The organism is Nakamurella sp. GG22, from assembly GCF_052976845.2.
On sequence record NZ_JBRIIO020000005.1, the window covers coordinates 213,910 to 268,134 of the forward strand.

A 54,225-nucleotide genomic window follows, 5' to 3' on the forward strand; every position below is an offset into this window, starting at 1 on the left:
CGCCGCCCGGAGGGTAGCGGCTGGGCGTTGAAAGACGTTGTGCTGGTGGTGATCCTGGGCGTGGTCTTCGGATTCCTGTACTGGGTGCTGGTGCAGGGATGGCTTGCGTTGTCCGTCGCGACGGGCCCGTTCGGCGACCTCACCCAGCATGTCCTGTTGGGCGGCTGGCTGCTGGTTGCGCCACTTGCGGTGGCGATCACCCGGCGGCCGTTCTCCGGGGTGCTGGCTGAAGTGCTGGCAAGCGTCATCGAGGTCGTCTTTCTCGGATCGGCGGTCGGCCCGCTGCTGATCGTCGCCGCCGCGCTGCAGGGGATCGGCAGCGAACTGCCGTTCGCGGTCGGTCGCTACCGCCGGTTCGGCTGGCTCCGGTTCGCGGTCTCCGGTGCGCTGGGCGCCGGTCTGGTCTTCGCCTTCTCCGCCTTCAGGTTCGGCTGGTTCGGTACCGACCTGCTGGCGATGAGGTTCGGCCTCCAGGTGCTGTCCGGTGTCCTGCTCGGCGGACTGATGGCGAAGGTCATCCTGCAGGCACTCGTCCGGACCGGTGTCGTCGACGGGTTCGCGATCGGTCGTGACCGGATCGGCGTTCGGTCGGTCGATGCCGGGGGAGCGGCTGGTGGGTGACACGCCGGTCGTCGAACTCCGGCATGTCACTGTCCGCTTCCCGGGTCGGAAGAGGCCGGCTCTGTCGGATGTCTCGCTCGTCGTGCGCCCGGGCGAGGAGCTGATCGTGTTCGGCGCATCGGGTTCGGGTAAGTCCACGCTGCTGCAGGTGATGAGCGGCGTCGTGCCGCTGTCCGAGCCCGCGGAACTGACCGGAGCCGTCCTCTTGAACGGCCACGACGCTCGGGGTGTCAGTGTGGTGGAGCGGTCGCGCGCACTTGGCGTGCTCCGGCAGGACCCGGCCTCCGGCGTCTGCCTCCCCGCCGTGGATCAGGAGATTGCGCTGGTCTGCGAGAACCATGCCGTTGCGCCATCACGGATCTCGACGCGTATCGACGACGTACTCGCGCTGGTCGGTGCCCGGGAGTTGCGGGATCGCTTCACCCACCAGCTTTCCGGCGGCGAACTGCAGCGGGTCGCGCTGGCAGCCGCCGTGGCGGTGCCCCCCGCGCTGCTGCTGCTGGACGAACCGACCTCCATGCTCGATCCGGCAGGGGTACGCGCCGTGCGGAATGCGGTCGGCGCCGTGCGGAGTTCGGTGAAGGCGGCTGTCGTGCTGGTCGAGCACCGGCTCGACGAGTACTCCGGCGGTCTGGGCCTCGAGTTCCTCCCCGGACGGTGCGTCATCCTGCACGAGGGCAGGGTGGTCGCCGACGGCGCAACGGCGGAGGTCCTGCCGGCTCACGCCCGGTTGCTGCACGAGCAGGGCTGTTGGTTGCCGCTGGAGGCGGAATTGACCGCAGTATCGGGTCGACCTCCTGGGTCGTCGGTCGCGGTCCTGGACACTCCGGTGGCAGCGCAGATCGACCGGTCCTTCGCGCCGTCGCCACCGGTGCTCACCGCGTCCGGCGTCGCGGCCGGACGCCATGGGAACGCTGTGGTGGCGGGTCTGGACCTCGAGCTGCGGAGCGGCGAGGTGGTCGCGGTGGCCGGCGCGAACGGTTCCGGCAAGTCGACCGTGCTGCTGACACTGGCCGGGTTGCTGCGGCCCGTGGCGGGAACCGTGAGGGGCGCACGCCCCGGCATGGTTTTCCAGAACCCCGAGCACGGGTTCGTCGGGCGAACGGTCATCGACGAGATCGGGGAGAACCTGCCGCGCGGTTCGCCGGCGATCGCCGAACAGCTGGACCGCCACGGGCTCGCGCAGTGCGCGGCGCAGAACCCATTTCGGCTCTCAGGCGGGGAGAAGCGCCGGCTGAGCATCGCGGCCATGCTCGCGCAACCGCGCGAGGTGCTGATCGCCGACGAGCCGACGTACGGCCTTGACCGGACCGGCAGCAATGCCGTGGCTGCCGCCGTCGCAAACGCCGCGAACGATGGTCGGGCGGTGCTGTTCTCCGCGCACGACCTGCGACTCGTCGGCACGCTGGCGGACAGGATGGTGGTGCTGGGGAGCGGCCGCGTGCTGGCCACCGGTCCATCCCTGGCACTGCTGCGCGATCGGGCACTGTGCGCCCGCGCCGGGCTGGCGCCGCCGGCCGTGCTGCGACGGTTGTTCTCCGAGACGCCGGACGATGCCCTCGTCCGAGCTACGCTGCGTGCGCTCGACCGGCGACGCGCACCGGCCGCCACCGCGTTGCGATGACACCGGGATTTCCCGGGCACCGGCAGATCGCCGATTCGCCGCTGGCACGGGCGAATCCGGTCGCGAAACTGCTTGTGCTGGGTGCCGTGTCGGTCACGAGCCTGTTCATTCTTGATCCCGTCACGCCGCTCCTGCTGTACGCCCTGGCTGTGCTGGGCGTGCGGGTCGGCGCACGGGTTCCGCTGCGAACGCTGGCCCGCGCGCAGTGGCCCTTCCTTCCCTTTGCCGCGGGTGTGCTGATGGTCAATGCGGTCAGCCGGCCCGGTCAGGTGGTGTGGCAGAGCGGTTTCATCCGGGTGAGCCAGGAAGGCCTCGCTGTCGGGGCGTCGCTGGCGGTGCGAGTTCTGCTGATCGGCGCGCTGTCGATCGGGTTTCTGTCGACCACCGATCCGGTGCGGTTGATGACGAGCCTCCGGATGCAGCTGCGGGTCAGTCCGCGCTTCGCCTATGCGCTGCTGGCGGGTCACCGGGTGCTCCTGCAGCTGCCGGGAGAGTGGGAGCAGTTGCGGTATGCCCATCAGGTCAGGTCGCCGTTGACGCGCACGGGACGACCGCGGCGACCGATCCGGTTTTGGGGGCGCTGCGCATTCGGACTGCTGGTCGTCACCATCAGGCGGGGTGACCGCCTCGCCCAGGCGCTGGAGTCCAGGGGACTCGGACTCACCCCGAGAACGTGCTGGCAGCCGGAGATCATTCGCCGGGCCGATATCGGGCTTGTCGCGGTGGTGATCGCCGGCTGTGCGGCTGCCGTCGCGGTGTCCGCAGCTGTGGGGACCTTGCAGGGGATCGGGGCGCTGTTCAGCTAAAGGGGTCAACGGCACCCGCGGGTTTGCCGCCGCACGCCGCCGGGCACTCTTGAACCGTCATCAGTGCAGGCATGCATTCATCGAAAGGCCATTTTCATGTTCAGACTGGCAGTAGGTTTCGTCATCGGTTATGTCGCGGGCTCGAAGGCGGGCCGCGAACGGTACGAGCAGATCGCGCGGTTGAGTTCGAAGGCTGTGGACCATCCGGCGGTGCAGGGCGCGGCGGGTGCCATCCAGGCCAAGGTTCTCGGCCTGCTGCCGCGCAACCGGAAGCAGCAGGACTCCGCGGTGCCGAACTACGTCGAGGACGAGGTGATCGTGGTCGCGACTCCGGCACCGTCGACGATCGCTCCCACCAACAACGCCGTCTAGGAACCACTCCGTCCAACAACCACCTTCCAGGGACCACGCCGCCCAGAATCTCGGCGGGCCGGGCGGCACACCGGCGACACGACTCTCGTCCCGGTGTGCCGCGCCGGCGGCCCGGTACCGTGGAAGGCGGGTTCAAGGTCGAGCCCTCCACGACGCCGTCACCCGCTGTGCACCTCTGGCGGAGCTGAACCGGTTTTCGTTCGTCTGGAGAGCGTGTCCGTGGACACCTTTGCGACCCGCCCGACCGCCCCTGACCTGACCGCACGATGGTCAGATCCGCCCACCGCTACGCCGGACCGCATCGACGTGGTGCGTGCGGTGGCGGGACTTCGGCACATCGATCCTTCCGCCGAGCCGGCCATGGTCTTCAGTCACCTCGCGGCGGTCTGCGTGCCCGCCGTGTGCGACGACATGGTCATCGACCTGGTGGAGAACGGCCAGGCCTACCGGATCCGCCGTCCGGCGGCGGACAGGCAGGACCGGAGCCGGCCGTCACCGCTGCTGGCGGACGGCTCGCTCGCTTCAGGCGGCACCATGCTCGGACCGGATTCGGTCACGCTGACGATCCCGCCGGCGCCCGACTCCGCCGGAGCACCCTTCCACGGCAGGGTGGACTGCCGGTGGCGGGACGGATACGTCCCCACGCAGTCCGATGCTGCGCTGATCGAGTTGATGGTCGATCACGCCGCGGCCCTGGTCGTGCGCGAACGGCTCGGCCTCGGGCATCAACCCGACGGCCGGGGCGAGACCCTGAACGGCAGCGTGCACCGGGACCACCGGATGGCGTCCGCTGTCGAGGTGGTGATGGCGCTGCATCACGTGGACCGGTCCCGCGCGATGAGCCTGCTCCTGCGGTTGAGCGACCGCACCTACCGCGACGTCCAGGAGATCGCCGAGACCGTGGTCACGACGGGCCGCATCCCCGACCTCGCCGACGACACTCCTGCGCAAACACCAACCGCCGGTGACGGGCTCAGGTCAGTGAACCCGCCGACCGGCGGCAGTGGACAGGCGGCTGCTCAGTAGGAGCGGCCCTTGGGCTGACGGATCTTGGAGAGCAGACCAGCGGCCTTGGCGCGATTGGCCGGGTCGGACGCCATCACCCGGGCCTTGTCGATGAGCTGGCGACCCTGCGGGCTGCGGGCGAAGGCAACGACGCCGCCCAGGGCGGACAGTCGGCGGAAAATGGACATTGGGACTCCTTGGTGTCTTCTTGCCGCAATACCGCGGCGATGTGCTTGTCCCATCACGGTTCCCGTTATGGGGCCCGGTCAACCGCTGATGCGCGGAGCGCGCCGGTGCGGCAGGTTGTCACCATGACGGACACCGGACCGGGAAGCACCGAGCGCCCGCACATCGCCGTGCGACTGGACCGAGCCGCCACCAGGCTCACCGGCGCCCTGTTCCGGCGGCGTGGCTGGCAGCCGCGGATCATTCCCTACACCGGGTACGGGAGCAGCGACTGGGTGCGCATCCTGGGCCGGGTGCTCCTGGCGCCGCCGGTTCCGGCTGACGGACCCCCGAGCGGTGGTACGACAGAGACATCGCCGGTCGACGATGAGATCGCGCCGGTCGCCGGTCAGAATTCGACGGACGCCGCGGCGACGTCGGTGCGGCAGGAATCACCGCGCGGATGGCGACGATTCCTGACCACGTCGATCGCCGGCCTCGAGGTGGAGGTGGAGCTCGCCGGTCGGACCCACCGCCTGCGGACCGACGAGGACGGCTATCTCAACGCGGTGCTCCAGGTGCAGCTCCCGCCCGGGTGGCACGACGTGCCGCTGCGCACCGCCAACGGCCGTCCGACGGTGACCCGGGTTTTCGTGGTGGCCGCCGAGACCCGCTGGGGAATGGTGAGCGACATCGACGACACCGTTCTGGTCACCCACCTGCCCCGTCCGTTGATCGCCGCGTGGAACACCTTCGTGCTGCGCGAGTCGGCCAGGGCTCCCGTTCCCGGGATGGCGGAGCTGTACCGCCGGCTGCTCACGGAACACCCGGACGCACTGGTCGTTTACCTGTCGACCGGTGCATGGAACGTCGCACCGACCTTGACCCGGTTCCTGTCCCGGCACGGCTACCCCGAGGGACCGTTGTTGCTGACCGACTGGGGTCCCACCAACACGGGCTGGTTCCGGTCCGGGCGCGAGCACAAGCGCTCGGCCCTCCGGCGATTGGCCCGGGATCTGCCGCAGGTCCGCTGGCTGCTAATCGGCGACGACGGCCAGCACGACCCGGAGATCTACGCCGAGTTCGCCCGCGAACACCCGGATCGGGTGGAGGCCATCGCGATCCGCACCCTCACGGCGGCGGAACATGTGCTGTCCGGTCACCCCGCCGGCGCCGACCGCCAGGTCTCGCCGGCCCGCACGATCAGTGCTCCCGACGGGCACCGGCTGGCCCGTGAACTGACCGGCGCTCCGTTCGTCCCGCCGCCTCCGACCGGCCGGCAGTGAAGATGATCATCGTTCGGCGGCGCGCCAACCGGCCCCCACTGCCTCGTCGACGGCGCAGAAATACCGCTCGCCCTTCGATGGGCTGATCACCGTCTCGTCATAGGAACTGTCGCCGGGGAGGTGGTAGATCCGCTCGCCGCGACGATTGATGTTGCCCTTGATCGCACAGCCATCCGGCGGGACAGAGTCGATGGGAGTCGTGACGGCCGGAGCGGTGCTCGCCGGCTGACCGGTGGCGGCGGCACCGCGCCCGTCACAGGTGGCGGGGGACCACAAGCCGACCTGAGCAGAGCTCGCCTCGGCCTCCTGCCGCCGGAACAGCGCCCGCCGTTCGTAGGGCGCGTCATAGGTGTATTCGAAGGCATATCCGTCACGGATCAGGCCGGCGTTCACGTCCGTCCCGTCCGCCAGTTCGACATACCGGAGCAGCCGGCCGTAACGATCGCGGTCGTCCTGGGTGGGGTCGGCGACCAACCGCACCGCCGCGCCGGCCAGCAGCTCGGTCGCGTGATCCGCGGCCTGCAGCCCGAAACACTCGACGGGGCGGTGCAACTCGGGGGAATCGATGCCGATCAATCGAACCCGTTCGTCGACGCCATCGACGGACACCGTGATGGTGTCGCCATCGGCGACCGAGACGACCGGGTACACGTCACCGGCAGGGAGCGACGTTGACGATGCCGGCGTTGACGATGCCGGCGCGGACGGTGCCGGCGCGGACGGCGCTTCGGCCCCGGTGCATCCCGCGGCCAGCAGCCCGACAACCCCGACCAGCAGGCACCGTGCGCGAGTACCCGCTGCATCCGTCCGAAGAAGACCCACGTCGACGCCCCCCCACGGTCGAGCCCACCGTACCGCCGCCGTACCGGGTCGCCGGGATTCGCACGGCGCGCTGGCTTGACCGCAGCCGCTTCGCCGCGCACGGTCAGCGCATGGGTCGGGCACGCAGGTCAACCTCGGAGAGCCGCAACAGGCTCTCCGAGCCGTTGCTCGCGACTCTCGACGCCTATCAGCGTTATCTCGACCTGGAACGCGGATTGTCCGCCGCGACCGTCACCGCCTATACCGCCGACGTCGCCTCGCTGCTGGAGCACCTTGGGCGGTTGGTCGGAGGCGAGTCGCCCGACGACATGGACAGTTTGACCCTGGCAGCGCTGCGCAGCTGGCTTGCCCGGCAACGGTCGACAGGTGCCGCACGGGCGTCGATGAGCAGGAGGGCGGCATCGGCGAAATCGTTCACCGCCTGGGCGCAGCGCACCGGACGGCTCTCATCCGACGTCGGTGCCCGGCTGGCATCGCCGCGGCCGGACAAGACGCTGCCGTCCGTACTCCGGGTGGACCAGGCGGCCGAACTGCTGCGCGTCCCGTCACCGGGGGCGGAGCTGGATGCCTCAGACCCGAATGCTGCTGACCCGAGTGCCTCAGACCCGGATGCTGCAGACCCGGATGCTGCGGACCCGGATGCTGCGGACCCGGTGGCGGCCGCTGTGTTGCTTCGTGACCAGGCGATCCTCGAAGTGCTGTATGCGTGCGGCATCAGGGTTGCCGAGCTCACCGGACTGGATGTGCCGGATCTGGACCAACGGCGCCGCGTGCTGCGTGTGCTGGGTAAGGGCAACAAGGAACGGGTGGTGCCGTTCGGGCTGCCCGCCGACCGGGCGCTGACCGGCTGGCTCGAGCACGGCCGGGAGCTCCTCGTGGCGAGCGGATCGGGTCGGGCCCTGTTCCTCGGTGTCCGAGGCGGGCGGATCGACCAGCGGGCGGTCAGGACACTGGTGCATCGGCGGACCGCCGCGGTGCCGGGCGCCCCGGAGCTCGCCCCACACGGCCTGCGACACACCGCCGCGACCCACCTGTTGGAAGGTGGTGCCGATCTCCGCACGGTCCAGGAATTGCTCGGCCACGCGAGCCTGGCGACCACCCAGCTGTACACGCACGTCACAGCGGAGCGGCTCAGCGCCGTGTACCGGCAGGCGCATCCGCGGGCCTGACGGACCCGCCTCGACCGGTTGTGCCCGAGAGAGCAAATCGCTCGTCGTCAGCTCGCGCTGCGAATTCTCCGCACATTGGTCTATGCGATCGCATGTAGACAAGGTTGTCGCAGCGACGCTTCACACCGATCTCACATCACGCGAAAGCTGTTGTATTAGAAGGACTGTCAGTGCGGCCGGATTGCACCGTCGAGCCTGCGTCGGTCGATCATCGCTCGTTCGGGCCTGCCAACGGTTCGATCTGTGCGTTGGCAACAACCAACGCGAATACCCCCTTTGTCGGGGGCGCACAGACGTTTCACAGACCGAACTGTAGGCACGCACATCTTTTCTGCGTGCATACCTTGTTCGAACCCGTGGGGGACTTCGTGGCGAAAGCCGTCGGTACCGATCTTCATCGCTCCAGCATCGCCCGCCGGATCTCGGTGCTGCTGTTGTCTCTGCTCGTCGCGATTCCGCTGGCCGTGGTGGGGGCCGCGCCGGTGGTGGCTGCTGAGCCGACCGCTGCGCTCACCGCGAAGATCAACTTCCAACCCAATGCATCGGCGACCCCTGCCGGGTACACCAAGGACATCGGCGCCGCCTACAACGAGACGGCCGGCTTCGGCTGGATCCGGGAGGACAGCCTCGCCGGAACCCATGTCGGCTACAGCGTCCCGATCAACGTCCGGGACCGCACTGCGTGCACGGCGCTGCCGGCACCGCAGCGCACGTTCATCCACATGCAGGCGCCTTCCAACTCCACGACCAACGATCCCACCAGAGTTGCCTGGGAGTACCGCCTCGCGAACGGCCGCTATCAGGTCACCGTCGGTGTCGGTGACCCCAACAATGGCGCCGACGCCGAAAAGCATGTGATCAACGTCGAGGGCGTCCGCGCCATCGACGAGTACCCGGCCCCGACCACCGCTAGCTGCGTCGCGACAACGACTTCGACGAACCGGCTCAAGACGAGCACGGTCTGGGCGACGGTGACCGACGGGAAGCTGACCGTCGACGCGCTCGGCGGGACCAACACCAAGCTCGCTTTCGTCACCATCGACTCGGCCTCGGTGGCCGACCTCATCGCAGTCCCTGGCACCAGTGCGATCGACCTGGACTGGTCCGACACCGCCGGCGCGACGGCCTACCGGGTGTGGCGTTCGACGAATCTCCCGGTCCCCACCACCGGCGCCCCGTTCGCCACCACCACCGATTCGGCGTTCAGCGACAGCTCCGCCGTCAAGGGCACCGTGTACTACTACGCGGTCGCCACCGGGACCGCTGCCGGCACCGAGGTGGTCGGCGCGATGATCGACGATGCCACCCCTGCGCTGCCGACGCTGCCCATCAAGGTCAACTTCTCCGATGCGGCCGGCGCAATCCCGGCGGGTTTCGTTCGGGACTACGGGCAGAACTACGCCAACGTGCGCGGCTTCGGATGGGTCGTTCCCGGAACGTCCACGCCGCTGAGCCTGGCCGGTAACGGCCGGACCAGAACCACGGCGCCCAACGCGGGCACCGCCCTGATGACGACGATCCACATGCAGGGCAACACCGTCGCCGGTTTCGCCAACATCGGCGATGCCGGCGCGTGGCAACTGGCCGTCCCCAACGGCAGCTACGACGTCGAGCTGGCGGTCGGCGACGCCACTCCTGGCTCTGACCCCACGATCCACCGGATCAACGTCGAGGGTGTCAACACAGTCAACAACTTCGCCATCACCGGAACCCCAACCGACACGGCCCGGTTCCGGGTCGCCACCAAGACCGTCACCGTCTCGGACGGCTTGCTGACCGTCGACGCCATCGGCGGGATCAACACCAAGATCGATTACATCACCGTCACGGCATCCAACCCGGACCAGCCGCCGGCCAAGCCGACCGGCCTGACCGCGACCGCCGGGGACGCCTCGGTTTCTCTCGACTGGGCCGACAACACCGACTCGGACCTCAAGGGCTACAACGTCTATCGCAGCACCGGTGCCACCGTTGTGATAACCGGCACGCCGCTGAACACCGCCCTCGTCGGCAAGGCTGACTCGACCTTCGTCGACACCACCGCCGCCAACAACACCACCTACCGCTATGCCGTGGTCGCGGTCGACGACGCCGACCAGAAGAGCCCGGCTTCGGACACTGTCACCGCGACGCCGGACAAGGCGTCGGCGACGCTGGCCGCGTTGCCTTTGAAGATCAACTTCATTGATGAGCCGAACGCCGTCGTTCCGCCGTTCACCAAGGACTACGGCCAGGCATGGACCAACACCGCCGGCCGCGGCTGGGTGGCGCAGGGAACCCACACTCCGCTGAACCTGGTCAGCAACGGCCGCCTCCGCGCCGTGCGGGCCGGCTTCGACGTCGACCTTCGCCAGCGCGGCCTCGTGCACATGCAGGCGGACGACATCACCGGCAGCTTCACCGGGATCAAGGCCTCCGGTTCGTACGAGGTGGCCGTACCGGACGGCACGTACAAGGTCACGGTCAGCTCTGGTGACCAGCCCGGTGCGACGTCCTACGACAGCGTGCACACCCTCGTCGTCGAGGGCGTCCCCGCCATCACTGCCTTCCAGGGCACCGCCGAGGCCGAATTCAAGACCGCCACCGTCACCGTCCCGGTGACCGACGGCAGGCTGACCGTCGACCCCAGTACCGGCACCAACACCAAGATCAACTTCCTGGACATCGACAGCGTCGACATCACCGCGCCTGCCGCCCCCACCGGAGTTGCGGCCCTCGGCGGGGACGGCAAGAACACCGTCACCTGGACCGCCGCCACCGACGAGGACGTCACCGGTTACAACGTCTACGGCGCTGCCGGCGACACCGTTGCGGTGAGCGCGGCGACGAAGTTGACCGCTACCCCCGTCACCGGGACTGACTACCAGCACACCGGTCTGGCCAACGGCGCAGAGGTGTCCTACGTCGTCACCGCGGTCGATGCGACCGGCAACGAGTCGCCCGCATCCGCGACGGTCGCGGCCACCCCGGCGGACTCGACCGCCCCCGCCGCCCCCGGCAGCCTGCTCGCCTTCCCCGGTGACGCCACGGTGTCGCTGCGCTGGACCGCGCCCGCCGACGACGACGTCGCCGAGTACCGGGTGTACCGCTCGACCTCGAGCCCGGTGGCGCTCACAGGGCCCATCGGCACTGCGGACGAGGGCCTTGAGTACACCGACTCGCCGGTGCTCAACGACACTGAGTATTTCTACGTCGTCACCGCGGTCGACGCCGACGGCAACGAGTCCGACGCGTCCGCCGAGAAGAGCGCCACGCCGACCATCGCTCCGGACGTCACCGATCCGGCAGCACCGGCCGGTCTGACCGCTACCGCGGGCGATTCGAAGGTCACCCTGAGCTGGACCGCCAACGCCGACGCCGACCTCGCCGGATATCAGGTCTACCGGTCGGCGACCGCCGGCGTGCAGGGCACGCTTCTGGCCACCACCGTCGGCGTCGACACCACCTTCGTCGACAGCACCGCCGTCAACGGCACCAAGTACTTCTATGTCATCACCGCGATGGACGGGTCCGACAACGAGTCGGAGATCTCCAACGAGGTCAGCGCCACCCCCGCCGACACCACGGCCCCGGCGGTACCGAGCGGCGTGACCGCGACCGCCGGCGTGCAGAGTGTGACGCTGCGCTGGAACGCCAACACCGAAGCCGACCTCCGCGGCTACCGGATTTACCGGTCGCTGTCCCCGACGGTCGACGTGACGAACGACAACAACCTGATCGCAGCCGTTCTCAAGACGGCGGGTCGGACTTTCATCGACAGTGACCGGGATGCCGGCACCACGTACTACTACGCGATGGTCAGCTACGACCAGCTGCTGAACAGCTCTGCGGCATCGGCGACAGTCAGCGCGACGCCCACCCCGACCCCAGACACCACCGCGCCTGCGGTCGTCACCGGAGTCGCCGCGACCGTGCAGAACGGCACCGTCGCGCTGGCCTGGACCGCCAGCAACGCAACCGATCTCGCCGGTTACACCGTCTACCGCTCGGCCACCGCGACAGGTACCAGAGTCAAGCTGACGAACACCCTGCTGACCGGCGTGACCTTCACCGATACCAGCGCCCCGGCCGGCGCCACCTCCTACTACGTGGTCACCGCCGTCGACACCGCCTCGAACGAGTCCGTTCCGTCGGCACAGGTCTCGGCGGTCCTCCCGGCTACGGGTCTGAGCGGGAAGTTCTCCTTCCAGCCCGACTCCGCTGCGGCCGTCGCCGGCTACACCAAGGAAACCGGCGCTGCTTACTCGACCACCCGCGGATACGGCTGGGTGCGTCAGGACTCGCTGGGCCAGAACCCGGCGACGCCGTTCGACCTGTCGCTCAACACCCGGCTGCGGGTCCGCGCCGGGGTCAGCGACCTCAACCTGCGGATGATCCACCTGCAGTACGGCGACATCGTTCCCGTGCCCAGCACCACCACCGGCACGCTCACTCCCGGAGCGTGGGAGTACGGCGTCCCCAACGGCCGGTACACCGTCACCGTTGCCGTTGGTGACCAGCCCGGAGCTGCCAAGACCGGTTGTGCAGCACCGTGTTACGACAGCCAGCACACTGTGCGGGTTGAGGGCGTCACCGCCATCGACCGGTTCCAGGCCACCGCGGCCACCGAGGACAAGACCGGCACGGTCACCGTCGACGTCATCGACGGCAAGCTGACCATCGACGCCGTCGGCGGCACCAACACCAAGCTGCACTACGCCGAGATCGCCAGCGCCGGACCCGTCACCCCCGACACCACGGCACCGGCCGCCCCCGCCGGGCTGTCCGGCACCGCCGGCAACAGCACAGTCACCCTGACCTGGAGCGCGCCCGCCGACACCGATGTCGCCGGCTACAACGTCTACCGGTCCACGACGCTGCCGGTGCCGACCACAGAAGCCGCTCGGCAGAACACCGGTCTGGTCGCCGTCACGAACTTCACCAACAACCAGCTGACCAACGGAACCGCGTACCACTACGCCGTCACCGCGGTCGACCAGTCCGGGAACGAGTCGGCGGCATCCTCCGCGGCCTCGCTGACCCCGACCGACGCCGCACCGGCGGCGATCAGCGCACGTGTCGATTTCCAGGACGCCACATCCACTCCGGCGGCCAACTACATCGCCGACTGGGGCCAGGCTTTCGGGCCGCGCACCGGCGCGAACCAGGGCACAGGCAACACCTACGGCTGGATGGGCCTGACCTCCAACAGCCCGCTGGACATGGTCGGCAACGGCCGCAACCGCAACGTGGTCGGTCCGGGCAACACGACGTCGGTCAACCAGCCCGATCTCCGGCTGGCCACCTTCATGCACATGCAGCTGGCAGCCTCGACCAACGGCGGCACCACCACTCCCGGCAAGTGGGAGATGGCCGTACCGAACGGTGCCTACACCGTCACAGTGGCCGTCGGTGACGCCGCAGCCGCGGTCGACAGCAGCAACTGGATCAACGTCGAGAACCAGAACTCCATCGCGTCCTTCGTCCCGACGAGCACCAACAAGTTCGCCACGGTGACCCGGTTCGTGGTCGTCAGTGACGGCCGGCTGACCGTCAGCCCGCTCAGCGGCACCAACACCAAGATCGCCTACGTCGACATCGACAGCCTCGATCTCGCGGGTCGGCCGTATACCTCGGTGGTCAACCCCGCGAACCTCGCCACCGCCGTCGTCACCAACGCATCGGTCACCGCGGACAACCAACTCAACGCCGAGACCGGCGCCGTCGACGAGGCCACCCTGGGCAGCGGCCACGTCAAGCTGACCAAGGTGCTGACCGGCCAGACCGTCGCCGGCACCGGCGCGACAAGCGGTGGCGGCGACACCGTCTCGTTCCAGGCCAGCGCACCGCTGGACCCGGAGACGCTGTACCGCTTCGAGATCACCGCCGACGTGAAGGACAAGAGCGGCCGCGCGTTCATGCCGTTCTCCTCGGTGTTCACCACCTCCGCCGGAACCGGTGGCGGAACCACCAACGTCGCGTTCGACCCGAGCGACAGCGGCGCCTCCAAGGGCAAGTCGTACACGTCCGTGGTCGTCGGACCAGACGGAAAGCTCTACGCGGGCAGCATTTACGGCCAGATCTACCGCTGGAACATCAACGCCGACGGAACGCTGTCCGGCGAACAGGTCATCACCACGGTCCGCACCCACGCGACCGCCAGGGGCTGGGAAGGCGCACCGAACCGGACCATCATCGGTCTGGCCTTCGACCGCGCGTCGACCGCCACCAACCCGATCCTGTGGATCACCGACAACTACGCCTACCTCGGGTCCGATGTGCCGGACGTGACCGGCGCCATCTCCAAGCTGACCGGTCCCAACCTGGAGAACTACCAGGAGGTCGTGGTCAACCTGCCGCGATCGCTCAAGGATCACGAGACCAACTCCATCGCGATCAAGGACGGAAAGCTCTACGTCACCCAGGGTTCGATGAACGCGATGGGCGCCCTCGACGGCACCTGGAAGCGCGCCGAGCACCTGCTGAGCGCCGCTGTCCTGGAACTCGACCCGGCCAAGCTGCCGTCGACCCTGCCGGTCGATGTCGCGACCCCGGATGTGAACGCCCCGGCCCGCAACGGGGTCCCGGCGCACACCGGTACCTACAATCCGTACGCGACGGACGCGCCGCTGACGCTCTACGCCACCGGTGTCCGTAATGCCTACGACCTGGTGTGGCACAGCAACGGGCGGCTCTACACCGGCACCAACGGTTCCGCCGCGGGCGGCGCCACCCCGGCCACCCCGGCCACCCTGCCGGCATCCTGCGCGAACCGGCCGGATGCACCGGCCACCACCCCGTCGGCCCCCGGCATCGCCAACAACCAGCAGGCCGAGACGGACTACGTGTTCCGGATCAGCAAGGGCAAGTACTACGGCCACCCGAACCCGACCCGTTGCGAGTACGTCCTCAACGCCGGTAACCCCAACGGCTACACCGGTAATCCGCTGTTCAAGGTCAACGCCTACCCGCTCGGCCAGCAGGCGGACCCGAACTACGACCTCGCCGGCGTCAACGACGCGGGGCTGCACGCCTCCGCCAACGGCACGATCGAATACCGCAACACCACCGCCTTCGGCGGCGCCCTGACCGGCAAGCTCATCGTCGTCCGGTACAGCGCCAACCAGGAGGTCGTCTCGTTCACGGTGAACGGCGACGGCAGCCTGTCGGCGGCCACGACCGGGATCACCGGGTTCACCGGCTTCAAGCAGCCGCTGGACATCGCCCAGGACATCGGCAACGGCAACCTGTACGTCACCGAACTGACCGACAACCCGGCCACCACCGGCATCAAACTGCTCAAGCCGCAGGGCGGCGGCGGGTCCGGCAAGGCGGAGCCGACCAGTCGGCTGGTCTTCACCGAGGTCAAGGGCGGCGCGGCCAGCGCAGCGCAGAACGTGGTCGTCAAGAACACGGGATCCGCTCCGTTGACGATCAGCGCCGCGACGCTGACCGGTGCCAACGCAGCGCTCTTCGCCCGCTCCGGTGGGCCCACGCTGCCGACCACGGTCGCTGCCGGCCAGTCGGTGTCGTTCCCGATCACCTTCAATCCGACGGTCGCCGGTCCGTTCGGCGCCGCACTGCAGCTGACCACCGACAGCCCGGTGACACCGACTGCTTCCACGACCCTGCGTGGCCTCGGTACCGACGGCCTCGGCGGCTCCAACGAGCCTTCCCTGCAGTGGATCCTGGACACCCTGCAGATCCCGGTCGACGTCGGCGACACCGACAAGACCAACAACGACCTGCCGGCCAGCAGCGCGCTGATCGGTGACGAGGTCAAGATCGAGTCCTTCACCAAGGCCGCCTTCGACCGCGTGGTCAGCGTCGAAGCACTGTCCCTGTTCGGGCCGGCCGGCCCGACGGCGAACCCGAACGTCGTCACCGTCGGCGTTCACTCTTCCGCCAACCCGGCAGACAAGACAGGTCTGTTCAGCGGTCCGAACTCGTCGAACCAGACCCTGCTGCCCGTCGTCACGCCGATCGGAACGGGCGACTACGACCTCGAGACGCCGTTCGGTTTCGACTTCACCTGGCACGGACTGTCCAACCGGGTCGCCAACAGCGAGAACTCGCTGAACACCTGGGATCCCACCAACCCGCACAAGGTCCGGGTCTACCCGCTGAAGAACGCCGACGGCAGCGTCGAGCCGAACGCCTACATCGTGGCGCCGGAAGACGTGCTGACCCCGGTCGACTTCCAGGATGCGGCGCTCATCGTCCGCAACGTCAAGCCGGCCGTCACCAGCGGCGCAGGCAAGATCACCGCCAGCCCGGCGGAGCTCGTCTTCAGCGCCGTCAAGGGCGTCACCACGGCGGCCAAGACCGTCACCCTGACCAACTCCGGAACCTCGCCACTGGTGATCTCCTCGATCACCGCGACCGGGACCAACGCCGCCTCGTTCACCGTTTCCGGTACCCCGCAGACGCTGGCGATCGGCGGCACCGCAACGGTGTCCGTGACGTTCAACCCCGCGGCGTCAAGTGCCACCGGTTACCAGGCCGCGGCGCTACGGGTCGTCTCCGACGATGCCGCGCGGGCCACGTTCGACATCGGACTGTTCGGTCTTGCCACCACCGGTGAGCAGGGGAACAGCGAGCCCCCGCTCAAGGCGGTCGTCGACACCCTCGGCCGGAACATCAACGTCGGCGGCACCGGGCTCATCCTCGGCACCAACCCGGCACCGATCGGCGACGAGGTGAGCGCCCCGCTGTTCGTCAAGTCCGGCACCGGCGCGGTCACGATCAAGCCGGTCGCCCGGTACTCACCGGACGAGCTGCTGCCGTTCGGCTGGTACACCAACCCCGCGGGCGAACCCATCCTCAACGAGGTGGCCAGCATCGCGCTCGACCAGGAGCAGACCCTGAACCCGGCAATCGTCGCCGGTGGCGGGAACAGCTTCGACCCGGGCAACCAGTCCTTCGGCGTCTACGTGAAGTCGATCTCGTTCGGCCGCAACACCTACACCCAGGACGGGCTGAACACGAACATCCCGAAGGGGGTTCGCACCTACCCGGCGAAGGACCGGTTGGGCGTCGTCATCCCGAACACCTACCTGGTCGCCTTCGAGGACGCCCAGAACGGTGACTACCAGGACTACGTGTTCGAGATCAGCAACGCCCGGCCCGCGGCCGGCGTGACGACCTCGCCGGTGGCCCGGATCGACTTCCAGCCGGCCACATCCACCGTCGCAGCCGGCTACACCGCCGACACCGGCGCGGCGTTCTCCGCCGCTACCGGATCCGGCTGGGTGATCCCGGGAACCGGCACACCGCTGGACATGACCGCACAGACCCGCGACCGCGCCGGCACCACCGACGTCAAGTTGCGGACGCTGATCCTGATGCAGCCCACCGCCGCCCAGTCGGCGACCGGACCGGGAGCATGGGAGTACGTGGTGCCCAACGGCACCTACGTGGTGACGGTCGGCGCCGGTGATCCCGGCTTCGTCGACTCCACCCACCGGGTGCAGGTCGAGGGCCAGAACGCGATCAACAACTTCGTGCCCACAACCGCCAACCCGTCGACCTCGGGCACCGCAACGGTGACCGTGTCCGACGGCCGGTTGACCATCGACGCCATCGGTGGCACCAACACCAAGCTGCAGTACGTGGACATCGACCGCCCCAGCGCGACCGGTGACACCACTCCGCCCACCGTGTCGGCATCGGTGACCGGCCTGCAGGCCGGCGCCAACGTCTTCAAGAACAAGGCGACCATCGCGGTCGTCGCCAGCGACGCCGGCAGCGGCGTGTCGGGCACCTCGTACAAGCTCGACGGCGGAGCCTTCACCCCGTTCACCGAGCCCGTCGAGGTGACCACCCTTGGTGCGCACACCATCCAGGTGCGGGCGCTGGACGTGGCCGGCAACATCGCAACCAGTGCGGTCAGCAACTTCTCGATCATCGCGGCCGGCACCAGCACCGCGGAGATCACCCTGGAGAACAACGACGGTGTGCCGTTCGCGGACCGCCTCGTGATGAACCGGATCCAGAGCCCGCAGACCGGTACCACCTGCCGCGACACCGCGGTCTGTGACCCGGTGACCGGGCCCTTCTTCCCGGCCAACATCGTTCACGACGTCTCCACGCTGCTCATCCGCAACACCGGGACCGAGCCGCTGAACGTCACCGGACTGGCCGTCACCGGACCGTTCGCGCTGGTCAACAACCAGACGTTGCCGGCGCTGATCGCCGTCAACGGTGTCCTTCAGGTGCCGGTGCGGTTCACCGCCACCAACAACGGCTCCGCGGCCGGACTCTGGTCCGGGACGCTGACCGTCAGCTCTGACGACGCCGACGAGCCGAGCCTGCCGGTTCAGCTCTCCGGCTTCTGGCAGAGCGTGTCCGAAGGTGGCCAGGAGCCCGACATGGCCGAGATTGCCAAGCTGTTCGGCTATGGCACGACCATCACCGCGAACGGCGTGCCGTTGAACGAGAACGGTCTCGTGCACGCCACCGGCGACGAGGTCCTGAGCCCGTACTGGCTGCGGGCCAACGCCGCCACCCCGGTGACGGTCCGCCAGTTGGCGGCCTTCCACACCCAGGGCAACACCGCGACGTTCAGGTGGCACGCGAAGACATCCACCGCGACGACGAACCTGATCACCCATCAGGGCGCAGAGGGCCAGTCGATCCTGCCGCACAAGAGCAACCCGACGACCGACGTCGCCGCCGGGACGTTCGGCCCCACCGCGGCCTTCGGCTTCAACATCGACGGCGAGTGGAGTGATCCGAGCCGGAACAACCAATCCGCGGATACCGCAAACGGTTGCGCGGGACCGTGCGGGCACCACGTCCGTGCCTGGGCTGCCCGGGACCGGACCGGCGCGATCATCCCGAACACCTACCTGATCGGGATGGATTACTCCGGCATCAACTACGACTACAACGACAACGTCTACCTGGTCAGCAACATCAAGCCGGAACTGGCCACCGACCCGGCGACCCCGGCCCTGCTGCCGGGCGCCGCTGCCCTCAAGCTCGATTTCGACACCACCTACGCCGGAACCCTGCTCGACAAGGACGACCAGACAACCGGTTTCCGCTCCACCCAGCCCAACAAGCTGGACCTCACGCCGGGCGTCAACTCCTACAACAAGGCGCTGCTCGACGTGACCACCGCTGCCCCTGGCACCCTCGCGGTGACCACCAGCGGCACGGCGACCAACGGAACCAACGGCGCCGCCGACAACACCCTGGTCAACGGGCTGCGACTGCCCTTCGACGCCTCCGGTGGCCAGTTCACGGTCAGCGGTCGGGTGCTCGGTTCGGTGGCCATGCTGGACGCCGGCAGCGAGCAGGAAGCCATCCAGTTCGGTCCGGATCAGGACAACTACGTGAAGGTCGCCGTCATCGACAAGAACGGCGTCCCGAGCATCGAGTTCTACGGCGAGCAGAACGGCACCGGAGTCACCGTCGGCTCGACAGTGACCGTCCCCGGCGCGGCAGCTGTCACCTCGCTCGACCTTGCGCTGATCGGCGATCCCTCCACCGGCACGATCACCGCCGCCTACCGGATCAACGACGGCGCCTGGACCGCACTGCCGACGGCGCTGACGCTGCCGGCCGCGGCGGTCGGGAAGTTCTTCGGCCAGCAGGCACAGGCCGGGATCCTGGTGTCGCACAAGGGCGGTACGCAGTTCGTCGCCACCTTCGACTCCTTCGCCATCAGCGCCGGCAACATCACCGCCGCCGCGCCGGCACTGGAGGCGCTGTACCGCCTCGACGTCGCAGGCACCGGTAACTACGTCGACGTCCTGGGCAACATCTGGACGCCGGACACCGGCCGGTACACACCGGCCACGGCGGTCAACGAAGGGGCGACCACCACCCCGCTGGAGATCGCCGGCACCGACGACGACGTCCTGTACCGCACCTACCGCGGCAACGTCGGCAACGTCACCCAGGACCAGCGGGTGCTGAGCTACGCGCTGCCGTCCCGGGGTGCCGCCAAGGTGGACCTGAGGCTGCACTTCGCCGAACGGGCATCGACCAACAACGCCATCGGCCGACGGGTGTTCGCCATCGACGTGGAAGGCGCCACGGTCCGTCAGGGCTTCGACATCTTCGCCGCCGCGGGCGCTCTCAACACCGCGACGGTGCTGCCCATCGACAACGTCACGGTTGTCGGCGGAACGGTGAACCTCACCCTGCGGGCATCGGTGGACTACCCGTCCATCGCCGCCATCGAGGTGCTCTGCCAGGGCAGCTGCCCGGTGGACACCACCGCGCCGGCAGCGCCCACCGGGCTGGCCGCAACCGCGAGCCAGACAGGTGTCGCCTTGGACTGGACGGACAACGCCGAGACCGACCTGGCCGGGTACGACGTGTACCGGGCCGCCACCGCGGCCGGGCCGTTCAGCAAGCTGAACAGCGCACCGATCGCACCCTCGGCCTACACCGATGGTTCCGCCGCCGCGAGCACCACCTACGTCTACCGAGTCACCGCCGTGGACTCCTCGGAGAACGTCTCTCCGCCGTCCACCACCGTGACGGCCACCACGCCGGCACCGCCTGTGCAGCAACCGATCCGGATCAACACCGGTGGCGCTGCACAGACCGTCGGCAGCACCACCTGGTCGGCTTGCGCCACCCTCACCACGTGCAGCAACTGGGTGTCGGGCGGTAACCCGTACTCGGAGGCGGACACGATCACCGGCATCCCCGCCGGGCTGAACAACACGATCTTCCAGTCGGAGTGGACGGGTACCGCCGCCACCGGATCGAGGGCCTTCGGGTTCGCCGTCCCGGTGATCAACGGCAGCTATCAGGTCCGGCTGCACTTCACCGAACTGAACAAGACCGCCGCCAACACCAGGACCTTCGACGTCCGGTTGGAGAACACCACGGTGCTCTCGAACTTCGACGTCTGGACCGCAGCAGGCGGTATCGACCGGGCGATCGTCCGGCAGTTCCCGGTGACGGTGGCCGACGGCGTGATGACGATCGACTTCATCCGGCGGATCGAGAACGCGAAGATCTCCGCGATCGAGATCCTGCCGGTGGACGCCACTGCTCCGGCAGCGGTGACCGGGGTGACGGCTTCCGGTGCGACCACCGGTGTCAACCTGGGTTGGTCGGCCAGCACGGCGACGGACCTGGCCGGGTACAACGTGTACCGGTCGGCGTCGGCGACGGGCACCTTCACCAAGCTCAACACCGCGCTGCTCACCGGCACCACCTTCGCCGACACCGCGGCGCCGCAGGGCGTCACGTCGTACTACCAGGTGACGGCCGCGGACATCTCGGGCAATGAGTCCGTGAAGTCCTCGACGGTGAACACTCTCCGCCCGGACACCACCGCACCCGCGGCGGTCACCGGGGTGAGCGCCACCGGTGTGGCCACCGGCATCAACCTCGGCTGGACGGCGCGTACCGAAGCAGATCTGGCCGGCTACAACGTGTATCGGTCGGCGTCGGCAACAGGGACGTTCACCAAGCTGAACGGCGCGCCGCTGACCGGTGTGACCTACAGCGACACGACCGCCCCGGTCGGCGTGGCCTCCTACTACCAGCTGACGGCGGTCGACGCCTCCGGCAACGAGTCGGGCAGGTCCGCCACGGTGAACGCCATCCGGCCGGACACCACCGCGCCGGCCGTCCTCACCGGCGTCACGGCGACGGGTGCTGCCGGCGGCATCACCGTCGGCTGGTCGGCGGCGACCGAAGCTGATCTGGCCGGGTACAACGTGTACCGGTCGGCGTCCGCGACGGGAACTTTCACCAAGCTGAACGCGACCGCTCTGGCGAAGACGGCAGTCAGTTACCTGGACAGCACCGCCCCGCAGGGTGCGGCCTCGTACTACCAGGTGACCGCTGTCGACACCTTCGGCAACGAGTCGGCACGGTCGGCCACCGCGAACGCGGTCCGTCCGGATACCACCGCTCCGGCGGTCGTGACCGGTGTGACGGCGGCCGGTGTGGTCACCGGTATCAACGTGGGGTGGTCGGCGCGCACGGAGTCGGATCTGTCCGGCTACAACGTGTATCGGTCGGCGTCGGCGACGGGCACCTTCACGAAGCTGAACACCGGGGTGCTGACCGGCACGAGCTACGCGGACACCACCGCTCCTGTCGGGGTGGCCTCGTACTACCAGGTGACGGCCGTGGATGCGTCCGGCAATGAGTCGGCGCGGTCGGCCACCGCGAACGCGGTCCGTCCGGACACCACCGCTCCGGCGGTCGTGACCGGGGTGACGGCGGCCGGTGTGGTCACCGGTGTGAACGTGGGTTGGTCGGCACGCACGGAGTCGGATCTGGCCGGGTACAACGTGTATCGGTCGGCGTCGGCGACGGGCACCTTCACCAAGCTGAACACCACGGTGCTGACCGGGACGACCTACGCGGACACCACGGCTCCGGTCTCGGTGGCGTCCTTCTACCAGCTGACCGCCGTGGACACCTCGGGCAACGAATCCGTGCGGTCCTCGACGGTCAGTGCCACCCGCCCGGCGCCGCCGACCTCGGCGACGACGGTCCGGATCAATGCCGGCGGCCCTGCGGTGACGCTGGGCGGCGTCCAGTGGGCGGCGGACCAGTTGTTCACCGGTGGGAAGTCCTTCGTCAGCACGGTTCCGATTGCCGGGACGACGAATGACGTTCTCTACCAGTCGGAGCGCAGCAACGCGTCGTTCAGCTACTCGATCCCCGTCGCAAACGGGACCTACGACGTGCGACTGCACTTCGCCGAGATCTACTGGGGCGCAACCGGCGGCGGCGCCGGCGGCACCGGCAAGCGGATCTTCAGCGCCAACATCGAAGGTGGCGCAGTGGAACTGGCCAACTTCGACATGAACGCTGCTGCCGCGCCGATGACGTCGATCGTCCGCAGCTACCGGTCGACGATCACCGACGGCCGGGTCGACATCGCCTTCGCCGCGACCGTCAACCAGGCCAAGGTGTCCGCCATCGAGATCGTCCCGGCGGACACCACGGCACCGGTCCAGGTGACCGGGGTGACCGCCACCGCCTCGACGACCGGCATCACGGTCGGTTGGGCGGCTCGGACGGAGTCGGACCTGGCCGGGTACAACGTGTATCGCGCAGCGACGGCCACCGGTACCTACACCAAGGTGAACACGGCCGTGGTGACCGGGACCTCCTACGCGCACACCGCGGCACCGGCCGGAGTGGCATCGTTCTACCAGGTCACCGCGGTCGACCGGGCGGGCAACGAGTCCGTCCGGTCGGCAACGGTGAACGCCACCAGGCCGGCGGCGGCGCGCCCGACCATCCGGATCAACACCGGTGGTGCCGCACAGACGGTCAGTGGGACCGGATGGACGGCCTGCACGGCCATCACGGCGTGCAGTGGCTGGGTGAGCGGCGGATTCGCGTACTCGGAGAACGACACCATCAGCGGACTGCCGGCCGGCACGAACAACGCGCTGTTCCAGTCCGAGTGGACCGGGGGAGCAAATGGGACCGGTGTGGTCGCCGTCGGTGCACGTGCCTTCGGCTTCCAGGTTCCGGTGCCGAACGGGACCTACCAGGTGCGCCTGCACTTCGCCGAGTTGAACAAGACCGCCGCGAACGCCCGGACATTCGACGTCCGGCTCGAGAACACGACGGTGCTGTCCAACTTCGACGTGTTCGCACAGGCGGGCGGTATCGACCGGGCGATCGTGAGGCAGTTCCCGGTGACGGTCGCGGATGGACAGGTGACGATCGACTTCATCCGCCGGATCGAGAACGCAAAGATCAGCGCCATCGAGATCATCCCGACCGGGTGAGACATGGTTCCGGCCGCCCGGTGTCGGGGGCAGCCGGAGCCTGAACACACAACGTCGGCCGTCCGGGAAAACGGGCGGCCGGCGTTGTGTATCTGGCGGGCACGAAGCGCCGTCGCCGTGAAACATCCTGCCGCGCAGCGCAGCACGATCGTTCACGATCACCTTCACTCCCGGGCTGAGGTCGTGCGCACCCCCCGGCGGGCGCGGAGTTCACAGCAGACTTGCTCGAGTCGACGTCGGAACCGCGCCTCCGAACGCCGCTCGGCACGTCTCTGAGCACGGCGCTTTCCGAGGCGTCCAACCGCGGTTAGTCAGCACATCCGCGACCTGAGCCGCCATTTCGCACGGCCGGCCGACGACGTCGCGCCAGCCGTAGCGGAGCACGGTGTCGCCGGCGACCGCGCCGAGGTTGTCCCGCCTGAGGTCCCGAAACGCCCGCTGCGCCGGGTGGGCCTCACGCCCGTCGAGCTCGACGACGACGCCGAACCCTTGGTATCGAACGCTGGCGGGGTGCAGGGCGGCTGCCGCTGGCCGCTGCATCGCCCGGCTCAGATGGATCCGCACTCCGGGTTGCCGACTCCCGCTGCCGGCCGGCATGTTGTGCACAGAGATGCTCCCCGCCGAGCGACTGCGCCCAGGAAAGACCTACATCACACCCACGCCGGGAGCCGGCTCGACAGGGTCATCCGGGAGGACGGTCGTCGTGAAACAACGTGCCGCTCTGAGCAGCACAACCGTTCACGATCAAGCGCACAGCGAGGTCGACACCGGTACGTGTTCAGCCGGTGCGGACCTCTGGCTCGTTGGTGAGCAGCAGCCTGGTCAATTCGACCCGGGAGCGGATGTTCAGCTTGGTAAAGGCGCTCTTGAGGTGCGAGTCGACGGTGTGCTTGGACAAGAACAATTGTGCCGCGATCTCCCGGTTCGTCATGCCCTTGGCCACCAGTCGAACGATCCGGAGCTCACCCGGGGCGAGCCGTCGCCAGTCGATGCCCGGATCGGACAGCGACCGGTTGATCGCCGTCCGCGGGATTGGCGATTGGTCGGCGACAGGCGGTAGTGGCGTGATCGGAATGTCACTCCTGGCCATCACGGCGGCCAGGTCCTCCCGCGAGGTCACGTTCAGTTTCTTGAGCAGCCGCGCCGAGTGCCAGCGAACCGTGCCCTCGCTGACGGCGAGCCGGTGCGCGATCACCCTGGTCGGTGTACCGCCGGCCAGTTCCATCAGCATCTGCTGCTCGCGGGTCGTCAGACCGGCCGTGGTTCCGTCCTCGAGGGTGACCTCGCGCCGGCTCAGCGTCCGCAGGGCGGCAATCAACTGGCTGACCTGCTGCGCGGAGACCCCGGGTTCGCCGCCCACCACATTTCGCAGCGAACTACCCAGGTCCGCCGGCGCGAGATCGGCGCTGAGCCAACCGTCGGCACCGGAAGCAAGCGCGGGGATCAGCAGGTCGTCGCGGCCGGCCCCGTCGTGCGCCAGAACGACGATGTGGTCGGCCACCCGCTCGCGGGACAGCCGCCTGATCGTCGCGACCAACCCGACCAGCAGCGGCGCGATCACCAGGCAGATGTCAGCGGCCGTGTGCAGACCGAGCTGGGACGCGGCGATGGCCGATGGCGCGACGCCGACGATGACCAGACCGGCCGCGTTGGGCGACCGCACCAGCTTCTGCAGCGGATCGCCGGCGTCGGAGATCACGACGGCGGAGAGGGTGCCGTCCTCGGTGGTGGGGGATGCCGAAAATCCTGCGACGGCTGCCTGCACCTGCACCTCTGGCCTCCTGGGCGACTCGAAGAGCGGTGAGCCGTCCGTTGGGCCGATCGGTGTACATCACCCGATCGAACATCAACGCTGACCCCCGGTAAGCACCGTAACGCACCGTTGGCCCAAAAAGGATGGCCGTCAAACAAACTTTCTAAGATATTTGTCGATGAAGCTACGGACGGTGACGCGATGTCTACCTTCGGTGCCGACGAGCCTCTGGGACGTCCGAGCGACACAGCCGTGGGATGTCACCGGCCGTCCCACGGCAGCAATCGCACGTCCCACGGGCCTAGGAGAGACATCGGATCGAGGTAGAGCCGGTCGGGCAGGCGGGCACCCCAGTGCAGACAGGTCGCCGGTGCGCATCCCGGATGGCCCGGTTGCAGCGTTCCGATCACCTCGCCGGCCGTCACCGCGCGCCCTGCCCGCACCGTGGCTGTGACCGGTTCGTAGGTGGTGCGCATTCCACCCTCGTGCTCGATCGACAGCACGCCGCGGCCGGCGAGGGTGCCGGCGAACACCACCCGCCCAGGGCCCGCGGCGAGCACCGTCGCACCGGTAGCGGCTGCCAGGTCGACGCCGCGATGGCCCGGACTGTAGGAGGTGTCGGGAGCCCGGAATGGGGTCAGCACGACAGGTGGGGGAGCGACCGGCAGCACGAACCCGAGCACCGGACCCGGCGCCGCGGATGACGCTGCCGGTGTGGCAGCGGGCCACAGCACCAGCAGGACCACCGTCATCACCCGGATGCTGCGGGCCAGGAACGCCGTCGATGCCGGAGCCATGAAGGCAGATTGGTCGCTGCCCGCTCGGCCGTCCGCATCTTCGCCGGCAATGTGCACAACGTTCGCGATCGTGTCCGGGTGTGCAGCCATTACCTGCGCGCAGCCGCCATCGGCTACCCTGGTCTGGCAGCCCGTGCGAGCGGGCTGACTTCGCACGCCTTGTTGCCGTAGGTGGATCGCTCACCGGCCCGAGGTGCACCGTAGGTCCCGCAAGGGTGGTGCGCCCGGAAGGCGTCAGGGCCGTGGGTCACCCGACCTCCGGCGACAACCGAGATTGCGTCCGTTTCAGGCCGAGAGGGCCGCCGGGCGCCCGCACCGAGAGGACGCGCCGCAATGGCTGTCGTCACCATGCGTCAAATGCTGGACGCAGGTGTCCATTTCGGACACCAGACCAGGCGTTGGAACCCGAAGATGAAGCGATTCATCTTCACCGAACGCAACGGCATCTACATCATCGATCTGCAGCAAACGCTGCAGTACGTCGACCGCGCGTACGAGTTCATCCGCGAGACGGTCGCCCACGGCGGCACCGTGCTGTTCATCGGCACCAAGCGACAGGCGCAGGAGGCGATCGCCGAGCAGGCGACCCGCGTCTCGATGCCGTACGTCAACCAGCGCTGGCTGGGCGGCATGCTGACCAACTTCCAGACCGTGCACAAGCGCCTGCAGCGCCTCAAGGACCTCGAGGCGATGGAGACCTCCGGTGAGTTCGAGGGCCGCACCAAGAAAGAGGTGCTGCTGCTGACCCGCGAGAAGGACAAGCTGGCCAAGACCCTCGGCGGCATCCGCGACATGGCCAAGGTCCCCTCGGCCGTCTGGATCGTGGACACCAAGAAGGAGCACATCGCCGTCGGCGAGGCCCGCAAGCTGAACATCCCGGTCGTCGCCGTGCTGGACACCAACTGCGATCCCGACGAGGTCGACTACCCGGTCCCGGGTAACGACGACGCCATCCGGTCCGCCGCGCTGCTGACCAAGGTCATCGCCGAGGCGGTCGCCGCCGGCCTCATCGCCCGTTCCGGTGGCGCCGCCGTCGCCGCCGGCGAAGAGCCGCTGGCCGAGTGGGAGCGCGAGCTGCTGGCATCCGGTGCCGAGACCGCTGCCGTCGAGGCCCCCGCGGCCGAGGCAGTCGCTGCCACCGAGCCGGTTGCTACCAATAACGCTGCTGCCGGCGATGCTGTCGAGCAGGCCCGCGGCGAGGTCATCAGCGAGACCGAATCGGGCGCCGATGCGGCCATCCAGGTCCAGGCCGACGCCGATGCCGGTGTCGAGGCGATCGTCCCGAACGAGCAGGCCAGCGTCAGCAGCTGACACCGGCGTTCTTCGCCGTCCGACGGGTGCGCCCGCGCGACCAGCGCGGCCACCTGATTCTCTTCCGAGTAGACAAGGAACACCGCCGACCATGGCGAACATCAGTACGGCCGACGTCAAGCGGCTCCGGGAACTGACCGGCGCCGGAATGATGGACTGCAAGCGGGCTCTTGACGAGTCCGACGGTGACTTCGACAAGGCTGTCGAGCTGCTTCGCATCAAGGGTGCGAAGGACATCGGCAAGCGCGCCGAGCGGACGACGGCCGAGGGCCTGGTGGCTTCCGCCGGCGGTGCGCTGATCGAGCTCGACAGCGAGACCGACTTCGTCGCCAAGAACGCCGAATTCCAGCAGCTGGCCGAGAGCGTCGTCAACGCCGCTGCCCAGCTGGAGGCCGGGTCCGGTGTGGACGCCGTGCTGGCCGCCCCGCTGGGCGCCGGCACAGTCGCCGACGCGATCAACGCGGCGTCGGTGAAGCTGGGCGAGAAGCTCGAGCTGCGTCGCGTCGTCAAGTACGACGGCCCGACGACGGTCTACCTGCACAAGCGCTCCGCCGACCTGCCGCCGTCGATCGGCGTGCTGGTCCAGTACACCGGCGAGGCCGCCGAGGCGGCTCGCGGGGCAGCCATGCAGATCGCCTCGCTCAAGGCCCGCTACGTCACCCGGGACGAGATCCCGGCCGACGTGGTCGAGTCCGAGAAGCGCATCGCCGAGGCGACCGCGCGCGAGGAGGGCAAGCCGGAGGCCGCGCTCGCCCGCATCGTCGAGGGCAGGCTCAACGGGTTCTTCAAGGAGACGGTGCTGACCGAGCAGTCCTCGGTGCTCGACTCCAAGAAGACCGTCGGCGCATTGCTCAGCTCCGCCGGCATCACCGTCACCGCCTTCAGCCGTTTCGAGGTCGGGACGGCCTGATCTGCGCGTCCCGTCCGCCGCGGCCGGCCGATTCTGCCGGCCGCGGTGCACGGACGGTGACGGCTGACTCTAGGGTCGGTACAGCGCAGGATCCGACAGCAACGACCGAGGGCGGGGACTGAATGGCACGGGAACAGCCGCGGCGTCCCTTTCGACGGGTCGTGCTGAAGCTGGGCGGCGAGATGTTCGGCGGCGGTGAGGTGGGGGTGGACCCCGACGTCGTGTCGACCGTTGCCGACCAGATCGCCGAGGTGGCCGCCGACGGCGTGCAGGTCGCCGTGGTGATCGGCGGCGGGAACTTCTTCCGTGGCGCCGAACTGCACGAACGCGGTATGGACCGTGCTCGTGCGGACTACATGGGCATGCTCGGCACAGTGATGAACTGTCTTGCGCTGCAGGACTTTCTGGAGCGCGAGCACCACATCGACACCCGTGTGCAGACCGCCATCACGATGGGACAGGTCGCCGAGCCGTACATTCCGCGGCGTGCCGTACGACACCTGGAGAAGGGTCGTGTGGTGATCTTCGGGGCCGGCGTCGGGATGCCGTACTTCTCCACCGACACGACGGCCGCCCAGCGTGCGCTGGAGATCGGCGCCGAGGTCGTGCTGATGGCGAAGGCCGTCGACGGCGTCTACGACGCGGACCCCAGGGTCGTGCCGGACGCGAAGATGTTCACCGAGATCACCCACCGCGAGGTGCTCGAACGCGGTCTGCAGGTCGCCGACGCGACGGCGTTCAGCCTCTGCATGGACAATGACATGCCGATCATCGTCTTCAACCTGCTGACCAACGGCAACATCGGGAAAGCTGTCCGTGGGGCCGCCATCGGCACCCTGGTGTACACCCCGCCGCGTGGGGATTCGGAAAGGCGCACGACGACATGATTGACGAGACACTCTTCGACGCCGAAGAAAAGATGGAGAAGGCGGTCTCCGTCGCCAAGGACGACCTGGCGACGCTGCGGACCGGCCGGGCCAATCCCAACATGTTCGGTCGGGTGGTCATCGACTACTACGGTGCGCCGACCCCGCTGACCCAGATGGCCACCATCAACATTCCGGAAGCCAGGATGGCGGTCATCAAGCCGTATGACGCCGGCCAGCTGCAGGCCATCGAGAAGGCAATCCGGGACTCCGATCTCGGGGTCAACCCGGGAACCGACGGGATCGTCATCCGGGTGGTGTTCCCGCAGCTCACCGAGCAGCGCCGGCGCGAACTCGGCAAGACCGCCCGGCACAAGGGCGAGGAGGCGAAGGTCTCCATCCGGAACATCCGCCGCAAGGCGAAGGACACCCTGGACAAGCTGTCCAAGGACGGCGAGGCCGGCGAGGACGACGTGAACCGCGCCGAGAAGGAATTGCAGTCGCTGACCGACCAGTACGTCGCGCAGATCGACGAGTTGGTCAAGCACAAGGAAGCCGAGCTGCTCGAGGTCTGATGGATTCCCCCAGATCTGGCGAGCCGAGCGACGAGCCGGTCGAATCGGGGGCATCCGCAGCGCCCACCGCTAGCCGCGCCGCGTCCAGGGCGGGCCGTGATCTGCCACGCGCCATCGGTGTCGGGCTGGTGCTCGGCGCGCTCGCCATCACCAGCCTGCTGACCTACCGGGCCACCTTCATCCTGATCATCGTGGCGGCTGTCTCGGCGTCCATCTGGGAATTGCGGGGCACCCTGTCCCGGGCCCGCGGCATCCAGCTCAGCTGGTTGCCGGTCACCGTCGGTTCGGCCGCGATGGTGGCGCTCGCCTGGCCGTACGGGCAGGCCGCGCAGGGTATCGGCGTCGCCCTGACCGCCCTGGTCTGCATGGTGTGGCGCTTCGGCAAGGGTGCGGCCGGATATCTCGCCGACCTTGCCGCGTCGGTGTTCACCGTCGTGTACCTGGGGTTGTTCGCGACCTTCGCGACGCTGATGCTGGTGCCCACGGACGGCGCCGGCCGGATCATCACGTTTCTGATCATGGTGGTCTGCTCCGACACCGGGGGCTACGCGGCCGGCGTGCTGTTCGGCAAACACCCGATGGCACCGACGATCTCGCCCAAGAAGTCGTGGGAAGGGTTCGCCGGATCGACCGCCGCAGCGATGCTGGGTGGGGCGCTCACCGTGTGGCTGCTGCTGGACGGGCAATGGTGGAAGGGACTGATCACCGGTGCCGCCGTCGCCGTGGTCGCGACGGCCGGTGACCTCACCGAGTCCCTGATCAAGCGCGACCTGGGCGTCAAGGACATGGGCAACCTGCTGCCCGGGCACGGCGGGGTGATGGACCGGATGGACTCGCTGCTGCCGTCCGCGGTGGTCAGCTGGGCGCTGCTCACGCTGTTCGTCCCGGTCACCTGACGAACCCGTCTGTCACGGCATGTTTGCCCGCCGACCCCAGGTGGCACTATCTGCTGCGTGACGCCTCCTCTCGTTCTCCTGCACGCCTTCCCGCTCGATTCCCGGATGTTCGACCCGATCCGTGCTGGGGTGGCGGAGCACGCCGACCTGCTGACCCCGGACCTGCGCGGGTTCGGCTCCGGCCCGGCACTGGGCGATCCGCCGCCGGACCCGGATCTCGCACTGCTCGCCGAGGACGTGGTGGCGGCCCTTGATGACCAGGGGATCGAGCGGGCGATCGTCGGCGGTGTCTCGATGGGCGGCTACGTCGCGCTCGCCATGTTGCGCGCGCATCCGGATCGGGTTGCCGGACTGGTCCTGGTCGATACCCGCAGCGGCGCCGACGACGGCGCGGCCCTCGAGCGGCGGCGGGCGGCGGCCGAACGGGCCGACGAGGGGGAGATCAGCTCCGGGCTCGACGCTGTCGGACCGCTGATCGCCAAGGGCGCGGCCGCTCCCGTGCGGGAAACGCTCGCCTCGATCGCGGCAGGGGTGCCGGCGCCCACGGTCGGCTGGGCTCAGCGCGCGATGGCCGCCCGGCCGGACTCGACGGACGTGCTGGCCGCTGCCGATGTCCCCGTCCTGGTGGTGGTCGGTGAGCACGACACGGTGACGCCACCGGACGAGGCCCGCGCGATGGCGGCGGCCGTCCCGGGAGCCGAACTGGTCCAGCTCCCGGACGCCGGCCACCTGAGCCCGGCGGAGGACCCCGACGGCTTCACCCTGGCGCTGACGGGGTGGCTCGGTCGGCAGTTCTGAGACCCTGTCCGCCCCGTATGGGAGGGTATTGCCCATGGGAAAACGATGACCATGAGCAACGACAATCCGCTGTCCGTAACGCCAATGGCGTCGACACCACTGCCCTCCTATCCCGGCGCCGGGGACCTGGTCCGGTCGGTGGCCGGCCAGGCGCTCGCGCTCCGCGGCCTCACCAAGGCCTTCGGGGACCGGATCGCCGTCGACCACATCGATCTCGACGTGCCTGCCGGCTCGTTCTTCGGTCTGGTCGGCCCGAACGGTGCCGGCAAGACGACAACGCTGTCGATGGTCACCGGGCTGCTCCGGCCGGACGCCGGACGCGTGGTGGTGGCCGGGGTCGACGTGTGGACCGACCCTGCCGCCGCGAAGGCGCGGATGGGCGTGCTGCCGGACGGGCTCCGGTTGTTCGAGCGGCTGTCCGGACCGGAACTGCTCAGCTACCTCGGACGCCTGCGCGGGATGTCGGCCGACGTGGTCAAGGCCAGGGCAACCGAGCTGATCGCGGTGCTGGACCTTGCCGATGCAGGCAACAAGCTCGTCGCCGACTACTCGACCGGTATGCGCAAGAAGATCACCCTGGCCGCCGCGCTGCTGCACTCGCCGGCAGTCCTGCTGTTGGACGAACCGCTCGAGGCCGTGGACCCCGTGTCCGCCAGGATCATCCGCAACGTCCTGGGCCGCTACACCCATGGCGGCGGCACCGTGGTGTTCTCCTCCCACGTGATGGCGCTGGTGGAAGGTCTGTGTACGCACGTCGCGGTGATGGCCAAGGGCCGGATCATCGCGGCGGGCGAGCTCGCCGCGGTCAGGGGCGACGCGCCCAGCCTGGACGACGCCTTCATGCACCTTGTCGGCGCATCCGACGTCCAGGAGGGGGGCCTGTCGTGGTTGGGGTCTTCGCCGGCCTGAAATGGCGGCTGGTCACCAGCCGGATACGGGCAAGCCGTGGCGGGACCAAGATCGGAATGGTCATCCTGCTGGTGGTGCTGGTCGCCTTCCTCGGGTTGATGGCGTTCGGTCTGGCCTCGCTGCGGGCCGTACCCGAGTACGCCGTGCCGATCGTCGTCACGCTGTTCACCGTGCAGCTGATCGGCTGGGTACTGACCCCGCTGGTGGCCTTCGGGGTGGACGAGACGGTCGATCCGGCGCGATTCGCCTTGCTGCCCATCAGGTCTCAGACTTTGCAGCGCGGCCTGCTGGTCAGCTCGCTCATCGGGTATTTCCCTGCGGCCAACGTGATCGTGCTGATCGGCGCCGCCATCGGCATCGGCGTTCCATGGTCGGTGTTGCCGGTGGCGCTTGTCTGCGCGGCGGTCCAGCTGCTGTTGTGCGTGATCCTGTCCCGCGCCGCGTCCACCTCGATGTCCGCGCTGATGTCCAGCAGGCGTGGGCGTGACCTGGGCATGGGTGTGGGATTGCTGGTCTTCGTGCTGTATCTGGCCTTCATCGCGGTGGTCAACAACCCCGGTGACGGCAGCGCCCTGCAAGGCGGCATCCAGCGGGCGGCCGCCGTGCTCCAGTGGACGCCGCCCGGTGCGTTGGCCTCCCTGCCCGGTCAGGTCGGGGCCGGGGAATGGGGGCGCGCCGCACTCTCTGCGGCGATCGCGCTGGCGGGACTGGCCCTCTCATGGTGGTGGTGGTCGGTGGCCCTGGACAAGAGCCTCACCACGGTCCCGTCCACCACCGCCGGTTCGTCGCCGGCCGGCGGCGGACCGGACGACACCGCCGTCGGGGTCGGGGTGAACGGCACGATGCGGGTGGTGGCCGGTCGCGACCGCCGACTGGCGTGGCGCGATCCGATGCGAAGGATGCCGTGGCTGATGCTGGCCGTGCTCACGATCGTCTGGCCGTTCCTGGTGGTGCGCGGCCCGGGCGCGGTGTTCGCGGTGGCGTTCGGCGCGATTCTCTGCGGCTCGCAGGCGGCGAACCAATACGGCGTGGAGGGTTCGGGGCTGTGGCTGCACCTGCAGACGATCACCGACCGGACCAGGGCCCGGGGTGAGGTGCTCGGCCATGCGATCACCGTGCTGATCCCCGGTATCGGGGTCGTCGTCGTTTCCATCGCGGCGCTCGCGATCTTCTACGACGACTATGACAAGGTTCCGGCCGCCCTGGGCGGCTGTCTTGGTGCCCTGCTCGGCGGGCTCGCCGCGGCCAGCTACCTCTCGGCGGCGGTGCCGTACGCGATGCCGCAGAGCCGCAAGTCGCTGTTCGCGTCCAGCGTCCCCGGCCAGAAGGGACGCACCGCGGCGGCGAGCTTCGGGGTGATCGGCGGAGGTCTGCTGATCGCACTGCCCGCTGCGGTGGCCGCGGTGCTGTCGCTGACCGTCAGCCCGGTTTGGGGCTGGGTGGCACTCGTCCTCGGGCCAGCTGTCGGCGTCGTCACGCTGTTGGTCGCCGCCCGCTTGACGGCCAACCGCTACCTGGAGCAGGCCACCGAGATCTTCGCCGTGGTGTCGGCGGGCGACCGGGTGTGACGACAGCGGCCCGGCGGGAAACACCCGCCGGGCCGCTGTCTCACCACTGCTGTCGCTGTCAGCGGCCGCCGATGGCGCGTTCCGCGAAGGCCCGCATCCCCTTGCGTTGCTGAGCCGGGACCGTGGCCTCCGCCTGCGATCCCGCTGCGTCGACTCCTGGGGTGTCGAACCCTGGGGTGTCGGTGACCCGCGGGAAGGTGTCCGTGTCCGACTCCGAGACATCACGTGGCACATCGGAGCTGCCGTCGAACTGCTCCGACAGTGCCTGCATCGCAGGATCGTTCGACTCGTCGGTGGTGTTGGCGCCGCTGCGGTCGCCCGACTGCCGGCCCTGACCGGACTGCGGCCGCCCGAGATCGGCGCGCACGGACTCGACGGTCACCTCGTCCCACGGCCCCGGCGCCTTGTCGTAGCCGTCCGGAAGGCCGGTCGGGCGCTCCTTCGGGTCGACGGGGAAGTCGGACGTCACCGGGCGGGACGACTCGCTGGCCGGCGGGTCGAGCAGGGTCGGTGCGGTCGCCGCCAGCTGGTCCACCTGCGCGAGGTGATCGCGCAAGGACGCGAGCTGGTCGAGAACATGCCCGCGCAGCGCTGTCAGCTCCCCGACGGCGGCATCCGCCTCGGCGACCCGCTGGTGCGATTCCGCCGCCGCCCGCCTGACCAGCTCCGCGGCCTGCTCGGTCGCCTCCCGGACCCGGGCCTTGGCCTCGGCGGTCGCCTCGGCAACCCGCTGCTTCGCGTCCGCGACGGAGATCTCCTCACGCTCGGTGAGCCGCTGATGGGCCTCTGCCCGGCGCGAGCTCATGGCGATTTCGAAGTCCTCGTCGATCGCCTTGCGGCGGGCGGTGCCCTCGGCGTCGAGCCGCTCGCGCTCCGCAGTGGCGGCGGCGGTCAACGTCTCGGCGGTGTCCCGCGCGGAGGTGAGGGTGTGCTCGGCCTCTGCCCGTGCCGCCGTCAGCGTCGCGGTTGCCTCGTTCCGGGCGGCGGTCAGCGTTGCATTCGACTCGTTGCGGGCGGCCGTCACCGTCGCGGCAGCCTCGTCCCGGGCGGCAGTCAGGGTTGCGCGCGACTCCTCGGTGGCGTCCAGCAGCAGGCGCTCCGCCTCAGCGGTCGCCGCGGCCAGCGCGGCCTGTGACTCGGCCGCAGCTGCGGCCCGGGTGTTCTCTGCTTCCGTGGTTGCCTCGGACAGCATCTCGCGGACCTGGTCGGCGAGCTGGCGGCGGGTGCGTTCCCGCTCGGCGTCGAACCGGTCCCGTTCGGCGGCGGTCGCCGCCGTCATCGCCGACGCAGCGGCGGTCACCTTTTCCGCGTCGGCATTGGCGCGTGCCCGGATCTCGGCGGCCTCTTCCTCGGCCAGCCGGATCATCCGCTGCATGCGGTTCGACAAGCCGGTCATCGAGACCGGTTCCTTGGCGAGGTTGTCGAGCTGGGTGCGCAGCTGATCCACCTCGCCGTGCGCGGCCTGCAGTTGAGCCGTCACCTCGGCCAGCCGCTGGTTCGTCGCGTCACCGTTCGCGGTGGCGATCCGCAGGTCGTACTCCAGCCGTTCCAGATGCGCGGTGACCTGGTCGGGCGCGAAGCCGCGGCGGACGACATCGAAAGGGACCTGGGCAGGCAGCCACTCATTGGAACTCATGGGCCTATCGTCCCACTCGGCACGCCCGACTCAGCGCAACAACACCGATTCAGTGCGCCGCCGGCGGCTGTACGAGTTCGACCAGCACGCCGCCGGTGTCCTTCGGGTGCAGGAAGTTGATCGACGACCCGCCGGTGCCCCGGCGCGGCTCGTCGTACAGGGTCCGTACGCCGGCCGCCCTGGCATCCTGCGCGGCCTGCCGGACGTCGGTGACCCGGTATGCGAGCTGCTGCAGGCCAGGGCCGTTGCGTTCGAGGAAACGGCCGATGGTCGAGTCGCCGGTCAGCGGGGCGAGCAGCTGGACCTGCGCCCCGTCGCCGTAGGCGATCATCGCCTCCTCGACGCCCTGTTCCTCGTTGCGCTCCTGGTGGGCCAGCCTGCCGCCCAGCACGGTGGTGTGGAACTCGATGGCGGCCGCCAGGTCGGGAACGGCGATTCCGACGTGATCGATCGCGGTGATGGAGATGCCGGACCCCGGCAGGGTGGTCTGTTCGTCGACGCTCATCGAGCCACCGTAGCCCGACTGTGGGTTAGGTTTCCTCGCATGTCTGCCCGCTCTGTCGCCGGCCCGGCAGGCGCCGCCGGGCCGTCCACCGAGGATCTGCTGAAGGCCGCGGACGGCGGGTCGGTGCGGGCCATCGCCCGGCTGCTCAGCCGGATCGAGGGCGGCGGGCGGCGCGCGGCCGAGGTCGCCGGCGCGCTTGTCGGGCGACGACGCGGGGCGATGATCACCGGCGTCACCGGGCCTCCCGGGGTCGGCAAATCAACCCTGACGACGGCGATGATCACCCGCTACCGGGCCGCCGGCCGGCGCGTTGCCGTACTGGCCGTCGACCCGTCCAGCCCGTTCAGTGGGGGCGCGCTGCTCGGCGACCGGGTCCGGATGGCCGACCACAGCACGGACAGCGGTGTGTACATCCGCTCGATGTCCAGCCGTGGTGAGCTCGGTGGTCTGTCGGCGGCGGCCCCGGCGGCGGCGGATCTGTTCTCCTGCATCGGGTTCGACGAGGTGCTGGTCGAGACGGTGGGCGTCGGGCAGAACGAGATCGCCGTCATGCGGCTGGCCGACTCGGTGCTGGTGGTGCTCGCCCCGGGAATGGGCGACGGCATCCAGGCGGCGAAGGCGGGAATCCTGGAGATCGCCGACATCCTCGTCGTCAACAAGTCCGACCACGCGGGGGCGACCGCCACCGTCCGGGACCTGAAAGGGATGGTCGCGCTGGGCCGCTCCGGCGTTGCCGGTCCGGGCCAGTGGCGGGCGCCGGTGTTGTCGACAACGGCATCGTCCGGAACCGGGGTCGACGAGGTGCTGGCGGCGATCGGCGATCACCGGGAGAGCTTGCACCGCAGTGGGGGAGCGGTCGCCCGGCAGCTCCAACGGGCCGAAATGGCCGTCCACGCAGTCGTTCTCGAGCGGGTCGACGCGATGCTGGCATCGGCTCACGGCCGGGAACAGCTGGCGAGGGCCGCCTCGATCGTCGCCGCCGGGGACTGTGACCATCATCATGCCGCCGGAACGGTGTTGGACTGGTTGGCCGGCAAAGGGTCTGATCCTTCACAGGGCTAGCGTTCAAGGCATGACGGACACCATCGTCGTCACCGACGTCGTGAAGCGGTACGGATCACTGACCGCGGTCGACAACGTCTCATTGACCGTCGGGCACGGCGAATTCTTCGGGATCCTCGGACCCAACGGCGCCGGCAAGACGACGCTGCTGGAGATCATCGAGGGCCTGCGGGAGGCGGATTCGGGCAGCGTCACCGTTCTCGGCCAGCCCGTGTGGCCGCGAAACCCGGTCCTGCTGCAGCGATTGGGTGTCCAACTGCAGGCGACGGCCTTCTTCGAGCGGCTCACCACCAGGGAGCAACTGGAGACCTTCGCGGCGCTGTACGGCGTGCCGGGACGCAGGGTCGACGAGATGCTGGAGCTCGTCGCGCTGACCGACAAGGCGCGCACACCGGCCGAGAAGCTGTCCGGTGGCCAGGCGCAACGGCTGTCGATCGCCTGCGCGCTGATCCACGACCCGGAGATGGTCTTCCTCGACGAACCGACCGGACCGCTCGACCCGCAGGCGAAGCGCAACCTGTGGGAAGTGTTGCGGGCCATCAACGAACGGGGCAAGACGGTGGTGCTGACCACCCACTCGATGGATGAGGCCGAGGAGCTGTGCGACCGGGTCGCGATCATGGACAACGGCAGGATCCTGAAGATGGGAAGCCCCGCCGCACTGGTGCGCGACCTCGACGCCCCGGTCCGGATCTCGATCGACGCGGGCGCCGTGACGGTGGAAGCCGCCCGGGCGATCGACGGTGTGGACGAGGCGAGCAGCGAGCAGCTGTCCACCGTCATCGCGACCCGCCGGCCCGCTCCGGTACTGGCCGCGCTGGCCGACGCCGATGCACTGACCGGGCTCCAGGTGCGCGGCGCGACGCTCGAGGACGTGTTCCTGGAGCTCACCGGGCGGGAGTACCGGATATGAGGCCGTTCTCGAGCCTGTCGACCGCGATGCTGAAGGGCTTCTACCGGGACAAGGTCAGCCTGTTCTTCGCCATCCTGTTCCCGCTGTTCTTCATCATCATCTTCGGCGCGATTTTTTCCGGCGGCGAGGCGGCCAGGCCGATCGTGGTCGAGGTCGGCGCGGTGCCGCTGATCGACCAGTTGCCCGGGGAGGCCAGGGCCGGCCTCGACGGGGCCGTCGAACTGGTCCCCGGCACCACCATGGACGCCGCGCTGGAGCAGGTGCAGAAGGGTGACGCGGCAGCGGCCCTCACCCAGCAGGGAGACACCCTGCGGCTGGACGTCTCCGCCGCCCAGCCGGCCATCGCTGCCTCGGTCCAGGGTGTGTTCTCCGCCTTCGTGGACCAGGCCAACGTCGCGGTCTCCGGGGCTCCGCCCACCTACGCACTGCAGACCGGGCAGGTCGAGGACCAGTCGTTGCAGCCCATCCAGTACATCGCGCCGGGGATGATCGGCTACGGGATCGCCGTGGGAGCGGTGTTCGGTGCGGCGCTCACGCTGATCACCTGGCGCGAGAAGAAGCTGCTCCGCCGGCTGCGGCTGGCCCCCGTCTCCACGTCGACCGTGGTCGGCTCGAGGGTCTCGGTATCGATCGCGGTGGCCGTCTGCCAGCTGATGCTGTTCGTCGGGATTGCCATGCTGCCGTTCCTCGGGCTGCAGCTCAACGGGGCCTGGTACATGGCGGTGCCACTGGTGATTGCCGGCACCCTGGCATTCCTGGCGGTCGGGCTGCTGGTGGGTGCGGTGGCGAAGACGGCCGAGGGCGGCAGCGGCTTGGCGAATCTGATCATCCTGCCGATGGCGTTTCTCTCCGGCGCCTTCATCCCGCTCGACGCCGCCCCGCAGTGGATGCTCACGGTGTCCAAGTTCCTGCCGATGGGCTACCTGGTGGAGGGCATGAAGGACGTGATGGTGCGCGGCGAGGGACCGTCGGCGGCGCTGTTGCCGATCGTCATCCTGCTGGGATTCGCCGTCGCGATCACCGCGATCGCGACGAGGGTGTTCCGCTGGGACACCGCCTGATCGCTTGTGCGGTCAGCCGAACTCGCTGCCGGTCAGGCGAAGTCGCTGCCGGTCAGGCGAAGTCGCTGCCGGTCAGGCGAAGTCGCCGGCGGCCCGGCGGACCTTCGTCAGCAGCACCGACAGCTGGCCGAGTTCCTGGTCGTCCAGCCCGACGAAGCCGAAATCGGCGGCCGTGACGGCCGCGGTGGCGCTGGTCAGCCGCTCGCGGCCGGCGTCGGTCAGTTCGACCAGGGTGGTGCGCCGATCGCTCGGGTGCGGGAGCCGGCGGGCCAGCCCGTCGGATTCCAGCCGGTCGACGATGTTGGTGATCGAGGTCGGGTGCAGCTGGAGCCGCTCGCCCATCAGCCGCATCGGAAGTGAGCCTCGCTGCGAGAAGGACAGCAGCACCAGGGCCTCGTAGCGGGCGAAGGACAGGCCGTGCGGTTTGAGCCTCTCGTCGACCGTGGCCTGCAGGATCTGTTGCACCCGCATGATGTTGGTGACCGCGGACATGGCGGTGCTGGGACCGATCCGGTCCTCCCACGTCTTCGCCGCCCTGGCGATCGGGTCGAAAGGCAACGCCGGGGCCGTGACGTTCGGACTCATTCCAGCACCGTAGCAAGGGCACACCGGTTCGAATCGCGCGGCCCGATCGGGACAGAACGCTCCGATAGTCGGATCTCCTACTATCGGATATCCTGACGTCGGGTCGCGGTGACCCGTCGTGGAGAGGTGGCGTCATGTCCGACGACAAGGCGGTGCAGTCGAGCATTGCGGCTGGTCGCAAGCGGTGGGAACAGCGCTTCGAGGCGGCCGAAGCAGCCGGCCGGGTCCGGGACATCGACTACACCACGCTGTCCGGGTTGACCGTCGATCCGGTGTACGGCCCGGCAGACGGTGACGTCATCGCGGATTTCGACCGGATCGGCTGGCCGGGGGAGTTCCCCTTCACCCGCGGCCTGCACGCCACGGGATACCGCGGAAAACCATGGACCATCCGGCAGTTCGCCGGGTTCGGCAACGCGGTCGACACCAACGAGCGGTACAAGATGATCCTGGGCGAGGGCGGCCACGGCCTGAGTGTCGCCTTCGACATGCCAACCTTGATGGGCCGGGACTCCGACGACCCCCGGTCGCTCGGTGAGGTCGGTCACTGCGGGGTGGCCATCGACTCCGCTGCCGACATGGAGACGCTGTTCGACGGCATCGACCTCGGTGAGGTCACCACCTCGATGACGGTGTCCGGTCCCGCGGTTCCGGTGTTCTGCATGTACCTGGTCGCCGCCGAACGGCAGGGCGGCGCGGACGCCGCCATCCGCCGGCTCAACGGCACGCTGCAGACCGACATCTTCAAGGAATACATCGCGCAGAAGGAGTGGATCTTCCCTCCCGAGCCGCACCTGCGGCTGATCGGCGACCTGATCGAGTACTGCACGGACCAGATGCCTGACTACAAGCCGGTTTCGGTGTCCGGCTATCACATCAGGGAGGCCGGTTCCACCGCCGCGCAGGAACTCGCGTACACCCTCGCCGACGGCTTCGGCTATGCCGAGCTGGGGCTGTCCCGCGGGATGGACGTCAACAGGTTCGCCCCCGGGCTGAGCTTCTTCTTCGACGCGCACGTCGACTTCTTCGAGGAGATCGCCAAGTTCAGGGCGGCCCGGCGGATCTGGGCGCGGTGGATGCGGGATGTCTACGGCGCCACCGATTCCCGGGCGCAGTGGCTGCGGTTCCACACCCAGACCGCGGGCGTCTCACTGACCGCCCAGCAGCCGGACAACAACGTCACCCGGACGGCCGTCGAGGCGCTCGCCGCTGTCCTGGGCGGTACGAACTCCCTGCACACGAACGCGCTGGACGAGGTGCTCGCGCTGCCCAGCGAGAAGTCGGCGCAGATCGCCCTCCGCACCCAGCAGGTGATCATGGAGGAAACCGGGGTGATCAACGTCGCCGATCCACTGGGCGGCAGTTGGTATGTCGAGGCGCTGACCGACCGGATGGAGGCGGAGGCCGAGCAGATCTTCGACCGGATCAAGGATCTCGCCGCGCTGGCCGTTCCGTCGGGACGGCACCCGGTCGGCGTGATGACCAGCGGCATCCTGCGCGGCATCGAGGACGGCTACTTCACCGGCGAGATCGCCGATGCCTCGTTCGCCTACACGATCGCGGTGGAGAAGGGCGAGAAAAAGGTCGTCGGGGTCAACACCCTGGTCGGCGGGATCGGCGAGGATCTCGAGATCCTGCGCATCTCCGGCGATGTCGAGACCCAGCAGAACGCACTGCTGGCCCGCCGGCGGGCCGAACGCGACGGCGCCGCCGTGACTGCCGCGCTCGACGAACTGACCGCGGTGGCGCTCGGAACCGGCAACATGGTTCCCGCGATGCTGGCTGCCGCCCGAGCGGAGGCCACCCTGGGTGAGATCTGCGATGCGCTGCGCGGCGTCTGGGGCACCTACACCGAGCCCGCGCGCATCTGAGGGCTTTCCCGTCCCGCGCACCGAGCGGCGGTGCTGTTAGATCGGATCACCGCCGACACGGCGGGCGCGTCCGTCCGCCGATAGCAAGTCGTACCGGTCATGCGCGGTCCAGCGATCTCATGACAGGCAGTCCCCATGACAGGCACGACCACGGAGCCGGCGGACCCGCGGTCGCGGACCGTCAGGGCGGCGCGGATCTGGAATGCGATCATCGTCATCGACGTGATCGTGGCCCTGGTCATCCAGCTGTGGCTGATCTTCACCGGCGGACCGGATCCCAACACCGGCGACACCGTCGCGTCGGTCGGCATCGGCACCAGACTGATCCAGACGGTCAGCTTCTTCACCATCCAGAGCAACCTGCTGGTATTGGTCGTCGCCGCGACACTCGTCGTCGATCCGCGGCGCGACGGCCGGTTCTGGCGGGTTCTCCGGCTGGACGCGCTGCTGGGCATCACCGTCACCGGGTTGGTGTTCGACCTGATCCTGATCCACTACGTGCACCCGACCGGATGGCAGCTCGTCGCCACCATCGGATTCCACTACATCGCTCCCTGGGCAACGCTGCTCGGCTGGCTGCTGTTCGGCCCGCGGCCGCGCATCGATCGCACGACGATCGCCTGGTCGCTGGTCTGGCCGATCGCCTGGATCGTCTACACGTTCGTGCGCGGCGCGCTGGTGGACTGGTACCCGTACCCCTTCCTCGACGTGGACGAGGTCGGCCTCGAGGTGGCCCTGCGTAACACGCTGTTCGTCCTGGCGGTGGCCGCCGTGCTGCTGGCAGTCTTCAGGCTCATCGATCGGGTCCTCGCACCTCGCCCCTGACCGCCGCCTCTGACCGCCGCCCCTGACAGCCGCCCCTGACAGCCGCCCCTGACCGCCGCCGGTTCCGCAGGGCGGCGCGGGGCGGTCGTCCGCACATGTGAAGATGGAGAGCATGAGCCGTCCGGACCCACGGCAACAGGCCGCCGCGATGCCAGCGGCCTTTGCCGGTGCCATTGACCTATCCGCCTTGAAGAATCGGGCAACCGCGCCCGCCGGCCAGCCCGCCGGTGCGGCCAACGGTGCACCCGCCGATGCCACCCCCCGCTCGCCGTTCGTCGTCGACGTCGACGAGGCCACCTTCGGCTCGATCCTGCAGGCCTCCGCCGAGGTCCCGGTGGTGATCGACCTGTGGGCGACCTGGTGCGAGCCGTGCAAGCAGCTCTCACCGATCCTGGAACGACTGGCCGCGGCGGCCGGCGGGGCCTGGATCCTGGCCAAGGTCGACGTCGACGCCAACCCGCGCATCGCCCAGGCGTTCGGCGTTCAGTCCATCCCGATGGTCGTCGCACTGGCCAAGGGCCAGCCGGTCGACGCCTTCAACCAGGCACTGCCCGAACCGCAGGTGCGGGCCTGGATCACCGGACTGCTCGATGCCCTGCGCGACCAGCTGCCCGGGATCCGGGAAGCCGAGGCCCGGGCCGGAACGGTGGTGGAAGCGGCCGAGCCGGAGCCGGAGGATCCGCGATTCGTTGCGGCCGAGGAGGCGCTGGCAGCAGGTGATTACGCCGCCGCCGAGCTCGCGTACCAGCAGATCCTGGCCGTCGAACCGGGCAACGCCGATGCGAAGGCGGCGCTCGCCCAGACCGGCCTGCTGGCCCGGGTCGAGAAGCTGACACCCGACGCCGTCGCACTGGCCGACGCTGATCCGTCGAACGTCCAGGCGCAGCGTGACGCCGCCGACGTACAGCTGGCCGAGGGTGATGTCGACGGTGCGTTCGGCCGGCTGATCGAGGCGGTCCGGCGCACGGCGGGCGACGACCGGGCAATCGCGAGAGAGCACCTGGTGGAGCTGTTCTCGCTGTTCCCGCCGGACGACCCGCAGGTGATCAAGGCGCGCAGGGCGCTGGCCGCCGCGCTGTACTGACCCTCCACGCACGCCCCTGCCGCACGCCCGTGCCGCACGCCCGTGCCGCACGCCCGTGCCACCGTGTTGATCATGGCGAAACCAACACGACACGCCCACCGACACGCCGGTTCAGGTGTTGGTTTTGCCATGATCAACACCGGTTGACCGCCCGAGACACCCCCGGGCGATCAACACCGGTTGACCGCCCGAGACACCCCCGGGCGATCAACACCGGCTGGCCGCCCGAGACACCCCCGGGATCAGCCGCAGGCGGGGAAGCCCCGGTGGAAGCCGGCGGAGTAGGCGGCCAGTTCGTCGAACTGCGCGCCCGGACGGGACCGGATGAGGTCCATCGCCTCGTCGGCGTCGGTGGGCCAGGAGCCGAGTTCGTCGACACCGGACTCGCCGAACACCGACGCGGTCCAGGCACCGGTGAAACAGGCTGCGCCCGTTGCGCTTCCGGTGATCGACCGGCCGGCGGCGAGGGCAACGGCGGCGGCCGCGGCGAACTGGCCGATCGAGCCGGCCCGCGACAGGTCATCGGGGTCGGGCTTCGTCGCTGCCGCGCGGAGGGCCGGTTGCCCGTCGAGCCCGTCGACGAAGCCGGCAACCGAGTCCTGAGCCGCCTCCTGTACGCCGGCCGCCGAGTCGAAGCGCGGCAGCGTCGAGGGCGGGCTGGTGGTCACCCCGGCCCGGCCCAGGGTGAGGTCGAGGGTGTCGGATGACAGGGCGCGGCAGGCCGCAGCACCCTCCCGGAAGCCGGTGAGCACGAAGCCGAGCCGGTCGAGGCCGAGGCCGTGGGCGGTCGGATCCGTCGGTGACACCGTTGCCGGATCGCGGAAGTCGAGCAGCGGAGCGACCGCCCGGACGAGCGATGACGGCGGCACGTGTACCCGCTGGGCGGCACCGGACGATGCCGCCGCGAGGAACGCACCCGCATCGCAGTCGGCCTGCGCCTCGATCACGATGGACGGGTAGCGGTCGGGGTCGCGGAGCCGGTCCTGCTGGGTGGGCCCCGCCTGCGCCTGCACCGCGTGGCCGAACTCATGGGCGAAGGCCGCCGCCAGCCCCGCCGTTCCGTAGCTGCCCAGGAGCACCGGCACCAGTGCTGACGAGTCGAACACGATGCCGTCACCCTGCGGGCAGTAGAACGCATTGCCGGTGATCTGCGACGGGTCCGTGACGCACAGCGCCGACCCAGACGGGGCACTGGAATCCATCGACACGTACCCGCCGAGCGGTGGGCGGAACCCGGGACCGCCGTCCGCCGACAGTTGGCTGGACCAGAAGTCCTGCAGGTCGGTGAGCACCGCTGCCACCGTGCGGTCCCCGTCCGCGGAACTGGTCAGCAGGCTCGCGTCGGACTGCTGGGGATCCCCGGCCGGCGGATCGCCGGCAGGCGCGCCGAACTCGGACACCGCGAGAACCGGCACCGACGGCAGCGACACGTCGATCCGTTCCGCCGCAACAGGCGTGCCGCCGACCGCCCCCACCGGAGCGGCCCGGACAGCGCCGAGCACGACGGCGACCGTCGCGAGCACGGCGACGGTGATGGCGACGCCGCGCCCGGTCCTCCGAGGGCGTGTTCCCCGAGCGCGCCGACCTGGACTGCGCGCCTGATCGCTGTCCGCAAGATCAAGTCCCGCCTGATCACTGCCGGCCTGAGAACTGCCGGCCTGAGAACTGCCGGCCTGAGAACTGTCTGCCTGAGAACTGTCCGGGGACAGCGCAGGGACGCCGACCCGGTCGGGTCGGCGTCCCTGTTCGCGCTCGATCAGTGCACCACCGGCTTCACGCCGGCAAGCCTACTGACCGGTTTCCGGCACCAGCCACAGCGCGCCGAGCGGCGGAACGGTGATCGTCGCCGACGCAGGCTGGCCGTGGGACGGGTGGTCGGAGGCGATCACGGCTCCCATGTTGCCCGCACCGGACCCGCCGTAGAGCTCGGAATCGGTGTTCACCGCTTCCCGCCAGACGCCGGCGAACGGCAGGCCGATCCGGTAACCGCTGTGCGGCTGCGGCGAGAAGTTCAGGATGCACGCGACGACGGATCCGTCCGAGCCCCACCGCAGATACGCCAGGACGTTGCCCTCGCGGTCGTTCGCGTCGATCCAGGTGAACCCGGCCGGCGTGAAGTCCTGGGTGTACAGCGCCGGGCTCGACTTGTAGACCCGGTTGAGATCACCGACCAGGGTTCGGATCCCGTCGTGCAGCGGGTACTCGCGCAACTGCCAGGGGAGCTGGATCGCCTGGTTCCACTCCCACGGGTTGCCGAGCTCCTGCCCCATGAACAGCAGCTGCTTTCCGGGGTGCGCCCACTGGTGGGCGAGGAAGGTGCGCAGCGTCGCCGCCTTCTGCCACTCGTCGCCGGGGATCTTGCCCCAGAGCGAGCCCTTCCCGTGCACGACCTCGTCATGGGAGATGGGCAGCACGAACTGTTCGGAGAAGGCGTACATCAGCGAGAACGTCATCTCGTTGTGGTGCCACGACCGGTAGATCGGATCCCGCGAGATGTACCCGAGGCTGTCGTGCATCCAGCCCATGTTCCACTTCAGGTGGAAGCCGAGGCCACCCAGGTGCGTCGGCCGGGTGACGCCCGGCCACGCCGTTGATTCCTCGGCGATCATCAGCACGCCGGGGACCCGCTTGCCCACCGTGGCGTTCGTCTCTTGGAGAAACGCGACAGCGTCGAGGTTCTCGTTGCCGCCGTAGATGTTCGGCAGCCACTGGCCGTCCTCGCGGGAATAGTCCAGGTACAGCATCGATGCGACTGCATCGACCCGGAGCCCGTCGATGTGGTACTGCTCGAGCCAGTAGAGCGCGTTCGCGACGAGGAAGTTGCGCACCTCGCGGCGGCCGAAGTCGAACACGAAGGTGCCCCAGTCCGGCTGCTCACCGCGGCGCGGGTCGGCATGCTCGTACAGCGACGTCCCGTCGAACCGGCCGAGCGCCCACTCGTCCTTCGGGAAGTGCGCCGGCACCCAGTCCATGATCACGCCGACGCCTGCCTGGTGCAGCCGGTCGATCAGGTACCGCAGGTCGTCCGGCGACCCGAACCGGGAGTCCGGCGCGTAGTACGAGGTGACCTGGTAGCCCCACGACGGCGCGAACGGGTGGCCCGCCAGCGGCAGGAACTCGACGTGGGTGAAGCCGGTGTCGCTCAGCTCCTCGATCAGCGCGTCGGCGAGTTCCCGGTAGTTCAAGCCCTCCCGCCAAGAACCGGCGTGGATCTCGTAGATCGACAGCGGCCCGCTCAGCTGGTCGGTCACCGCGCGGGTCGCCATCCAGTCCGCGTCATTCCACTCGTGCCGCGCGGTGCTGACCACCGACGCGGTGGCCGGCGGGACCTCGGCGGCGAACGCCATCGGGTCCGCCTTCTCCCGCCACACGCCGTCCTGGCCGAGGATCTGGAACTTGTACCGGGTGCCCTCGCCGACGCCGGGAACGAACAGCTCCCAGACGCCGGACGAACCCAGCGAGCGCATCGGGGTGCCGGCGCCCGACCAGTGGTCGAAATCGCCCGTCACCCGGACGCCCCGGGCGTTCGGCGCCCAGACGGCGAAGGACGTGCCCGTCACGGCTCCGCCGGGCGTGTCGTAGGACCTGACGTGCGCGCCGAGGACGTCCCAGAGGTTCTCGTGCCGGCCCTCACCGATGAGGTAGAGGTCCATGTCGCCGAGCGTCGGCAGCCAGCGGTAGGGATCATCGAGTTCGTAGACAGCGCCGGGGCCGTAGTCGACCCGGACCCGGTAATCGCTGACCGGCCCGTCGATGACGGCGGTGAAGACGCCCCCGTAGGTGCTCTCGAACGGGACCTCCTTGCCGCCCTGGAGCAGGGTCACGTTCTGGGCGTGGTGCCGCAGCGTGCGGACGACCGTGGTGCCGTCGCCCTGCGGGTGCGCCCCGAGAATGCCGTGCGGGTTGTGGGTGTCGCCGCCGATGAGCTTCTCGTAGTCGTCGTTGCTCGGGCCCTGTGCGGGCTCGGGGGCGGTCGGCGCGGTGGGAGTCGGATCGACCGGCGGCACCTCCGCCGGGGTCTCCGGTGCGAGCGGGGTGTCGACCGCGCCGCCGGCGACGGCCTTCGCAGCGGGCTTCTTGGCCTCGGATTTCGCGGCGGGAGTCTTCGCGGCCGGAGCCTTTGTTGCGGGAGCCTTCGTTGCGGGAGCCTTCGCGGTAGCGGCTTTCGCAGCGGGGGCCTTCGCAGCAGCCGTGCGGCGGGCCGGCTTGGCGGCCGGCTCGGCAGCGTCGTCGGCAGCGGCCTTCGGCTTGGTGGTCCTTCGCGTCGCGGCCGGCTTGTCACCCGACTTCGCGGCGGCGGGCTTGCGGGCCCTGGTGGTCTTGGCAGGCGCGGCCGGGGCGTCGCCGCCGGCCGCCGCCGACTCGGTACCGGAGGGCTGGTCGGGGGTGTTCGTGGTCAAGATGAACCTCCGGTGTTGATGAGGGCGACGACGGCCTGCAGCGGGATGGCTTCCCACAGCGGCCGGTGTCCGTGTTCATAGACGACTTCGTAGATTGCCTTGTCCAGTTCGAAAGCTCGAAGAAGGCTACCGGCCGAGCGGGGGTCGGTTCCGGCGGCCGCCGTGTAGCCGTCGCAGAATGCCTTCCGGTTGCGCTCGGCCCATTCGGCCGCCCGGTACTTGTGCTGCGCGTCCGAGTGCGGGTTGACGACGAGCCCACGCGCCGCGTAGTCGAAGCTGCGGAGCATGCCCGCGACGTCCTTGAGCGGGCTCTGCATCGATCGACGGAACTCCAGCGGCTTGGCCGGTTCGCCCTCGAAGTCGATGACGCTCCAACCGGTCAGGGTCCGCAACACCTGTCCCAGATGCAGGTCGCCGTGGATGCGCTGCAGGGTGATCCCGCCGACGTGGTCCGCCGCGCGGCCGAACGCCGCTGTGATCGCCTCCCGGTGCTGGGCCAGGGACGGCACGAGGTCGGCGGCGGCATTGGCGTCCGCGCGCATCCGATCCAGGATGCCGACCAGTTCATCGACCGGGGCGTCCACCGTGCCGAAGGCGCGGGCGAGGTCGTTGTGCACGGCCGCCACCGCCTCGCCGAGCCGGTGCGATTCGGCGGCGAAGTCACCGCCCACCTCGTCGGCACGCAGGTCACCCTCGCTCATCAGGTCCCGCACGCTCGAGGTGGCCATCGCCCAGCCCTCGGCGCTGTTGGCGAAGAACTCGGTCAGCAGACCGAGGGTTGTCTCCTCGCCGTCGACCGGACCGACGATCTCGCCCAGCGGCTGGGCGATGTGCGTGGACCCCACCGCATGCAACGCGCGGTGGATCTCCGCATCGGGGTTCGGGCCGGGTTCGATCCGGCGGAACATCTTCAGGATCGCCGTGTGCCCGTAGACCAGCGAGGTGTTGGACTGCTCGGCACCGATCACCCGGCCGTCGGAGCGGGTGTCGATCTTCGCGTCCGCTTCCCGGCGTGCGCGTACGCCGTTGCCGAAGTCGCGCTGCCCGTCGATCGCCTCCAGCAGCAACCGGGCGACCGCGGTGTCGGAGAGAGCGTCGTAGGCGGTCAGCCCCTCGACGGCGCCGATCGTCGCGTACGTCAGCTGGTCCGACAGTTGGTCCGTCCAGCCGATCCAGAGTTGATAGCGCTGCGGCCCGGTCGCCGTCCGCACCGTGAACAGGACCTGCTCGATGTCCGCACCGTGGTGGCCGCGGGCAATCGGTGTCCGGGCGCTGAGCTCGATGTCGCCGAGCTCCAGCAGCTGACCCTTGGCGGAGAACCAGCGCTGATGCGGTAGGTGCTCGACGAGCAGCGGGACCAGATCGTGGTCGGGGGCACCGATGTCGTGCGTGCTCACATATCCTCCGGGCGGCCGGTGATGTCCAGCCAGTAGAAACCGTGTCCTGGCAACGTCAACAGATAGGGCAGCTGGCCGATCCGCGGGAACGGCGTGTGGCCGGTGAGCTCGATCGGCACCGCGCCGTCGTGATCGCGCAGGTCCAGCTCGACCGGCTGCGGGAACCGCGACAGGTTGTTCACGCAGAGCACCGTGTGCGGCTGGCCCTTGATGCCGCCGGAGTCGCCGTCGAAGTGCAGCGTGTAGGACAGCACGGTGGGGTTCGACCCGCCGAGGTCGGTGAACTGGCCGACCGCGAAAGCGGCGTAGCGCTTACGGATCTCGATCATCCGGCGGGTCCAGTGCAGCAGCGAGGCGGTCGAGTTCATCTGAGCTTCGACGTTGACCGTCTGGAATCCGTAGATCGGGTCCATGATGGCCGGCAGGTAGAGCCGCGCCGGATCGCAGCGGGAGAAGCCGGCGTTGCGGTCGGGGGACCACTGCATCGGGGTGCGCACCCCGTCGCGGTCACCGAGCCAGATGTTGTCGCCCATGCCGATCTCGTCGCCGTAGTAGAGAACGGGCGAGCCGGGCAGGCTCAGCAGCATCGCGGTGAACAGTTCCTGCTGGTTGGTGTCGTTCTCCAGCAGCGTCGCCAGCCGGCGGCGGATCCCGATGTTCGCCTTCATCCGGGGATCCTTGGCGTATTCGTTCCACATGTAGTCGCGGTCCTCGTCGCTCACCATCTCGAGCGTCAGCTCGTCGTGGTTGCGCAGGAAGATGCCCCACTGCCCGGTCTCCGGGATGGCGGGCGTCTGCGCCAGGATCTCCGAGATCGGGAAGCGGGACTCGCGGCGTGCCGCCATGAAGATCCGCGGCATCAGCGGGAAGTGGAAGCACATGTGGCACTCGTCGCCGCCGACGGCGGGATCGCCGAAGTAGTCGACGACGTCGGCCGGCCACTGATTGGCCTCGGCGAGCAGGATCGCGTTCGGGTACTCGGTGTCCAGCACCTTGCGGCAGCGCTTGAGGAAGTCGTGCGTCCTGGGCAGGTTCTCGCCGTTGGTGCCCTCCTCCTCGAACAGGTACGGCACGGCGTCGAGCCGGAAGCCGTCGAGGCCGAGATCGAGCCAGAACCGCAGGATGTCGAGCATCTCGTCGCCCACGGCGGGATTCTCGAAGTTCAGGTCCGGCTGGTGCGAGAAGAACCGGTGCCAGAAGTACTGCTTGCGCACCGGGTCGAAGGTCCAGTTGCTGGGCTCGGTGTCGACGAAGATGATCCGCGCGTCGGGGTAACCAGTGTCGTCGTCGCGCCAGACGTAGTAATCGCCGTAGGGCCCGTCCGGATGGTTCCGCGACTCCTGGAACCAGCGGTGCGCGTCGGAGGTGTGGTTCATGACGAGGTCGGTGATGACCCGGATACCGCGCTCGTGGGCAGCGTCGAGCAGGGCGACGAAGTCCTCGACGTTGCCGAACTCCGGCAGAACCTTGCGGTAGTCCGAAATGTCGTATCCGCCGTCGCGCAGCGGCGAGTCGTAGAACGGCGGCAGCCACAGGCAGTCGACGCCGAGCCAGGACAGATAATCGAGCTTGTCGATCAGCCCTCGCAGGTCCCCGGTCCCGTCACCGTTCGAATCGGCGAACGCCCTGACGAGCACCTCGTAGAAGACCGCCCGTTTGTACCATTCCGGGTCGTTCTCGCCACCTGCAATGGGCCGTGCAGACCCGTACCGGCTGGCAGCGGGCTCCTGGACCGTGATCTGCCCGTCAATCTGCGACATGCTCACCTTTCTCGTTCTGTTCTTGCGGTTTCAGTCCCGCTGGGTTTTGCACTCTGTGCCGGTGGTGTGCGCCGGTCCGCGGCGGGCCGGTCCCTGAGGGCTCGACGTCCGCGATCAGTTCGACACGGCACCGATGTCCACCGATGAGCATGGCGTCAGGGCGACTGCCACGGCAGCAGGGTTCCCTCGGGCACCGTCGGGGTAAACGGAAGACCGCCGGATGACGTCATGCAGGGGCGGCCGGAGCAGGACAACGGGCGACGCTGCACGGGGTCATTCAGTCCGAGTCGGCCGGCCACGCGCCAAAGGTACCGGTGATGCCGACGCCCCGCCGACCACGTTTGGGCAGCACTCCGGCAGGGAAACATGATCTCTCGGTTCGGCGGCGTGGACAGATCGCGAGCACCGGACCTGATCATGCTAAATCGAGTCCGCCTGCGCGTTCGGTATCGATCGTTTCGGCTCGACAGGCCCACTGGTGTAGGAGATAGCACCCGGAAGGCGCTAAATTTCTCCCGTGAAGGCTCTCCGACGATTCACCGTCCGACCGCAACTGCCGCCGCAGCTGCACCCGCTCGGTGCTCTCATCCGCAACCTCAGGTGGTCCTGGCATCCCGCGAGCCAGGACCTTTTCGCAGACATCGACCGTGGTCTGTGGGCCAGGTTCGAGGGCGATCCGCTCAAACTGCTCGGCGCCGTCTCGGTGTCCCGGCTGGAGGAACTCGCCAGGGACGAGTCCTTCCTTGCCCGGATGCACGGCCTGGCAGCCGATCTCGACCATTACCTGCAGGACCCGCGGTGGTACCAGCATCAGGTCACCATCGGCCAGTCACTGCCGGCCGCCATCGCGTACTTCTCGATGGAGTTCGGCGTCACCGAGGTGCTGCCCAACTACTCCGGGGGTCTTGGCATCCTCGCCGGTGACCATCTGAAGTCCGCCTCCGACCTCGGTGTGCCGATCATCGGTGTCGGCCTGCTCTACCGGTTCGGCTACTTCTGGCAGTCGCTGTCCGCCGACGGATGGCAGCAGGAGCACTACCCCGCGCACGACCCGCAGGGCCTGCCGATCGAGCGCGTGCTGGACGGAAAGGGCGAACACCTGGCGATCAGCGTCCCGATGCCGGGCGGACGCCAATTGACGGCGAGGATCTGGGTGGCCCAGGTCGGCCGCGTGCCGCTGCTGCTGCTGGACGCCGACAACGAGACCAACGACGACTTCCTCCGGGCGACGACGGACAAGCTCTACGGCGGCGACCAGGACCACCGGATCAAGCAGGAGATCCTGCTCGGCATCGGCGGCGTCCGGGCCGTGCAGGCGTACGCGGCGGTGACCGGGCACCCGCTCCCCGAGGTGTTCCACATGAACGAGGGACACGCGGGATTCCTCGGTCTGGAACGGATCCGTGCGCTGATCGCAGACAGCGGCCTGTCGTTCGCCGAGGCGCTCTCCACCGTCCGGGCCGGCACCGTCTTCACCACCCACACCCCGGTCCCCGCGGGCATCGACCGGTTCCCGGTCGACCTGGTACGGCACTACCTGGACGCCGACTCCGCCGGCATGTCCCGGCTCGTACCCGGCCTCGTCGTCGACGAGGTCCTGGCCCTCGGGTCCGAGGACGATCCCAGCCGGTTCAACATGGCGCACATGGGGCTCCGGCTGGCACAGCGGGCCAACGGCGTCGCCAAGCTGCACGGCGAGGTTTCGCGACGGATGTTCGCCCCGCTGTACCCCGGCTTCGAGGCCGACGAGGTCCCGATCGGTTCGGTCACCAACGGCGTCCACCTGCCCACCTGGGCGGCCCGTGAGATGTACGACGTCGCGGGCGACATGGCCGACTGGCAGGACCTTGCGTCGGCATCGGAATGGCCTGCGCCGGACGCTGTCTCGGCCGAGCGGCTGTGGGACCTGCGGAACAAGCTGCGGCAGCGGCTGGTCGCGATGGCCCGCGCCACCGTCCGCCGATCGCACCTGCAGCGCGGCGCGACCGTTGCCGAACTCGGTTGGACCGAAACGATTCTCGACCCGGAAATCCTGACCATCGGGTTCGCCAGAAGGGTCTCGACCTACAAGCGGCTCACCCTGATGCTGCGCGATCCCGCCCGGCTGCGGGCGATCCTGCTCGACCCCGAGCGCCCCGTGCAGATCATCATCGCCGGCAAGGCCCACCCCGCCGATGACGGCGGCAAGCGGTACATGCAGGAGATGGTGCGGTTCACCGACGACCCGACGATCCGGCACCGCATCGCGTTCCTGCCCGACTACGACATGAGCATGGCCTCCGTGCTGTGCGCGGGTGCCGACGTCTGGTTGAACAACCCGATCCGTCCGCAGGAGGCCTCCGGGACGTCCGGCATGAAGGCCGCGCTGAACGGCGGGCTGAACCTGTCCATTTCCGACGGCTGGTGGGACGAGCTCTACGACGGCCACGACGGCTGGACCATCCCCACCGCGGACGGCGTCGGAGACGAGAGCCGCCGGGACGACCTGGAGGCCGCCGCGCTGTACGACCTGCTCGAGAAGCGGGTGGCGCCACTGTTCTACCGGCGCAACGAGACCGGCCGACCGGACGGCTGGGTGGACACCGTCCGGCACACACTGGCCTACCTCGGCCCGCGGGTGCAGGCGACCAGAATGGTGCGCGACTACGTCACCGACTACTACGGACCTGCGTCGGTGTATTCGCACGCTGTTTCGTCAGACCTGACGGTCGCCAAGGGGCTTGCTGCCTGGAAGGACCAGATCCGCGCTGCCTGGCCGAGTGTGCGGGTGATCAACGTCGACACCTCGGGCATCGGCACGGAGCCATCGCTCGGCAACGTGATGACCCTGCGCGCCCAGGTCGACCTCGGCGGTCTGGCGCCCGAGGACGTCCAGGTGCAATCGGTGACCGGCCGGGTGGACATCAACGAGCACCTGCACGACATCTCCACCGTCGACATGGTTTTCGTGCCGGCAACGGATGCCACCGGCGTGGTGGACACCGGCTTCCGGTACGAGGCGCACCTGCCGCTGACCCAGTCCGGTCCCGTCGGCTACACGGTTCGGGTGCTGCCCAAGCACGAACTGCTGGCGTCGCCGGCCGAACTGGGGCTGGTCACGACGGCCTAGATATCCCACGGCTGCAACTTGTCAAGCGGCTGCCGCGGTCAGGATGCGCCA

At 69.0% G+C, this 54,225-nt stretch carries 34 protein-coding genes and 1 pseudogene (1 of these 35 only partly in view); 24 read left to right on the forward strand and 11 right to left on the reverse strand.

What is annotated here, in order from left to right; genetic code table 11:
• From ACVBEQ_RS08330 to ACVBEQ_RS08355, 6 genes and pseudogenes are all read left to right on the forward strand, one after another.
• Nucleotides 1-621: the 3' portion of an ECF transporter S component gene (locus tag ACVBEQ_RS08330; RefSeq protein WP_447152842.1), read on the forward strand. Its footprint begins 6 nt before the window's first position; only the last 621 of its 627 coding nucleotides appear in the window; its start codon lies beyond the left edge, outside the window; its stop codon occupies nt 619-621.
• A 31-nt stretch (nt 622-652) separates the two neighbouring features.
• A pseudogene (locus ACVBEQ_RS08335) lies at nt 653-1,126 on the forward strand (ATP-binding cassette domain-containing protein); the annotation flags it as partial.
• 12 nt (nt 1,127-1,138) lie between these two features.
• Entirely contained in the window at nt 1,139-2,245 is a 1,107-nt protein-coding gene (locus tag ACVBEQ_RS08340) for an energy-coupling factor ABC transporter ATP-binding protein (RefSeq protein ID WP_473163170.1), read from the forward strand.
• A complete protein-coding gene (locus tag ACVBEQ_RS08345; RefSeq protein ID WP_447152844.1) occupies nt 2,242-3,051 on the forward strand; it encodes an energy-coupling factor transporter transmembrane component T family protein in 810 nt (269 codons plus the stop codon). Before ACVBEQ_RS08340 ends, ACVBEQ_RS08345 begins: the two co-directional genes overlap by 4 nt.
• A gap of 96 nt (nt 3,052-3,147) precedes the next feature.
• Nucleotides 3,148-3,423, forward strand: a complete 276-nt coding sequence (locus tag ACVBEQ_RS08350; RefSeq protein WP_447152845.1) for a hypothetical protein — start codon at nt 3,148-3,150, stop codon at nt 3,421-3,423.
• A 219-nt stretch (nt 3,424-3,642) separates the two neighbouring features.
• Nucleotides 3,643-4,449 (forward strand): hypothetical protein, encoded by an 807-nt coding sequence (locus ACVBEQ_RS08355; RefSeq protein ID WP_447152846.1) that lies wholly within the window; start codon nt 3,643-3,645, stop codon nt 4,447-4,449.
• Here ACVBEQ_RS08355 and ACVBEQ_RS08360 read toward each other — a convergent pair.
• Nucleotides 4,443-4,616 (reverse strand): hypothetical protein, encoded by a 174-nt coding sequence (locus ACVBEQ_RS08360; RefSeq protein ID WP_447152847.1) that lies wholly within the window; start codon nt 4,614-4,616, stop codon nt 4,443-4,445. The genes ACVBEQ_RS08355 and ACVBEQ_RS08360 overlap by 7 nt on opposite strands.
• 123 nt (nt 4,617-4,739) lie before the next feature.
• Between ACVBEQ_RS08360 and ACVBEQ_RS08365 the strand changes: the two genes are divergently transcribed.
• On the forward strand, nt 4,740-5,879 hold the full coding sequence (locus ACVBEQ_RS08365; RefSeq protein ID WP_447152848.1) for an App1 family protein: 1,140 nt from the start codon (nt 4,740-4,742) through the stop codon (nt 5,877-5,879).
• 6 nt (nt 5,880-5,885) lie between these two features.
• Here the strand turns inward: ACVBEQ_RS08365 and ACVBEQ_RS08370 are convergent, their stop codons facing one another.
• The gene (locus ACVBEQ_RS08370) at nt 5,886-6,701 is read right to left on the reverse strand and encodes a thermonuclease family protein (RefSeq protein ID WP_447152849.1); all 816 of its coding nucleotides are present in this window, start codon (nt 6,699-6,701) and stop codon (nt 5,886-5,888) included.
• Nucleotides 6,702-6,811: 110 nt separating this feature from the next.
• On the opposite strand from ACVBEQ_RS08370, the gene ACVBEQ_RS08375 reads away from it, so the two are divergent.
• Together ACVBEQ_RS08375 and ACVBEQ_RS08380 are read left to right on the forward strand one after the other, a co-directional pair.
• Nucleotides 6,812-7,870: a tyrosine recombinase XerC gene (locus ACVBEQ_RS08375; RefSeq protein WP_447152850.1), complete on the forward strand. Its 1,059-nt coding sequence runs from the start codon at nt 6,812-6,814 to the stop codon at nt 7,868-7,870.
• A gap of 335 nt (nt 7,871-8,205) precedes the next feature.
• On the forward strand, nt 8,206-23,583 hold the full coding sequence (locus ACVBEQ_RS08380; protein WP_447152851.1) for a malectin domain-containing carbohydrate-binding protein: 15,378 nt from the start codon (nt 8,206-8,208) through the stop codon (nt 23,581-23,583).
• A 778-nt stretch (nt 23,584-24,361) separates the two neighbouring features.
• Here the strand turns inward: ACVBEQ_RS08380 and ACVBEQ_RS08385 are convergent.
• Together ACVBEQ_RS08385 and ACVBEQ_RS08390 are read right to left on the reverse strand one after the other, a co-directional pair.
• Nucleotides 24,362-25,354: a response regulator transcription factor gene (locus tag ACVBEQ_RS08385; RefSeq protein WP_447152852.1), complete on the reverse strand. Its 993-nt coding sequence runs from the start codon at nt 25,352-25,354 to the stop codon at nt 24,362-24,364.
• Nucleotides 25,355-25,596: 242 nt separating this feature from the next.
• Entirely contained in the window at nt 25,597-26,133 is a 537-nt protein-coding gene (locus ACVBEQ_RS08390; RefSeq protein ID WP_447152853.1) for a M23 family metallopeptidase, read from the reverse strand.
• 333 nt (nt 26,134-26,466) lie between these two features.
• Here ACVBEQ_RS08390 and rpsB point away from each other — a divergent pair, with 333 nt between their 5' ends.
• The 8 genes from rpsB to ACVBEQ_RS08430 all read left to right on the forward strand — a co-directional run bounded on the left by rpsB (nt 26,467) and on the right by ACVBEQ_RS08430 (nt 33,966).
• Complete coding sequence (rpsB, locus tag ACVBEQ_RS08395; protein WP_447152854.1) at nt 26,467-27,444, forward strand: 30S ribosomal protein S2; 978 nt, start codon at nt 26,467-26,469, stop codon at nt 27,442-27,444.
• 91 nt (nt 27,445-27,535) lie between these two features.
• On the forward strand, nt 27,536-28,354 hold the full coding sequence (gene tsf, locus ACVBEQ_RS08400; RefSeq protein WP_447152855.1) for a translation elongation factor Ts: 819 nt from the start codon (nt 27,536-27,538) through the stop codon (nt 28,352-28,354).
• 122 nt (nt 28,355-28,476) lie between these two features.
• Nucleotides 28,477-29,241, forward strand: a complete 765-nt coding sequence (gene pyrH, locus ACVBEQ_RS08405; RefSeq protein WP_447152856.1) for a UMP kinase — start codon at nt 28,477-28,479, stop codon at nt 29,239-29,241.
• The gene (gene frr / locus ACVBEQ_RS08410; protein WP_447152857.1) at nt 29,238-29,795 is read left to right on the forward strand and encodes a ribosome recycling factor; all 558 of its coding nucleotides are present in this window, start codon (nt 29,238-29,240) and stop codon (nt 29,793-29,795) included. The genes pyrH and frr overlap by 4 nt, the downstream gene beginning before the upstream one ends.
• The gene (locus tag ACVBEQ_RS08415) at nt 29,795-30,691 is read left to right on the forward strand and encodes a phosphatidate cytidylyltransferase (protein WP_447152858.1); all 897 of its coding nucleotides are present in this window, start codon (nt 29,795-29,797) and stop codon (nt 30,689-30,691) included. Before frr ends, ACVBEQ_RS08415 begins: the two co-directional genes overlap by 1 nt.
• A gap of 57 nt (nt 30,692-30,748) precedes the next feature.
• The gene (locus tag ACVBEQ_RS08420) at nt 30,749-31,489 is read left to right on the forward strand and encodes an alpha/beta fold hydrolase (protein WP_447152859.1); all 741 of its coding nucleotides are present in this window, start codon (nt 30,749-30,751) and stop codon (nt 31,487-31,489) included.
• 51 nt (nt 31,490-31,540) lie between these two features.
• Nucleotides 31,541-32,398 (forward strand): ABC transporter ATP-binding protein, encoded by an 858-nt coding sequence (locus ACVBEQ_RS08425; RefSeq protein ID WP_447152860.1) that lies wholly within the window; start codon nt 31,541-31,543, stop codon nt 32,396-32,398.
• On the forward strand, nt 32,374-33,966 hold the full coding sequence (locus tag ACVBEQ_RS08430) for a hypothetical protein (protein ID WP_447152861.1): 1,593 nt from the start codon (nt 32,374-32,376) through the stop codon (nt 33,964-33,966). Before ACVBEQ_RS08425 ends, ACVBEQ_RS08430 begins: the two co-directional genes overlap by 25 nt.
• Before the next feature lie 58 nt (nt 33,967-34,024).
• Here ACVBEQ_RS08430 and ACVBEQ_RS08435 read toward each other — a convergent pair whose 3' ends face one another.
• Nucleotides 34,025-35,602: a coiled-coil domain-containing protein gene (locus ACVBEQ_RS08435; RefSeq protein ID WP_447152862.1), complete on the reverse strand. Its 1,578-nt coding sequence runs from the start codon at nt 35,600-35,602 to the stop codon at nt 34,025-34,027.
• A 49-nt stretch (nt 35,603-35,651) separates the two neighbouring features.
• Nucleotides 35,652-36,107, reverse strand: coding sequence for a methylmalonyl-CoA epimerase (gene mce / locus ACVBEQ_RS08440; RefSeq protein ID WP_447152863.1), 456 nt, complete (start codon nt 36,105-36,107; stop codon nt 35,652-35,654).
• Between the two features lie 39 nt (nt 36,108-36,146).
• On the opposite strand from mce, the gene meaB reads away from it, so the two are divergent.
• From meaB to ACVBEQ_RS08455, 3 genes are read left to right on the forward strand one after another with little or no spacing between them, the layout of a single operon-like run.
• Nucleotides 36,147-37,169, forward strand: a complete 1,023-nt coding sequence (meaB, locus tag ACVBEQ_RS08445) for a methylmalonyl Co-A mutase-associated GTPase MeaB (RefSeq protein ID WP_447152864.1) — start codon at nt 36,147-36,149, stop codon at nt 37,167-37,169.
• 10 nt (nt 37,170-37,179) lie between these two features.
• Nucleotides 37,180-38,082, forward strand: coding sequence for an ABC transporter ATP-binding protein (locus ACVBEQ_RS08450; RefSeq protein WP_447152865.1), 903 nt, complete (start codon nt 37,180-37,182; stop codon nt 38,080-38,082).
• Nucleotides 38,079-39,143 (forward strand): ABC transporter permease, encoded by a 1,065-nt coding sequence (locus ACVBEQ_RS08455; protein WP_447152866.1) that lies wholly within the window; start codon nt 38,079-38,081, stop codon nt 39,141-39,143. The genes ACVBEQ_RS08450 and ACVBEQ_RS08455 overlap by 4 nt, the downstream gene beginning before the upstream one ends.
• A 72-nt stretch (nt 39,144-39,215) precedes the next feature.
• Here ACVBEQ_RS08455 and ACVBEQ_RS08460 read toward each other — a convergent pair whose 3' ends face one another.
• A complete protein-coding gene (locus ACVBEQ_RS08460) occupies nt 39,216-39,728 on the reverse strand; it encodes a MarR family winged helix-turn-helix transcriptional regulator (protein ID WP_447152867.1) in 513 nt (170 codons plus the stop codon).
• Between the two features lie 134 nt (nt 39,729-39,862).
• On the opposite strand from ACVBEQ_RS08460, the gene ACVBEQ_RS08465 reads away from it, so the two are divergent.
• From ACVBEQ_RS08465 to ACVBEQ_RS08475, 3 genes are all read left to right on the forward strand, one after another.
• On the forward strand, nt 39,863-41,599 hold the full coding sequence (locus ACVBEQ_RS08465; protein WP_447152868.1) for an acyl-CoA mutase large subunit family protein: 1,737 nt from the start codon (nt 39,863-39,865) through the stop codon (nt 41,597-41,599).
• A gap of 135 nt (nt 41,600-41,734) precedes the next feature.
• A complete protein-coding gene (locus ACVBEQ_RS08470) occupies nt 41,735-42,424 on the forward strand; it encodes a Pr6Pr family membrane protein (protein WP_447152869.1) in 690 nt (229 codons plus the stop codon).
• 112 nt (nt 42,425-42,536) lie between these two features.
• On the forward strand, nt 42,537-43,508 hold the full coding sequence (locus ACVBEQ_RS08475) for a tetratricopeptide repeat protein (RefSeq protein WP_447152870.1): 972 nt from the start codon (nt 42,537-42,539) through the stop codon (nt 43,506-43,508).
• Between the two features lie 242 nt (nt 43,509-43,750).
• Here ACVBEQ_RS08475 and ACVBEQ_RS08480 read toward each other — a convergent pair whose 3' ends face one another.
• From ACVBEQ_RS08480 to treS, 4 genes are all read right to left on the reverse strand, one after another.
• On the reverse strand, nt 43,751-45,031 hold the full coding sequence (locus ACVBEQ_RS08480) for a neutral zinc metallopeptidase (protein ID WP_447152871.1): 1,281 nt from the start codon (nt 45,029-45,031) through the stop codon (nt 43,751-43,753).
• A 264-nt stretch (nt 45,032-45,295) separates the two neighbouring features.
• Nucleotides 45,296-47,515, reverse strand: coding sequence for a 1,4-alpha-glucan branching protein GlgB (gene glgB / locus ACVBEQ_RS08485; protein ID WP_447152894.1), 2,220 nt, complete (start codon nt 47,513-47,515; stop codon nt 45,296-45,298).
• 389 nt (nt 47,516-47,904) lie between these two features.
• On the reverse strand, nt 47,905-49,305 hold the full coding sequence (locus ACVBEQ_RS08490) for a maltokinase N-terminal cap-like domain-containing protein (RefSeq protein ID WP_447152872.1): 1,401 nt from the start codon (nt 49,303-49,305) through the stop codon (nt 47,905-47,907).
• The gene (treS, locus tag ACVBEQ_RS08495) at nt 49,302-51,065 is read right to left on the reverse strand and encodes a maltose alpha-D-glucosyltransferase (RefSeq protein ID WP_447152873.1); all 1,764 of its coding nucleotides are present in this window, start codon (nt 51,063-51,065) and stop codon (nt 49,302-49,304) included. Before treS ends, ACVBEQ_RS08490 begins: the two co-directional genes overlap by 4 nt.
• 517 nt (nt 51,066-51,582) lie before the next feature.
• Here treS and glgP point away from each other — a divergent pair.
• Nucleotides 51,583-54,174, forward strand: coding sequence for an alpha-glucan family phosphorylase (gene glgP, locus ACVBEQ_RS08500; protein ID WP_447152874.1), 2,592 nt, complete (start codon nt 51,583-51,585; stop codon nt 54,172-54,174).
• The last annotated feature ends 51 nt before the right edge of the window (nt 54,175-54,225 follow it).

Excerpts from the sequence above, each read along its gene's own strand:
- ACVBEQ_RS08340 (WP_473163170.1), top strand. The coding sequence starts at position 1,139 with ATGCTCGATCCGGCAGGGGTACGCGCCGTGCGGAATGCGGTCGGCGCC.
- ACVBEQ_RS08345 (WP_447152844.1), top strand. The coding sequence starts at position 2,242 with ATGACACCGGGATTTCCCGGGCACCGGCAGATCGCCGATTCGCCGCTG.
- ACVBEQ_RS08350 (WP_447152845.1), top strand. The coding sequence starts at position 3,148 with ATGTTCAGACTGGCAGTAGGTTTCGTCATCGGTTATGTCGCGGGCTCG.
- ACVBEQ_RS08360 (WP_447152847.1), bottom strand. The coding sequence starts at position 4,616 with ATGTCCATTTTCCGCCGACTGTCCGCCCTGGGCGGCGTCGTTGCCTTC.
- ACVBEQ_RS08365 (WP_447152848.1), top strand. The coding sequence starts at position 4,740 with ATGACGGACACCGGACCGGGAAGCACCGAGCGCCCGCACATCGCCGTG.
- ACVBEQ_RS08375 (WP_447152850.1), top strand. The coding sequence starts at position 6,812 with ATGGGTCGGGCACGCAGGTCAACCTCGGAGAGCCGCAACAGGCTCTCC.
- ACVBEQ_RS08390 (WP_447152853.1), bottom strand. The coding sequence starts at position 26,133 with ATGGCTCCGGCATCGACGGCGTTCCTGGCCCGCAGCATCCGGGTGATG.
- rpsB (WP_447152854.1), top strand. The coding sequence starts at position 26,467 with ATGGCTGTCGTCACCATGCGTCAAATGCTGGACGCAGGTGTCCATTTC.
- tsf (WP_447152855.1), top strand. The coding sequence starts at position 27,536 with ATGGCGAACATCAGTACGGCCGACGTCAAGCGGCTCCGGGAACTGACC.
- pyrH (WP_447152856.1), top strand. The coding sequence starts at position 28,477 with ATGGCACGGGAACAGCCGCGGCGTCCCTTTCGACGGGTCGTGCTGAAG.
- frr (WP_447152857.1), top strand. The coding sequence starts at position 29,238 with ATGATTGACGAGACACTCTTCGACGCCGAAGAAAAGATGGAGAAGGCG.
- ACVBEQ_RS08415 (WP_447152858.1), top strand. The coding sequence starts at position 29,795 with ATGGATTCCCCCAGATCTGGCGAGCCGAGCGACGAGCCGGTCGAATCG.
- ACVBEQ_RS08425 (WP_447152860.1), top strand. The coding sequence starts at position 31,541 with ATGAGCAACGACAATCCGCTGTCCGTAACGCCAATGGCGTCGACACCA.
- ACVBEQ_RS08435 (WP_447152862.1), bottom strand. The coding sequence starts at position 35,602 with ATGAGTTCCAATGAGTGGCTGCCTGCCCAGGTCCCTTTCGATGTCGTC.
- mce (WP_447152863.1), bottom strand. The coding sequence starts at position 36,107 with ATGAGCGTCGACGAACAGACCACCCTGCCGGGGTCCGGCATCTCCATC.
- meaB (WP_447152864.1), top strand. The coding sequence starts at position 36,147 with ATGTCTGCCCGCTCTGTCGCCGGCCCGGCAGGCGCCGCCGGGCCGTCC.
- ACVBEQ_RS08450 (WP_447152865.1), top strand. The coding sequence starts at position 37,180 with ATGACGGACACCATCGTCGTCACCGACGTCGTGAAGCGGTACGGATCA.
- ACVBEQ_RS08455 (WP_447152866.1), top strand. The coding sequence starts at position 38,079 with ATGAGGCCGTTCTCGAGCCTGTCGACCGCGATGCTGAAGGGCTTCTAC.
- ACVBEQ_RS08460 (WP_447152867.1), bottom strand. The coding sequence starts at position 39,728 with ATGAGTCCGAACGTCACGGCCCCGGCGTTGCCTTTCGACCCGATCGCC.
- ACVBEQ_RS08465 (WP_447152868.1), top strand. The coding sequence starts at position 39,863 with ATGTCCGACGACAAGGCGGTGCAGTCGAGCATTGCGGCTGGTCGCAAG.
- ACVBEQ_RS08470 (WP_447152869.1), top strand. The coding sequence starts at position 41,735 with ATGACAGGCACGACCACGGAGCCGGCGGACCCGCGGTCGCGGACCGTC.
- ACVBEQ_RS08475 (WP_447152870.1), top strand. The coding sequence starts at position 42,537 with ATGAGCCGTCCGGACCCACGGCAACAGGCCGCCGCGATGCCAGCGGCC.
- treS (WP_447152873.1), bottom strand. The coding sequence starts at position 51,065 with ATGTCGCAGATTGACGGGCAGATCACGGTCCAGGAGCCCGCTGCCAGC.